This is a genomic window from Ruegeria sp. G12 (assembly GCF_056533565.1).
In genome coordinates, this window is sequence record NZ_JBQFOO010000005.1 from 1 (window position 1) to 55259 (window position 55259).

The window sequence follows — 55259 nt, forward strand, 5'->3', positions numbered from 1 at the left end:
GCAACCAAATTCCAAACGCAGCCCGTTCGATCTACAAACAGTCCACCGGACTGTTTGCTTAACGATCAAACCTCGTCAGGCTCATAACCTGTAAGCGTTGCATGTAGCCCCACATTTAGCACCTGATTAGGTCAACGAGATCAGTTTATGATGCCTCCAAAAGGATACAGGCATCATGAATTCTCAAGCTTTAGGTGAGCTCGCCAGTGACCAAAAAATCGAAAACGTCTTCCATGCCTACGGTTACTCAATTCCCGTTGGGAAAGACGGCCGTCGTCTGTGGACCCGAAAATTTAAAGATGAAATGGGACAGCGTATGAGGGCTGGTCGTTTATCTGTTGACGAAGTAGCAAAGACCTGTGGTGTAAAGCAGGAGACTGCAGCCAGGTGGAAGAAAACGTCCGAGAAAAAGGCGTCAGGTCCGCATTCCACGTTAAAATCCAAATCCAAACCGTCGTTTGCTGAGATTAAAGTCAGCTCTCGTGAGCAAACTGTCCCAGTCGCGTCAGAAAACATCATCTTCAAGCGTGGTAGCTGCGAGGTCCTATTTCCCGCCAGTTACCCACTTGGGAAACTGGCGACACTGATCCGAGCATTTGAGGGCGAAGTATGATTACACCGTCCGGGAATTTTAAGTTCTACGTAGCGACCGAACCTGTGGACTTTCGCAAAGGTATGGATGGTCTAGCGTCTATCGTGCTGAACGAATTTGACCTCGACCCCTTTAGCGGTGCTGTGTTCATTTTTCGCTCCAAACGTGCAGATCGGCTCAAACTCATTGTTTGGGACGGAACCGGGCTCGTGATGACGTATAAGCGCATCGAGAGCAAAGGCTTCGTGTGGCCAAGACTTCGAAACGGTATGATGACCATGAGCAAAGCGCAGTTTGAAGCGCTTTTTGAAGGTCTCGATTGGAGACGAGTCGTTGGTGCAAGACCGTTCAAGCCTACTGCTGCATGAGTTCTGACAAGGCGTTGGGAATGGAAGAGAAGATTGCAAATCAAATTCACGACTTGGTGCAACAACTGCGGGAAGTGACAGGCGTTATCGATGATGACGCTATCGTTCGCGACGCACTAAAATTTCACCTCGCCAGCCTGAGTGACAAACAGAGCCTTCGTGAGCGCATGCAACTGATCCAAAGGAAAGTTGAGGCTCTTGGTGAGCTAGATGAGAATTTTGATTTCAAGAAGTTTCGTAACGAAATGTTGGACGACGATTAGCTCCGAGCTGATCAATCAGCGCGCAGCTGTAGCAGATAGTAATTCTAAAAATGCGGACGATTGATGCAACTCCGTTAGTGCCTGGAACGCGGACTTTTCCGACATTGTTGTTCGCCTATGTTGCTGGCGCAGAATTCCCTCGCAACTGCGGCGTTCCATTTGTCGCGTTGCGGCACAAGTCGCCATTCCGGTCATTCATGTATGCAAAACTCGCCCGAACCGATACTGCGCTTTCGCTGCCGTTCAGGCAAACAATCGAGACGCGGAACAAAACCGACATTTTTCTCGAGCCGCTATAGCTGACGCAACACAAATCCGCCAGCGCGCCACGCTTGTCGCTGCGCCGCAGTCCAGATCGCCAATCCGGTCGTTCAGAGGCGCACAGATCGCCTTTGCTCAATCCGCGGTGTCGCTGCAGTTGGCATCGAACAACCAGACGTAGGACGAAACACAATATCGCAGCGGCCGAGGGAAGGTCCGCTTCCTAAAACGGTCGCGCGGGTGCCAAGTCACTAACCTTAGACTCTAGACGTGACAAGTTTGTAGCTTGCAAAGCAGAAAAACGTACCCAGCCCTGCCTCGATCCATCGCCTGGCTTTTTCGAAGCCTGCCACCATGGGCTTGGTCGAGAAAGCGAGTGCATAAGCCATGTGACCACCAAACGAGATGGCGCTGGTTCCTAAAACGATCACACCACCTATCCACCATGGCCCCCCTGGAGACAGCCCGAGTGAAATCGTCGCCGTCCATGTCAGCGCAGCCTTCGGGTTTGTCATTTGGATTAGTAAGCCACGGCGATAGTAGGCACTGACACCACCACTGAGCGAAAAAGCATTGGTCGTTAGGCTTCGAATCGACATCGCGGAACGGAAGGATTTGAAAGCCAGCCACAGCAGGTAGGCGGCGCCAGCGATCTTGATAAGGGTCATCATTGAAGCGTAAGCGGCCAAAATGCCTGTCAGACCAGCCCATGCAAGCAAGCCCCAAAACAGCGAACCTGTTGCGATGCCAAGCGCCAAGGATTTTCCGGCGCTTCGACCGACGCCCATCGAGGTGCCCATGATCGATAAAACGTTAGGGCCGGGACTAAACATTCCCATCACAAAAACGCCATAAGCGACAAGGATGCCTGGTATCGCGATTGTGAGAGCGTCCATAGGTATATCCCATTACTTGGTGAATACCGTCACTATCCATCGTCGATGCTTCCCGAGCAACCTCGTTCGCGCAATCCGGCACCCAAACCGACATTCGTGAGGGTCATGGCATTGGTCACTCTGGGTTCGGCGCGGCCCAGCGCTGCTTGAAGGACTGAAAGCCGTTTTGGAAATGGCGATTGGCAAGGCCGCCCACCAGCGTATGTCTGATGTCGATCCGTTCGGCGACGCTAAACGCATCCTCCAGTTCAACGTCAAGGTCGTTCACAGTACCGTCGTTCCGTGGTGTGACCGAGAAGAAATTGAACAGCACGGAGGTTGCCGGTCTTTCGATAGATTTCCACTGCCTTGTTCCGACGCAGTGAATGCGTGCCGCAATTTGACTCGGTGTTTGATTTTCTTGCGCTAGATGCTCTACCCAAAGTGATCAAAGCCGACCAGATAGAAAGTACCCTTGCCCGGTGTCGATGCTAGTGACAGCAATCCCTTCTATGTCTTTTGAACAAGCAGTCTAAAAGAAATACTTTAACCCGAAATACGGCCCCTGCTGCGTGACGTCATATTCGAAGTCTCCCGTGCTGAGTGTGTCGCTATAATCAATACTGAAATACCGATAGCCGAACGTCAGAGCGACCTTTTCCCACGGTTGGTAGTCGAAGCCCACGTTCGCCCCAATTTGCAAATCGTTTCCTCCGGCGCCGAACCCGCCCAATTCCAGAGATGCGATGGAAGTCCATTTTGCATTCAAGCGCCACATACCCCTTACGCCCACGACAGGTTCTATCCAGCCTTCATCGCCCCCCAGAACCGGAAGCGTCATGGGACCAGGGGTTGAAACTGAAATTTCCTGTCGGATCGAGTTGAAGCGCGCACCGCCCTGGATATCGACAGCGTATCTTTGATTTTTTCCCCCGTAAGTCCCGTCCGCAACGCGATACGCAGCGAGGATGCCAAACCATTTTTGTCGGACGTCAACATTTACATCTGCGTTCAGTGGCCCCGGTAGACTGGCATCTTGTTCGATGCCGACATAATTTGCATCAACGATGATACCGAAATCACCTTTCCACGCCTCGTATCGGCCTGCTGCTGCAAAATCCAGAACGTCGAGAACATCTCGCAGGCTCAAATCCAACTCAGCGGATTGCCCAGCGACCGTTGAGGTTCCCCGAGTGCGGAGCGGAGTGAACAGATAGAATGATGCGGCGTGACGCCAAGTTGCTTCATCCTGTCCCGCGGCAGGCAGGGATTGCGCGACGACGGTCTCTGGGCAGGCCAGGATGGACGCAGAAAACAAAAGGCTGAACAGGGTTCCGGACTTTGGCATAGATGATCTCCACCGAAGTTGATTGAGGATGTATTAGTAATTGAACCGCAGGCCCAGGCCCGCACCTTTGTCGTAAGGGCGGTCGGAACCTATACCGATGAGAAAGTCGGCATAAATCGCTATTCCGGGGCTGAGGTTCTTGCCAATCTGCAACTCTGCGGTCGCTGGCCAAGCATCGTTTTCCCAGTCATATGGCGCTTTGATATCGGCCTTGGCCCAATACCCATCGCCAAACGGTTGCAGCGCAATCAACCGCATTGCGGTCTGACTGATGTCGGTCGGGCCATTGTACGAAGCAAAATGCTGGAGCAAGGGGATCAGCGTCAGCCCTGATTTTGTGTTTGCAAAGGCGAACCCGCCAAAAGGCGCAATTTGATCGGACCCGGTGCCGATTCCTTTTTCCGGATCGCCAAGGTCCAGTATCCACTCCAGACCAATGGCCGACTTGATGGCCCATGTGTCGTTGAGCGGCCTCTGAGAAGGAAAGTAGATCGCTTTGAGGCTCGCTTTCTCGAAATTAGTGAACCGCGTTCCGGTCACATCTGTTGAGTTGTAGTGCAACTCATATTTCAGTTTCAGATCGGGCCGCAGCATATAGGCACCATCGATAAAGGCATCCTGCCGATCAGCGCCATTGCCCAGATCAAAATACTGATACCGGATGTCCGTGTTGTTGACTGCGGCCAACGGGTTCGAGGCGTTCTCGTCTGCCATTGAAGGGGTCGCAACGATGCCAGTTGCCAGTGCCAGGGCAAGCGCTTGGAGTTTCATAATGTTCCCAGAAGCTGTGTTTTGGATGTCAAACCCCGCGTTGAGCGCTTCGTTTTGCGGCGCGGGGTTTGCGTTACTCGTATCAGAGTCACCTATTACTCAGGCTGAATGTCCCGCTTGGCGACAAAAGCATCCACCGCTGCGACAGTTTCGGGACGAAGGTTCGCGATACCTTCATAGGGGCGTCCCGTCGCGGCCGGTTGATCGGGGTACATTTCCTTGAATTTCAGGTGACGGGCAATGATCCGGTTGAACTCATGACCTGCCCACGCGCCAATCTCTGTCGATACGCTCTGTTCTTCGCGAGGATCTCGGAACAGGTTGTAGAACTTGGCCACGATGGCGTTTTCACCTTTGGCCGGAACCTTGAGCTTGATGTGTTCCTTCACCACCTCTTTCAGCGAGTTGATCGAGTAGATCAGAACATGATCTCGGCGCCCATGCGTATCGCCAATGAACATCAGGGACGTCTGATCGACACCGTCAATGATCCGGTCGCGCGGGATGGCATCCATCGCTCCACCAATACGTGCTATCGACGTGAACAGGTCAGAGATGTGAATGATGTCCGATACTATCGTGTCTCCCTCGATCAGGCCGGGCAGGCGGGCAAACGCGTCCACCCGAACACCTCCCTCAGAGGTATCGGCCTTGCCGCCGCGGAAGACCAAAGGTGAAAACCCACTGCCGGGAGCATATTTGGTGAAGTGACCGTTATCGCCCATCAAAACGATCAGGGTATTGTCCCTGAGCCCCAGCGTATCGACTTCCTCAAGAATGACGCCGATCCATTCATCCAGCTCTTCCATGCTTTCAACGAATGTACCGCCGTTGGGTGTCGTGAACGCCTCTTTCGTAGTGCGCGTTGTCGACAAAGGTACAAGTGGCCAGTATTGCAGGAAGAAAGGTTCATCCCGCTCTGCAAGCAGGCGTAGCTGCTCCATCGCCTGCGCCTGGTAGCGGATGTTCATTTCATTGTATTTGTCCTGGGTCCATTTCTCACCCGGTTCCATATGGACTTCGCGGACTTCTCCACCAATGACAGCTTCAAGCCCTGTAATCATGTGTCCCGGATCAGGTCGAAACCAATCGTCCAGCGTGTACTTGGAGTTGTAGTTGTCTTCACCGATGGCCATGGTGATTTCTTCTTTAGCCGCGTCTTCATTGAAGATGGCCAACTGGCCCTGCTGATGGATCGGAAACGCGGCGTAGTCGAAACCCTGATAAGTTGGCCAGGATTCCTGAATGTCGCCCATGTGCCATTTGCCAACATGCGAGGTGTTGTAGCCTACGGATTTCAGAACTTCGGCAATTGTGACTTCTTCATCGGCGAGGCCAAAACCCGAAATATCGACGGCGGTATCGCCCATCCCATTGCGATACGGCTGGCGACCCGTCATGAAGGCCACGCGCGAGGGTGTGCAGGACGGTTCAGTGTACATGCGCGCGAACCGCATGCTTTCCTCTGCCAGCGCGTTGATATTGGGCGTCGAATACCCGCGGATGGCGTTCATCTCGGGCATACCCATGTCGCCAAAGCCCATATCGTCAATAAGGATGTAAAAGATGTTTGGAGGGTTCCCTCCGTTCTTCTCACGAAAATCGGCCAGCAGTTGATCAACCTGTGCGTCGTTCTCGACCCAAACGGCCTCGTTTTGTTGCTTTAGCACATAGTATTCCGCATCATGCACGATGTTGCTGTCCTGAGCTGCCGCCGTGAAAGCGGACCCGGCAAAGACCAGCGTGGAAAGGAACAGTTTTGACTTCATGAGATACCCCTGTTTCATGATTTATGTGTTTTCAGACCTTCAAGGATCAGGTGGTGGCAGTAGGTCGAAAGGGAGAGTTCGCTGTCCTCAGCGTGAGAGCGCAACATCTCTTTTTCGCTCTTGGTGAGCAGTGTTACGACACGTTCGGTGCGCGCTATGTCATCAGGCAACGATGGGCGTCCAAACCTCTTTTCCCCCGATTTGACTACCTTGCCTTGCAATTGCCTAAGCCTACGTTTGCGAGATAACATTGCATGACAATTACGTGAGCGGCGGAATGGACCACATCAAAAAACGATCAGATGAGGGAAAAACCTGCGCTCCAAATACACTTTTATTGCAGGATCCTTCGCAATTCCGTGAGCTTTCCCAGTGGGATGTCGAACTACGCCAACTTGAAAAAGGAAGCATGAATTCGAGGGTATCCGTTTGGGCCGGGGCTGGCCTCCAGATGATAGATTTGTCGTTTGACAAAGCCGTGTACCAAACAGGAGTATCTCGTCCCGACATTCTGGCGTTTGGCTTACCAGACAAGGGGAGTGTACGGACTTGGCTAAACGGCTACCCCTCAGACACCGCTCTGATGAATTTTGGTAGCGGAGACCCTTTTGAAGGCGTGAGCAATTCAACGCTCACAGGCCTGACCTTTGGCATCGACATACGAAGGGCTGAACGGATCGCCGACGATTGCGGCCTTGATATCAGCACCGTTCGTAAAAACGCTTCGCGTTCTTTCGTGGGTGACGCCGGCAGACTTCATTCTCAGATCAAAAACAAAGCGCGTTTTCTCATAGGGTCCGAGACAGGCCCCAGCTCTGAAGGTGAAGAGAGCGATCTGATCCTAGAGCTTCTGGAAATGTTAGTGAACGACGAGAATTGGAGTGATAGGGGCAACAGCAAGAACAGAACCCGCTTGGCGCAAAAGGCCGTTGAATTCATGCGTGCCCATCTGATGGACAACGTTTCAATTGGCGAAGTATGTGCCGACACTCAGGTTTCCGCATGCACATTGCGGCGCGCCTTTCAGGAAACATACGGGGTAAGTCCCAAGCAATTTTACCTAAGGGCCCGTCTCGGTGCTGTGCGCCATGAACTGCTATCCTGCTCGCCAGAGCAGAGTATATCGGACATAGCAAATGCCTTTGGGTTTTGGCACATGGGGCAGTTTGCACGGGACTACAAGGCATTCTTTGGGGAACTGCCAACGCAAACGCTATCAGATGGAATAACATGAAGTAGACTTCTGCCCGATTCAGCTATGCCATCCGAATAGCTTGAGAGTTTTACATAAATACGTGTTCAGCCCATCCGGTATCCAACGTTTCTGAGCGTGACGATCCGCTGGCCTTCGGCCCCGATCTTGCGGCGCAAGCGGCCAACATAGACGTCGACTACATTTGTCAGCGGGTCCTCGTGCACCCCCCAGACAGAATTCAGGATGCGTTCGCGCGACAGCACACGGCCTGTGTTGGTAAGAAAGAGCAGCAGCAGATCACGCTCCTTCTTTGACAGCTTGATTTCTTGCCCTGCTACCGAAACCTGAAGCGAAGTCCGATCAAACTTCAGATCTCCGCAGATGATCTCGGTCTCGCTGAGATCGCTTGCATACCCGTTGGCGCGGCGATGCAGCGCCTCGATCCGCGCGATCAACTCGTCGAAGTCGAACGGCTTGGGTAGGTAGTCGTCCGCGCCGATCTTCAGCCCTTCGACCCTTTCTTCCGGACTATCCAGAGCGGTCAACATCAGTATCGGTGTCTTCGATTTGCGGGCGCGCATCTTGCGACACACGTCCTGACCCTGAATGCCGGGCAGCATCAGGTCCAGAAGAATGACGTCATAGGTGTTTGTCGCGGCAAGCTCCAAGGCATCTTCACCATCCGGAGCGTGATCCACCGCCCAGCCCTCGGCGGATAAACCGCGCCGTATGAAATCGGCAACGCGGGCCTCATCTTCGACAAGCAAGATATTCATGACGTGCCTCAACTCTTTCGCTGTTCGAAACTGCGCCGACAAAATCAGGTTAGCCCTGATGTCCGCGCATCAACCCCTTTTTTGCATCGTGCCGGTTTGAACAACTTTCATCCGGGCAACCTTTGGCAGGGTTATGACGATCCGCAACCCGCCCTCGGGCCGATCCTGAAGATCGACAGCTCCACCATGCGCCTCAACGATGGATTTTACCACCGGCAGCCCCAGGCCGCTGCCTTCGATACCTTGCCCCGACGCGTTCGAGCCCCGAAAGAACCGATCAAAGGCCTGGGATTTCTCTGCCGCGCTTAGCCCCGGCCCGTCATCCTCGATGGCTATCGTGCACGAAGCAAGCCCCTCGTCCAGCTTGACCCCGATCGTCGGCCCCCCATAGCGCCGCGCATTCTGTAGCAGGGCCAGCACGGATTGGCGGAGACGCACCTCATCGACCGATGCCATCACTTTGATGTCGGAGCTATCGAACCGAACCGGGTCGGGGAACATTGCGACAGCATCATGAACGATCTTGCGCAGGTCGGTTTGCCTGCGATCCAGCCTCAACTGGCCGGCCTCAAATCGCGCAACGGTCAGCATGTCGTCTACGATCTGGTTGGTATGCTTAGCTGAATCCCGAATACGCGCCAGCGAATCCGAGGCCTCGTCAGGCAGGGAATTCGATGTCCGCAAGGTCACGTCAGCCTCACCCAGAATGATAGCCAGCGGTGTGCGCAGTTCATGGCTTATATCCGCCATCAACCGCTTGCGGTTTTCCTCGCCGGCTTCAAGCTTGTCGATAAGCTGCTGCAGTTCGGCCGTTCTGGCTGCAACGGTATCTTCAAGCCGCTTCTTCTGTTCGGCGCGGTTTGCCTCATGTGCGGCGAGACCCTCGGCCATTCCATTCAGCACGATACCAAGCTCGCGAAACTCGCGGCTGCCCCCAAGACGGACCGGTTCGGAATAGTCTGCCCTGCGCAGCCGACCGACGCCTTCCGCCAACCGTGTCAGCGGCTTTCTGATCTGGCGGTTGAACGACACGAGCCCGATCAGCAAGACCGCGATTGCGGCCATTACGATCATATAGACCAGCCGCTCGTTCCATTGCCGAAACGCGATTGCTTCGGCCAGAACCTCTTCGACCTCTTCAACCTCTTCATCCAGCGCGGCCTGAATTTTCCGATCAAGCTGGTCATCGATATCTCCATCAAGCAAAGCCGCCAGACGTTCGATCTGAACAAAGGTTTCAACCGGGTTGCCTTCGGCTGACAGGCTGGCGATGGCTGCATTGACGGATTCGATATCGTCCTCAATCTCATCAAGCAGCTCCAACTCTTCGATCTCTTCGTCGCCCACCATCTGGATTTCACGCGCGATGGTCATACGGATCGCTTCCAGCGTCTGGGCGATCTTTGCCCGCAGTTCGAGTTCACTTACGCCATCGTCCCGATCTCCGATGAGCAGAGCGTCACCGTGCTGCTTGAACAGGCGGTAGAGGTCCGCTTCCAACCGCAGGTGCAGCCCGTACGAGTCCTGCGCAAGCTGTATCCGCGCATCCCACCATCGGGTTTTCTCGAGGCTGTATAAGGTCAGGCCCGCGAGCCCCCCGAGAAAACCGACGAGAACAATTGCATAGATGCCAAACAGAGTAGATGAGCGCATATCAGACGACCTTTGAGTTCTCTTCCCGATGACCGGGCACGGCTTCCGCGACCACTATGATCGTGGCACTGGACAGAGTCCGCAATGTTGCAAGCAATTCAGATTGATAGGATTGGCACAATGCCCACCGCACTGAGGCGATGACAATGACATCCGCCTTGCCAAGAACAGCGCGGGTCAAGTCCAGCCGCAATGTCTGATGCGGCAACAACCCACTGCCGTTTTCTGCCAGGCGTTGGTCAAGGCCGCGAGGCTCAGACAGAAGATCAGACAAACCAAAGCACCGTATGACCTTGGATATCCGTCTGTCGCCAGGTCGTTTCCTGCACATCAAACTTGCAGATCGGCGCAAACTGCCTTGAAGGCCGATATGATCATCTCCGACAAAACCCACTTTAGGGGTCTTGTCCTGCCCGCTGAAGCGCACGTTGATCCCCGTGCGCCGGTCGAGCCGCGCGATACACCGCGCGATGATCAACGCGTGTTTACCTGTCAGAGTCGAGACGTCGCTATGTCCCGCCATGAACGCGATGGGCGTCTGATCAACTTCTCCGGTGACTTCGATTGAAATGGGGCCGGTGCAGGGTGTCGCTTTCCGCAGGACCTCGGGTTCCGACAGCAGCCTCTCGGCCTTTTCGCGCGCCACACGCCATGCGCAATACTGGTCCCATGCCCCCGCGAGCCTCTGCAGAGGATGTGCGACCAGCGCGATGACCGAAAGACAGGCAGCTACCGTGGCTGGTGCCACGCCGGTTTGGCTGGCTTGCCAGAGCATCAAGAGACCGGCAAAGGCCACCCCCATCTGAAGCGTTGCCTGAAGACTGGCGGTTCGCCCCCTGCGCGCCAGAGCATCGCTGCGCAGCGATGCGCCTTGAGCGTTCAACCTGCGCAGCTCTCGACCGGTGCGGCCCATCAGGTCCAGTTCCGGCGCAATCGCGATCCGTTCGATCATGGAAATAGCGATACTTGCCCGACGGCGACGCAGGTTCTGATGCCGACGCCCCAGATGCCATGCCAAGGCTGCCATTACCGCAACAGAGAACCCCAGCGCGGATACGCCGCTGATCGCAAGCGTCGGATTCAGCGCATACAGAATGACACCCGCGCCCGGAATCACCACGGCAGCAGACCACACATCAGGCAGGCCCCGGCCAAACCAGAGGCGTGCCGCCGAAAGATCTCCCACGAAACGTAGAGACAAGGCCCCCAGCCGACGTTCTTCGTGGCGGGATTTCGGAAGGCGCGCGATCTTCCGATACAGAACCTGACGCAGCGAGATCGCGTAGCTCTGGCCCAACGCCTCGGCGCGGTATTGCGATATCAGCAGACACAGCGCCGCGACAACTCCTGCCAGTGCCAGTTGCGCGACGGTTTCCACGGCCAGGACATTGCCCGCGTGCAGCGCTGCGAACGCATCCCGAGTGGCAAAGGCGGCAACGGCCAATGCGCCCGCCTGCAGGATGCTGCTGGACACCACCAGGACCGCATCAATGATGCGGTCCCTTGTGGCCAATCCGGGGAGGAGTTTCATGCGGCCACATCTTCAGGTGTGCGTCGCATCAGCGGCACGACATGTTGGGTGATGACCTCGGGCGACCATAGGTCTTCGCGCGACAGGATCGGGCGGCCCGTGACCTCGGTGGCTTCGGCAGCGGCCAGAGGCGAGCAACTGACCATCCCCGAAATCGCAAAGGGGCTGAGACCCGCCTGATCCAAAACGGTCACACCGCCAAGCGCGCTCAGCGCATCCGGGGCAGCGAATAGGATTCCATCCAGACGGTCGCGAATGCGCGATGATTGCAGGATGGCCCGGGTTTCCTGTTGGAACACACCATCGGCAATCTCAACCACCACCACCTCGGCCCCGCGCGCGGCGGCGGTGGCAACCAGCGTTTCAAAGCCCGCTTCGATCTGCGCCATCGGCATTCGGTATGTGGTGGCCATCCCGACGTCCGTGAAATCAAGGGCCCGACGTCCGTGAAATCAAGGGCCGGAGCGCCACCGTCCTCGAAGCTATTGAAGTCACCAAAGGCGCCGGTGCCGGTGGCCTTGATCCCAGCCACCGCAAAGCCCGACCGCATCAAGCCGTACCCAAGGCTCGACGCAGCAGTTGTCTTGCCCGAATTCATCGAGGCACCAAAAACACCAATGACCGTGACCTGTTCATTGGATGGCAGGCTGGGCAGGGCATAATCCGCCACGTTCATCACCCGCCCATCTACATCCGTCAGCAGGCCGATAGGTTTCAACCGAGTGGGGGCTTCCATACGGACATGGGCCGCGTCCACCCGCCCGGCGACGCCGCCGCCTGCCACCAGATCAATCAGATCGTCATCAATGATAGCGCTGGCCAGAAACTGATCCGGTGCATAGCGATCCCCCAGGCAGAGGACAACGAAATCGCCCGGATAACTGGCCGAAGCGCGGCGCTCGGCCAATTGGATTTTCTTGTGGTGCCCGATCTCAGCAATCTCGCACAGGATCAGATCGCCCGCCTTTGCGGCGTCCATCCGCGTAGAAAGTCCGCGCACGTCGGACCGATCGACTCTGCGGGTTGTGAAGGCCCATTTTGCAATGTCGCAGGCTAAAGGAAAGGTTTGGGGAAACTGTGTCATGCTTAACTCCGTGACTGGCTGTTCGATGCTTTCGTTTTGCCAGCGCCATGTGAGAAAAATCGCAAAACCGGATGAAGGGGCGGTGTGCGATCAGATGAACGACAGATGAACGCGACGCGTCTAGATCAGTCGTCATCCCCATCGTCGCCGTCATCTCCATCATCATCGCCGCCGTCATCTCTATCGCGCTCACCGTCGTCGCCGTCTTCGTTTTCGCGCTCGCCTCGACTACTCCCCTCGGACTCGCGCGCGCCCCGGTTGTCTTGTCTGTCCTTCCCGTTGTCACGTCCGCCACGCAGTTCGATGATCGTGATGCGATTGTCTCCGTTGCGATCTATGTCCTGCAGCAATTTCCTTGCGCCCGCCGTCCCAAAGGCAGCCGCAAGCTCGTCAAAACTCAGAACACCATCCGCGTTCGTATCCACCGAGCGAAAGCTTGCAGTTTGCGCCTCGGCCGTGTCGACGTGCCCCAACCCGACGCATAGAATACAAGTCAGAAATATGACGCAGACCGCGTGACAGATTGCCCCCGGCCAGCGCTTGCTCCTACGTCCGTACCCCGACACGAATGTTCCTTTGCCCACCGGCCCTTCTTGGGAAACAGTGTTTTCTTAAATCCAGTGGGACAATATGGCGCGTGCAAATGAAACGCGCATATTCAAAAAATGAACAGAAAATGAACGTGCAAGAGAACTTTCAGCAAAGGCACTGATGCAATGTTGGATAGAAAACTTGTTGGTGAGGCGTCGGCGGCGCAACTTCGCGCCACCGTGAAACTTGGCTTGCCTCGGTTGTTAGTTCGATCAATGACGAGTCTAAGTCAGGTCAGGTCTTCGATCCGCGCATCAGGGGCGTTGCGCTTGACGGATTCGATGCCGTTGTCGCGTCCGGATGCACTTGTATAGCTTTCGCTGGTTCCGACAACCTGGCCATTGCTGGCTTTCAGGTTGAACATATGGCCACCGGATTTGGTTTCCTTCCGTTCATACCTATCGTCGTTCGGAGCGTTTGTTTTCACCGATGCCACGCCGTTTTCGGCGCTGGCCTTTTGGACATACCCTTCACTGGCCAGAATGATCTCTCCATTTCCCGCCTTTAGCCGGAAACGGTATTCTCCGGCTTTGTCTTCGTAAATTTCAAATTTTCCTGCCATGTAAGCCTCCTCATTGATGTAGAACCCAAACGCGTCACGACGTTGCGATTTTTGCCAAGCAGTCACAAGAAGAAATTTGTGTTTTGAAACTCCGGCTTTAGGGGCGACCACAGGGTCGGACAAACAAAAGATCAGTTGGCGCGGCGCTAGCTTGGCTCGTCAGGAGTGGATGTCTGCTCGTTAGTCAAGAAGCACTGCATTCGAATTTGCGCCCCGAAACTAACTCTACTCAACGTTGCAGTTTTCGCTCCAGCCGTTCAGCGCGCAAAGCGGCCCTACGAAATGAAAATGCCAACGGCGACAAAGTCCGCGACCTGTGAGTTGCTCTGACGATCCTCGCTGCGCGGCCTTCGAATGGCCGATTTTCACGCCGCCTGCAGAGACAAAGACAATGCGAGCGTGGCAGAATCTGCGCTGCGTGCGTACGCAGCACGAATTTTTGATGACCGGGTTGGGCTCAGTGCCGTCGTTTTCTGCGGTCTGCGCGAACGGCGGCTTCGGAGTCGGTGATGGTGCGTTTGACCAGCAGTTGAGCTGACCACTCAACCGAGATCGCTTCACATAACACCTGTTCAACGATGTTCGCGGTTCGGTATGGTCCGAGAAGGCAGCGCAGGGTTGTGCACTTGGTCTACTCTTGGAAAACCGCATCAAGCATCGTACGCTGTAGATCAGCCTTTCAAGTTCGTGGTCCTTCCAATGTCCTGATGACGATTCCGCTTCTTGCACCGACCAGTCCGACATGTTGTCGGACGAGGGACAGGTGTGTTCAAAGAAAGGAAGCCAAATGGACAATGCAAGACGCGACTTTCTCCGTAGACAGAAAGTGAATGTCGAAGATCTGGGCGATATCGGGGAAATACTGCTCGAAAAGGCGGAGCATTGGCTGGTGCCGATCTTCAAAAACGGCGAAGCGGTGGCGATGGTCATCGAGATAGATAGGTTCGATCGCGATTGGGAATTCAAAGGCGAGCCAAGGAAGCAACAAAATGAGGGGTTTGACGAAGAGCTGCTCAAAGTGTTGAGGCAACAACTGGGCGAGTAATCAAGTCCATGGGTGTACGCGTTACGAGGTCATCGGCGCGTACATCCACTCACCAAAGCCGCCCGAGTTTTGTGAAGTTCTGGCATTGAGATACCAAGTTTTTGCAATCGCAAGAAGCATGGCGCTTTGGCGAAGGATCGCTCCCGCGCTTTGATGCAAACCTGGAGCGAAAGTCATCAAATGTGCGCATCGCACTTTTCACGGTTTTATCTATCCATCTGTTCTTTCGCCTTTGCCCAAGAGATCTGCAGCCTCCGCCTAAGCTCGTTGATTGACGGATCGTCTTTCAATGCGTCTTGGACTTCCGCAGCATCTAGTTGGACCGGGATTCTTCCGGAGCGAATTGGAACATCACGCTGCTTCAAACCATCCGAAAGCGTCGTTGACTTCAAACCATGACGTTTTGCAACCTGCTCCAAAGACCTGGGTGTTTCATAATCTTTGATGACACGACCCCATGGGTCTAGACCGAGTTGCTCAAGCAACTTCCAAAGAGATTTACGGCAGCAATAGTATGTTTCGCACAGTTCTTTAAGGGATTGTATGGCGCGAAAGTCAGAAATGAGATGCTTGGGTGAGAAATGGAAAGGCAACCCTGTTTTGTCCTTCAACCACACGGACGCACGAATATCACCATCTTTTTCCAGCTGGATCTGGGACCGTTTTATTGCCGCTCGGTCTAATTTGCGGAAACCTGTGTAGTCGTTTTGAACTTCCCAAATATCGCGGGCATGTTTGCATGCGGCTTTCTCGTCGGCTCTCATTTTCCATGCCCCTTTTTGCATGTAGTCTTTTTGAGATTTCGGGCATCGATAAAAAGATTTGACCGGCCCGCACACAATCGATTCTATCTGGGGCAGTCGCAAAATCCAGTTCATTCGCGAGGTGAACTCATGAAGCACATTGATATCCCTATCGATCGCGCAAGGCACGCGCGGATCAAGTGTGAATTAGAAATCAGAGGGCTGAGGCTAGCGGATTTGGCTAAGCAAATCGGTGTCGGACCGAGCGCCGTAAGCTCTGTATCGCTCGGGAAAAGCCGCTCGGAGAAAATTGAGAGGCACCTGGCTTCCATTTTGGATCAGCGAGTAGAGGATTTGTTCCCGGAACGCTACGCCCAATCCGAGATAACCGAGGAGGTCAAATCGATGGGGCCTTAAACACAAGGCTCTGGAAAGGTTGAGCCCGGCGGACTGGCATCCATAACCGGGCTCGTAAAATCGTAGTCGACCACGATCTCTTCCCTTTTCATCCCATTTCCGCGCTTGGAAATCAAGCGCAATCGCGTCCGGCTCGCCGGACGCGACCTACTAAGCTGCGCTTACCGCGCATGAAGGATGAACTGGGTTATGGATCCTCTGCAAAGGCATCAGAATATCTTTGAAGAGATGTTGTCATCGCAAGATGACAAACTGATTGCCTTTGCCGAGCATCTGATAGCGACCTTTGACGATGTTGTTGGGTTCATTAACGATCTGCTCGAAAAGAACCAGAAGCTAGAGAAGCAGAATGGGCATCTGCAGAGTAAGATAGCAAAAATGCTCCGCGATGCGCATGGCCCGAAAGGAGATAACCCTCCCGATCAGGCGAAAGATGACGGGCAAGAACCCGATAAGTCCGGCGAGAAAAGTTCGCAGGACAAAATGAAGAAAAAACGTGCTCCGAAACCAAAACCCAAAGGCAAGGGTAAGGCGAACTGGGCCAAGAATGCCGTGAAAACGGATCGCGTGTTCAAGACCGCAGACAACAAATGTCCCTGCGGGTGTGGCGGCAGCTTTCGCAGCTTCAAGCCGCGCAATTCAGTCGTCTATATACCCGCCCAATATAAAACTGAGGTCCGGTGGTACGCCAATTACCGCTGCCGGATTAGAGGCATGTATTCTGTTCCGTCTGTACCTAAAGTCTTCCCGGGCGGAAACATCGATAACACTTTCATCGCTGGCGTTGCGGTCAACAAGTTTCTCTGGGGGCTGCCCTGCCACCGCCAAGAGCAGATGCTGCAAAACAACGGCATCACGATGAGTCGGTCTACCTTTAACCGGTATCTCAATCGAGTTGCGTTGGAAGCGCTTTCACCAATCTGTCTGCGAATGATTGAGATGCTGCTCAAATCATCGACGCGTTTGCTCATGGATGAAACGCCGGTGTCTATTCTTTCTTCTGGAACGGGGAAGGCGGCCAAGTTTTACATGTATGCAATCACGCGTGATGACAGTACATTTGGCGGGACCAGCCCGCCCATGACGGTGTATTTCGCGCGGCCGACACGAGCGCAATATCACATCAAAGAAATCCTCGGTGACTATAGTGAACTGCTCCAAACCGATGGATATCCCGGCTACAACTTCTTCAAAAACCGTGCGGACTGCTGGGCGCATGCGCGACGACACTATTCAGACGCAGCCATCATCACCGAGACAGACGATGCCTACACCGCAATGGGATTTATACGGAGATTATATAAGATTGAGGATAGCATTCGAGGCCACAGCCCTGGTGCCAGGGTCAGTGTGAGAGTAGAGTGTTCGCAACCCATACTGAATGAGTTCAAGGTTTGGCTTGAGAAAGCGCTGACCCGCCATCTTTCTGAATCGAATGTGGCCAAAGCAATCCGTTACACACTGAAGCGGTGGACTGGCTTGACGAAATTCGTTCACGATGGGCGCCTGGATCTCGACACCAATGCAGTGGAGAGGCAGTTCAAACCGATCATTCGGACGCGGAAGAATAGCTTGTTCGCGGGAAGCGCTGATGGTGCAGATGCCTGGGCTATCTATTCAACTCTTTTTGAAACCTGCAAGATGCACGGTGTGGACAGCTATGAGTACCTGTATTGGGTTCTGAACCAAATTTCCCAGAAGCTGCCTCGCAGCAGATATGACGAACTTCTCCCTTGGAATGCGCCTGAACACTGCCGTATGGGCCGGCCCCCTGTCCCGCGATACAAACACGCGCCATATGAGCAAGCTGCCTGAAGCGGGGACGGTGAGCCGACCTTCGTTGCGATACCGAGGATCGAATAGATCGCGGTTGAAAGCAGGCGTTCAATCCGAGAAGGCTTACGCTGTCGAAAAAAGTTCACTTTTAGCGAACTTAATCCTTGAAACGGGAAACAGCCATCCCCATCTGAAGACTGTGTGAAAGACGGAAGAAGTTCTCATACCCAGCTTTGGCGGCAGTCAAAGCGCGGAGGACGAAAGTTCTCTACCGTTTCTTCCGCAGAGGCCGCGAGGGCCCCGGCGACGGGGAGAGACGCGGGCGGCGGGCGAAGCAGACGCGATAGACGAGATTTCTATCGCGTCTAGGTAAAGGGTGTAGCCACCGGGTCCGTTTCCACTGTTTGGCGAGATGCCTTGGCCAGCTCAGTTCGTTGTGAATTGGGCACCGAGGACAAACAGAGGAGGAAAAGCCATGGCTTTTTCAGACTACACATGCCGGTGGCGGCGGTGGCGCAACTTGAGGGGTAAACTCCAAAAGATGCGTCGTTGGTTCTGGAGGAAACTCTTGAACCGCCAAACTTGGATTTCCATCGTTACGGTGGGGATCTTTATCTTCCGGGTAGTCCGGTGGATCAAAGGAGTTCTTGAACTCTTCGAGTAGACCGCCAGCCTAATATCTAAAGAACATCCGTAGGTGGGTCCAAAATGATAAATGAAGCCCTCAGATTGATACGAGTTTTCCATGACCTCAAGCAGTTCGAAGCTGCTGAGCGGTTGGGTATATCCAAATCGCACATTTCTGAAATCGAGAAGGGCAATAAAACACCCTCGCTGGACTTGATCGAACGTTACTCCCAGGAATTTCGGATACCTGTTTCAGCCATTATGTTTTTCGCGGAAGAATTGCCGAACGCTAGGCGTGGGGACGCTACAAGAACGAAAATCGCTTCTAAGGTTGTTGATTTGCTAAAATTCATTGAAAGAAAATCAAATGCCGAAGCCAAGTAAAACAAAGAGACATTCCCTGCGTGACGGCCCGTTCTTTCGCATGAGAAGTCGGCAAAAGTTAGCTGCGCTTCTTTATGTATCTGAGGATGCCCTTGCAGAATTGACAGCAAGCAACGATCTCTATCAACGTCTTTGGAAGCACAAAGAACTGAACAAAGGTCCAGAATCTTGGCGTCGTGAGCCACCTCACCCCGGCTTGGCAGAGAAGTATCGCCCAATCGACATTCCCGACCCGCGACTGAAAAGCATCCAATCTAGGGTTGGTGATCTACTTGGCCGTATCACCCCGCCCGATTGGCTTTTCAGCCCTGTCAAAGGTCGGTCCTATGTTGACAATGCCGCCAGGCATACAGGTGCGAAAGCATTTTGGCTTCTCGACATTGCTGACTATTTTGGAAGCTGCACAGCGAACAACGTCGCACATTTTTTTCACAAGAAACTGGAATGCTCACCGGATGTCACAGCCGTTTTGATACATTTGGTTTGCCACAACGGGTCACTACCCCAAGGCTCTCCTTGCAGCCCCATTCTTGCGTATTACGCAAACTTGAATATGTGGCTCGAAATTGAAGCAAAGGTTGCCAAAACAGATATCCTCCACAGTGTCTATGCGGATGATCTAACGTTCTCTGGGCCCAGAATTCCAAAGGCGTTCATTTGGGACATAAAGAAATCTGTGCATAAGCATGGCCTTACGCTCAAAGCTGAAAAGGAGGTCAGCATCATCGACGGCCCAGCCGACATCACAGGTGTGATTGTTCAAGACGACAAAACCAAGCTACCGAACCGTCAGATGAAGAAGCTGTTCGAGCTTCGAGAACAGCGGCAAAAAGCCAAGAGCGCGAAGCTCAGGCGATTGCTCGACAATCAGATTTCGGGTCGTTTGGCTCAAAAGAAGCAAGTTGAGCAAGCATAGCCAGATCTTTTCAATGCATTCCCGACCCTCTGAACGGCGGTACTTGGGAATTCTGCACCGCAGGGCACATATTCGCTCCAGGTGTAGTAACAGGCCGGAGAAGCCAATCACCATGTCAGAACTGAGCATTGCAAATGCAAACTCCACGGCGTTTAAAACATTCAGTAGCACACATGAAGAACTTGGAAATGCTTTGAAGGTGTTAAGTGTAGGGCTTTCACTGACCACCGAAGAAATCCAAGCCGGAACATCTTCAGCAGCACTTTGGTCCCGAGTCGTTTTACTGGCTGAGCAGTGGGGCACTGAGCCAATGTTCTCCAATACAGTCATCGAGACTGCCTATTCTGAAGTGGCAAATCTCGGACTCGCCAGAAGTTTTTCAGCTTTCGACAAGTTTTTGACTGATGTAGACGCAGATCTATCCAGCCTCGAATATCACAACCTCCTTACAACCTCACAATTCTCAACTCAGGCGGAATGGGAAGCCGGGACAGTCGATGAACCGGGCTTGACGTTTGAACGGTTTTATCGCCGTCGCAGTTTCGATGCGTCGAGGGTAGACTTTGTCGCTCCAGTTTTTGACTACTATCGGTCCGCTCGTAACTGCATAATTCATCGCAGCGGCGTGGCGAGTTCTGAGCTGGAGTCTTTAGCTAGTTCAACCAGGCTCGCCGAGGCACTTCAAAACTGGGTGGAACGCACACACGAACATGGTCCCTTGAAACTAAAGACATTCAAAGAAGGGGAAGTCATCAAACTCGATTACTTTGATGCGATTCTATGTTTCTCAGTACTGCGGCGCCTAGCTCTTGATACTGACAGGCAAGTTGTGCCGCGGATTGGGGTCAAAGGCTTGACCTTTCTCGCTGCCAAGCACAGCCTGAAGCGGTGGGAATCTGGTGCTGACGAACTCGAGCATTCAACTGCCTCAAAAGCAATCGCTTCACATCTTTCACGGGTCAACCGAGTTGTTGGCTATGGATGGAGAATGGTTGAACCCCAACTGAATCGCCTAGGAATTCTCGGAGACTGCAACCAGGCTTTCCTCGGTCGGTTTAAGAATGATCCGGATCCTGAGTAAATTTCACCTATGGTAAGGACCGGTTCGGCAGGTTGTGCTGCAGAAAAACATCAGAGGGGCGAAGGTCCGGTTTGGGCCGATTTTGTTGAAAAACTCGAAAATCCGGGAAGCTCGTATTTTCTGCGAATAGACGGTCAACCGGAAGGGTCTGCTACCGACATCGCCTACAGTCGTTGACGTGCCCTCTGGCAGCCAGTGTCAAGTTTAGACCGACCCCTCAGTTGAAAAATTATACCGGCTCTGTAAGGACATTTTTTACATCAAGATTCGGCGAATTCGGAGTTTTTCAACGGAATCGGCCGAAAGCGTTCGAGTGTGCCGATCTGTATATTGGCCGTAAGGCCAATATACTAAGACAGTTGTGTCATCGAAAGACCTTAATCCGGGGCTGCATGCAACGCTTACCATAACCTGAAGGTCAGAGGTTCAAATCCTACTCCCGCAACCACTTGGGTCGAACAGAGTCTAGAACAAGCCGCCCCCGGGCGGCTTTGTTCGTTTTGGGACACACCCAACGCAAGCAAACCCGCCAGTTCACCAATGAGTTCAATTGCATACGTCCCATCTTCCGGGATCAATCGAATCTCCGACAACAGTCTACGAATGATGGATGTTGCTTCAGCTTGCGATGAGGGATCGCGCAACGCCATGGTCAAATTGGCGACCTGTTCCCGATACACATCGGACAGGCCGGGGTGCAGCAAAACTGGTGGTTCATCAGAGGCGTAGGCGATCAAGGCTGCGAGTTCCGATCTGCGAGCCTCCAACGCTGTCAGCTTATCTTTCATGCTGGGATGGAACATCCCATCACTGATGGCGTCGATGAGATGTACGATCTTACGCTCGACCTGCGCCAGATCACGTGTCGCGTTAATCCGCTCCTGTTGAATGGACCCGGCAAGGCGGTTGTATTCCTCCTGATAGACTTTGGCGAATTCCGCAATCAGATCGGGGTGCAGCAACTGTTCCTTGAGTCCGGAGAGAACGCGATCTTCGAGTTCCGCGCGTTTGATGGTGAGGCGGTTGTCGCAGGTGCCTTTGTTCCGTTGGGTGGAACACCCGTAGTAGTGTTTGCCAACTTGGATGACGCCACCGCCACAACACCCACAGGTCAGCATGCCGGAAAACAAATGCCGTGCCCGCTTGGTTAGGCCCAGTTTCCTGATGCCATCGCTGATCGCGGCGCTGCGCGTCTCTGCCTGCCGCGCCTTCACAGCGTTCCAAAGCTCGTCGGATACAATTCGTAGATCGGGTACGTCTTCTATAACCCAGTCTTCGGGCGGGTTCAGTCGCGCCTGTCGTTTGCCGGTGTTTGGGTCTTTGACGAAACGCTGCCGGTTCCAAACCAACCGCCCGATATAGAGTTCGTTGTTCAAGATGCCGGTACCACGCTGGTGGTTGCCGTAGATGGTCGATGCGCCCCAAGTGCCACGGGGTCCAGGAACGCACTCTTCGTTCAGGTTGGTGGCGATGGCACGTGGGCTTAGCCCGTGGCTATAGTCACGATAGATGCGTCGGACAACCTCAGCCTGATCATTGTTGATTTTGCGTTCTCCTGTCGTCACGGACCCGTCTGCGCTCATGTCCCGCACAACACCGTAGCCATAGGTGACACCACCAGCTGACTTTCCTTTGCGCACGCGTCCCTCAAGCCCGCGATGGGTTTTTTGGGCAAGGTCTTTCAAAAACAGACTGCTCATGGTGCCTTTGAGACCAATATGCAGTTCGGAAATCTCTCCCTCTGCCACAGTTATAATCGGGATGCCTTGAAACCGCATCTGCTTGAAGAATGCGGCGATGTGTTCCTGATCCCGGCTGATCCGGTCGAGGCCTTCGGCTACGACGACATCGAACACGTTGCGTCGGGCGTCCTCCAGCAATTGTTGATATCCGGGACGCAGATGGGATGCTCCGCTCAGCCCCCGGTCGGAATAGGTCTCTGCCTCTTGCCAGTCATTGCCATTGATCAAACGTAGACACAGCCGATGCTGGTCCTCAATGGAGGCACCGCTTTGAAGATCGGTGGAGTAGCGGGCGTAAATGGCGGCGCGCATGGGTCGGGCCTTTCGGACTGAGAAACAAGTTGGCCCAACCCATTATAGGCATGGATTGGGCCGTGTCTTCCACTTTCGATTGCAACCCGTTGCAACAGAAAATGGCTTGATCACAAGTCTTTAACTCTATCGACTAGCGCCGTTTGGACGGGGTTGCCGACCGCTTGCCACCCAAGGTCTTCATCTTTGCCTGCAAGAGAGATTGATAGTCGTCACAGGCAGACAGTCCGGTGGCACGATTGTAGTGCTTCTGAGACATGTCCAGCGTCGCGTGCCCGAGGATATCCCGGATGATGTTGACATGTTCCGGGTCCGTCTCGGCGACGCTGGTCGCCGCAATGTGCCGAAATTTGTGCGGTCGCAACTCAACGCCCAGCATGCGCCGCGCCACTTTCGGCAGTTCCCGCGACAGGCCATCTGGTGTGATCGGGTCTCCATACTGGCTGATCCAGAGTGCATTGGATGTCTTAGAACCAAGGAGGACCGGACGATGAATATCCAGATAAGACTTCATCGGCTGTACCAGAACCTTGGGTAGAGGAAACCACCGCGCTTTTTTGTCTTTGGTGTCTTCCGCCGAAAGATGAACCTCGAACCCTTCGGCGTTTTTGCGCAGATGCTGGTCCGTTGTCAGCGCCAGCAACGTGCGACGGCGCACGGGCCGCGAGATCAGAAAGGCGAACATCAGACCCGCGCGAAAGTGAATTGCACGCTTGATGTCAGTGAGGGACGGATCATTCTCCACATCTTCGAGCCGCTGCAAACTTTTGTTAAGAATGTCTGCCGCCGAGAGGGCGACTGGCTTCGGCAGGCTTTTCCGGTCCGCTAGATGTACCAGGCGGTTGGACAGTTTGTTCAACCAGTCCCAGTCTCCTGCCGGGTGCATGGCCCTTGCAAGCACATACAGATCGCAAATCATGTTCTTGCGGGTCATGAGGCCTACGCGCGCTTCCGCTTCTTCCAGATATCCCCGCACGGCATCTTTGGTAACGCGATCTGTCGGGGGCTGATCCAAAAGGACAGGCTGATGACGCATCATCCATGACAGCCAATACCCGTAGCTTTGGCAACGTTTTTTACGGCTGCCATCAGACCAGCTCGCACAGGGGCCTGTGCCGTCGAAAATGTCACCTTCAGCGAACAGGGCGTCCCAGGCGGATTTATCCGCCTGGGGCCAATCTTGATAACGAAGAACAAGAGGAATGGGATTAGTCACCAGACGTCCCCCGGAACTTCGAGAGAACCACTTCATCATAGTGATTGTGCGCCCACTGGTTGTTGAACGGTGCGTAGAAATCCATCGTGGTCTGGAGGCGTTTGTGTTTGAGCAAGCGGCGCACGGTCTCGAAATCACCGGGGCGTTCTTCGAGGTACAGCTTGGCTGCGATGTGCCGGAACAGATGCGGATGAACCTTCAAACCCGTCTCCCGATAGACCCGCTGAGTGAGTTCACCACCAAAATTGCTGGGCGCTCGAGACTTCCCGTCGCTGCTTCGCGGGAACAGGGCACGGCCATTCGCTTGCGACACCTGTGATCGGAATTGCATGATGTAACGGTGCACCAGCTTAGAACTGCGGGCGTTCAGTTTGACCTCAATCGGCTCGCCATTCTTGACCTCAATCCCTTCGATACGAATGGAGTAGTAGGTGTGCGTACCCGAGCGGGCAGGGATCAAATGCTTGTCCAAGTCAAGGTCCGCGAGGTTTTTGACACGCATGGGACAACTCAAGAGGATGGTCAGTGCCGCAGCGTGCATCGCCGCCAGAGCGCTATCGCGCCGGGTCGGATTGTCGTCCGCCCGTGACATCAGCGTATCTGGAAGGCTCAACAACAAGGCCACGTTCTCCCAATCGTTGAACTGGGCGAGGCGTTCCGCGTTTTTGGGGCTCATACCGCGCGGGTTTACGGCGACCCGCTTGTGAATGTCTTTGAGCGCCTTAAGGACGTCTTCGGGTACGTTCAGGTGATGCCGTGCAATGGCGATGCAGGTTGCTGCAACATTACTCAGCCCAGACGGCAGACCGTCGGTTCCGCGCCGGTCGATGATCGTCCGGAAGGCCGTTTTGAGATTAGGCACCGTGACCAGTTCCGACAGGCTAACGAAGTGTTCCGGGCTCTGTCCGGCAGACACCAGCGCGTCGAGCATCTGCCGCAGATGGGCTTCGGTGTTGCGCAGGCTAGTCGCGCGTAGCGGTTTGTCAGGACCGTCATCGCTGAACAGATCGCGTTGCGCCAACCGGTCGATATAGGCTTTGATCTCTGCTTGCAGGCTTTCCGGGTACTCCGTCAGCGGGCGGGCCACATAGCGGTCCGACGACAAGCGGTCCAGCCGGGGAAGATCGAGACCGTGTTTGCCAATTACATGGTTCCATGTGTCGATCATGGATTGAATGTGCTTGGCCGGTTCATTCTTCAGCAGCACTGTGTCGAGGGCCGTCTGAAACGCCTGAACCACTTCGCCACCAATGTCCTTGGGCGAGATCGACCGTGAACTGCAATAACGTGCAAACCGCATCAAGCCCCAAACCTGATGGGTGGACTGAACAGTCGTCAAAAACGCGTCCCACTCCGGAGTCGGTTCAGATTTGGCTTCAAAATCCTGCAACACCCCGACTGCACGCAATGCGCTTGCCAGATCGCTTTTGGTGGTACTGAGGGTGTTGGGCTTCACCCGGCAGGCGGCGGGATGCAACGATGCCAGCAGTTTGCGCAGTTGCGGGATGTCTGTCGGAATGTCCGACGGAGGACGGTTCAGGTATGTACTGATGCGTGAGATCGCCGACAGTTTGGACCGTTGACGTTTCTTGTTAAGGTCAGGATTGGACTTCAGAACGTCCAGAACTTCGGCCAACGTTGTTGGCGGTTGGATATCTTGGTGATGGGTCACGATAAACCTCTTCGGTTTTGAGATTGGGTACAAAAAAGGACATTTGAGGACATGCAGGCCCATGGCGGCCCTCTCGCGGACATTCGGGAAATCAAGGGTGGGAATTTAAAACCAAAATCCATGACCCCGTTTTCCCGAACGCCAGAAAAGCCGAGTTTTGTGAAAGCCTTAGAGAACATGGGCCGCTGCCTGATTGCCGCGTTGCTTGGCAAGGGCATGCAGATCACTGCGGGCAACACGCCAATCACGACCCAGCCGGGTTGCAGGCAAGGCGCCGGACTTGATCCAGCGGCGAACGGTCTTGGTGCTGATGCGGAACAGCGCCGCGACATCGCGCACGCTGAGATAGGCGGCATCCTCTGTGATTTGCAGATCAACCATGATCCACCTCTCGATCTTCGTCGTTGCAACGGGTTGCAAAATCCGACCGAGCCGCTTCGCGCGCCAGAAGGCGTACGAGCGCAATCAGAGGTTCGGGGATATCAAGAATGGGCGGTTTACCCGAGGGAGCAGAAGACGAACACGTCATCGATACGTTCCTTTTTAAGGAACCGCTCGAGACAACAATCGCGATGTTCTGGCTTAGGAGTGCACTCCAGACGACAAAACACTGACCTCAATCGAGATCAGGATCATTGCCATCGAGTGCGTCGAGGACGAATTGCCGTCCTGTCCAATCCCAATATTGGCGGCCCAGCCATCACGGCTAGTAAGTTGATAGTTCTCTTAGCCTATGAGCCGTTGCTTGCCTGTCAAGGGCAGCACGGCGTGGTTACTCCACGTTTACCAATTCAAGTATCAGACCCGGCTTCTACATGTGTAAGTATATGAAAATATGGTGTTTTATCAGTTTTGACTTGGGGTGTTTGCCCGAACGTGGTACCTTCATGCGCAAGGGTGCCGGGTGAGTGCCTGGATACCTCCTCTCTCTGACAAGCGACGAGGCCTCTCCAGTCGGCTAGCGCCGATATGTGTCAACCCGGCGCCCGATCCCATCTGTATAGGCGGCACAGTGATCAGTCCCAGCCCCGCTTGACGGCTCCGGATAGCATCACGGTGATCTTCTCGCCTATTGTTTGATCGGGATTGCGCTTTAACATATAGATTTTGCCGAAATTGCGCCGGGTCCCAATTCCCAGACTTTGCTGAATACGAAAACCTTGGCTCACGCGCTCGCGGACTTCTTTTACCATGTCGTGGTCATTGATCTTCAAATCCCGGATCGCGTCCTCCTTCAACCGACGCCCGATAATGAGGCCGTCCAAGCTGATCGGGCGATGAAACTTCTCTGATATCTGAAAAAGGATTTGGGTGGCTTGACGGCGTAGATGAGAAGGCAAGTGACCAACGCAATACAAGTAGGCTGCTCGGTCACGGATGTCGTTGTGCAGTTTTGAACTCCCAATAATTGCACCTAAAAACCGCCCGTAGAGTTGAGACTTGTCCACTGGTGGGGTCCGTTTCCGGGGCACAAAGTCGAAGGGCGGTTTTGGGGCGCGCGGGTCAAAGGTCATATCAGTCTCCGTTCGTGCGGCATCGCAAAAAACTGCGAATAATCATGGGTGTAGTAGGCATTATCACCCCCAATTTGGGGTTAATCCCATAACAGGGGTAGCTGCTTGTGTCCACACGTTAAAGGTCATGAGCAGTGGCTGGTGCCGTAAGAACAGAGGCCTATCAATTCCTGCTGAGCGAACTCGTCAGACTCAGGCAGGAGGCGAGGTTGTCACAAGCCGGGTTGGCCAAGTTGTTGGGCAAGCCGCCGTCTTACGTGGGGAAGTATGAATTGGCAGAACGCCGATTGGATATCGTGGAAACAATTGTCATATTGAAGGCGCTGAAAGCCGACGTTTCGGTTATCACCTCGGCGGTTTCTGACTTGGCACCAGACCGGTTTCGATGACAACAATTCAAAGTGCAGACTGCGGCATGGGCGCATTTTGCGCAGGAAGCGGACTTTATAACTTAGCTGCACCTTCTGATCGTGACACTTATTCCTTATTTATTTGGTGGTCCAACACTCATATCTTCAATTTAAGAGTTAATCCGCTAGAGTTTGAACTTCTTCAACTCGTCGTAGTTTGCGTCAACAGCCAGGTACGAAACCAAGAAATCTACCCAACTTTCTGAGTACGTGTAATCGCCATGCGCTAAATGGTAGATGCAATAGTCCTTATTGGTGTTTTCTGGCTGGCCGACATTTGCACGGGGCCTAACGTCAAACTTTCTCCATGCTTGTGTGTGATTGTGTGTGTTGAACTGCCGTCCTGACCGCTCTTGCACCAAACTCGCAACAACCGCAGCCTTATGGGGAAAAAGCTTGTCAGATATCTCCCGCTTGATTAGCACGTTCCTTACTTCGTCTGCGCCCTCGTCATCAGGATGGACGAATTTGATGTGTGACTTCGATTTTGTTGAGTTTTCGAATGTGTAGACAACTCGAAATCGGTATTCGATATCGGACAACCGTTCTTCACCCAAGTCTTCATCGAGCTGCTTCTCCAATGTCCGAATGTGTTCAGGCACATCAAAGTCCTGCACTTGGACCAGTTGATCAAAATCCATTTTCGCAAACTGAAGTGAGAAGGATAGATCATTGCTTAGCGCTACATCGGGTCCGAAAAGCTTGCAAATAGTCTTTTCGAAATTTAGACAACACGCTTGAAAAATCGAAAGAAACCGGTTGTCTGCTCTTCGAAAGAGCGTGTGTTCAACAGCATCTCTAATTTGTTTGAGGCTTTCTAAGTTATCTTTGATCCCCTGCGATAGCGGGCAGTCTTCTCTGGCGATCATCTGGCTCAACAGAAGTGATCTTCCGTCGTCCTGGATTATTTGTGTCCCCTCGCGCAAGTAGAACTCGTGTAGCAAGTAAGTCCAAGCGATGTTGGCTTGAACAGCAAATACCTCTGCTTTGAACCTAAGTGTCGGACTGTTGAATACCTGAACGGCTAATAGCATGGCCTCTCGTGCTCGGATCAATCGCTCATCGTCGTATAGGTTCAAGCCAGTTTGAGGATCGTAGCACTTCTTTTTCTTTTCAAAGAAATCTAAGTCCGCGTCAGATGCCGGAACGATTGCGTTGTCCTGCTTGACTTCAGTGACTCGGGCACTGTTGATCGTCGCCTTGCGTCCAAGATTGATCAAAGCTTGGATGTCCTGATTTCGATCACCTCTTTCCAGAAACCCTTTTACTATTCGCTTCTCGTCATCTGTGAGTGCTCCCTCTGGTTTTCGTGCCATAGATTGCCTTTCAATTGAGTTTTCACAGAATAGGTCTCAGCACTTAAAGCAGTGCTCCCGGTGCCAAGAAACAAATTCTGCTCTTGGTCTTTCTGATGCTCGCATTGGTGCGATTAGGCGCCCATCTTCGTTGATCATCTTTTGAATCGCCTCGGGGTCATTTGAATGCCTAGACACGATGATCGTAAGATCATCGGCTAACCCAATAAGTCCTCTGTCGAACATCCAATGAGCAGTCCCCGACAATGCGACGCCATTACTGATGATATCGGGTCCGCCGTACTCGACCGGCCTAATATGAGCTGCCTCCACTTCTGCCCTGCCGCCGCCATTTATGAGGCGAAGGCCCGTAATTGCACATCTCTCACCATATGATCTAAGGACATTCTTTCTGAAATTACGATCCCGAACTACCCGGTTCGTTAAGTGGGTGACACGATCCCGGGAGCTGAGTTGTTCGAAGTTAATCGGTTGCTCGTGGAACCCGTTCGACGCAGATTGGCCTGTCCGAGGAAGTATGTGATCTTCGTCGACTAGGCCAAGTTCCACGATTCTAGAGAAGTCCGGTGCGGATATAGTGCGGACAGCCGACTGTGCCCTTCCAGATATCCTGCCTCGGTCATTCAGGAGACCGGTCTCTACAATGCTCGACTCGTATCGGAATGGCACCGGGTCACCGAAGTCGAGATAAGTTCCAGGCTCAATGATGGCTAGGTACATATCGTTGTGTCTTGGGTCGACGATGATTTCTTGGATTTTTGCTATCGCGAAATAGCCTTTTGAAAGTTTGACCTTGCTGGGTTCCAGATAGACAATCCAGTCGCCTTCACATTGCTGAGCACGTGAAAGGTACTACTTCGGAAACTGATACTGCTCTGACGGAATATCGTCGTAGATTGAGTCAGTACGATGGATGAAAACACCGAACGCCATGGCTTAGACGATGGCTGGGTTTTTTTCGTTTGCCAATCTTCCAGTTGTTCCATCCGCGAGAGTGATGGTAGAAATCAGATATTGTGCCTACATAAGTTGTCTTATCGCCAGACTTCTTTACCAAAGAGGCAGACGACAACGACTGCAACACTCTCAAGCCGCCGATTGTGCGTGTCCGCTAAGGGCTGGCCCCAGCCAATCGAACCGGCTGCAGAGAAAGTCAACTTCGAGCCCAACCTGTACCCTGGATTTTATTGCTGCATGCGCTTGTAGCAGTAACAACATTGCAACTGCCGAATATCTTGTGCGGCCAAGCAGCGGAAAGAACTGTCATTCATGCAAATAGCAGCGATGCTCGCGGCGGCAGTTCACAGTTTGCTCAACAAAGCCGTCCTTCACTTCATCCGCAACAGCTATCGCCTAGCTGAATTGGTGGACACGGGACCGTGGCATATGAACAGTAAACACAACAGTCGCCTTCCAACGGCTTCAAAACTGTTTTGCACGACTTGCATTCATAGAACCACTGGCAAGCATCCGTTGGCATTTGCTCGGTTTCGCTGTGGCCGCACTTCGGGCAAATCAGGGTGCTTTCTAGGACTACAGTTTGTTTTGTCATAGTCTCACATCTGCATGATCAGGTAATCGTTAATCCGTGCCTCGTTAAACACAACGACCCAAGCCACGCCGGTGATTAGAGTTGTTCCTGCAAGCCGCCATTTTAACGTCGGTAAGGAACCGCGCCGATAAGATACCAGCCACGATATCGCGACGAGCGCCGTTGAAATCGTCAGCACATAGTAACTCGCTGCCGCAACCTTCCCAAAGATTGCCAACCAACTGCCGCCCAGCCCCAGTAACATCATCATCATGGGCAAAACGCAGCAAGTCGCGACGCCAAGCGCTGATAGCGATCCCAAATAGCTGAGGCTAAGGTACTTCTGCATTCTGTTTCCCTGATGGACTACGTCGCGCGGAGTTGTAGAGACAACAACCTCTCGTATAACTTCTGTAGCCACTACAGGATCAAGACAGGAAATCTCACATGTTTGCGATTGGGGAGGCATCCCGGCAAAGCGGTGTCGGAATTGAAACTATCCGCTACTACGAACGCGAAGGGATTGTGCCGAAACCAGAAAGGGCATCGAATAATCGACGCATGTACTCTGCGCACGATGTGGGACGGCTTTGTTTTCTAAGGAAGTGCCGAGACTTGGGTTTTGCGCTTGCCGATGCAAAGGTGCTTCTCAACCTGTCCGAAGGTGATAGCGAGGATTGCCAATCCGTTAAGGAACTGGCCGAGCTTCATATCTCCAATGTGCGTATGAAGATAATCGAACTTAAGCGATTGGAGGCCGCCCTGAATGAACTTACGGCCAACTGTAACATCGGTAACGTTTCTTGCCCGATGCTTACGCAGATACGGACCTACTAATGGCACTTTGAGGCTCGCAGTCGCCCTATGCCAACGCAGCATGACCCAAGATTCGGGCCGCGCAGAATCTACCGTTCGTTAGAGAGGTCAACTCGTTGATTTAGTAATGTTTCAATCAATCAATGAACATTTGTGCCTGGCCGCGGTGTTCTTGAAGCACGCGGCGATTTCGGACAGTGAGCCCTACCTGCCGTGCCTGAGCAATCAATTTGCTGCATACGCATTCGGCAGGTTTTATCAGAAGCCGACCTCTGATTTCCGAAACGCAGAGCAATGCGTTCTGCCTATCTTTGTCCCAAATTGGGCTAGGCAGACTCAGATCTTCTGTTGCTTTCCATTGTATCAAGGCTTGTATCGTGTGTACTCAAAGTCCATATACATAAGGCTTACGTTTTTCTTTTTCGACCTGCTGTCTCCCAAACTCGGCGTTCAGTCTTTCGATTCAGACCGACCACGCCGAGTCGCCGCAATGATGCGGGCGGCAAGTATTAGGAGACTTCCACCATGGCAAATGGCACAGTAAAATGGTTCAACTCGACCAAAGGTTTTGGCTTTATCGAGCCTGAAGATGGTAAGCGCGATGTGTTCGTGCATATCTCAGCACTTGAACGTTCCGGCATCAGCGAATTGAAAGACGGCCAGAAGGTCACTTTTGACGTCGAAGCTGGCCGTGACGGACGCGACAGCGCCGCCAATCTGGCGCTGGCCTGACCTTTTACGGGCACCCTTATGGGGTGCTCGTTTGCACAACGGGCTGCTAAAAGCCCTTGGAGAACAAGTAAGTTGCAACCAAAAGACTGGACGCGGGCGCTCGCGCAATACCGTGTGCCCGATGCGAAGCGCAGTATTTATGAAATTGCGATCACCGTTGTCCCCTTATTCGCGCTATGGGCTCTAGCGTGGTTTGCGTTATCATTTAGCGTCTGGATCGCAATATTGCTGGCCGTCCTGAATGCCGCATTTCTGGTCCGTATCTTCATCATTATGCATGATTGTGGTCATGGATCTTTCTTCAAAAACCGCAACGCATGCAATTGGACCGGCCGGGTTCTAGGTGTTCTTACCGTGACACCCTATGACGTTTGGCGTCAAAGCCATGCGATTCACCATGCCTCAACTGGTAACCTTGATCGGCGTGGTATGGGTGACATCCCTACATTGACCATTGAGGAATACCTGAAACGGAATTGGTTCGGGCGTGCCGCGTATCGTCTGACCCGGAACCCCGTCTTCCTGTTCGGTGTTGCACCGATATATACGTTCTTTTTTCAATACCGCTTGCCTGTTGGTTTCATGCGGTCAGGCTGGCTGTATTGGGCAAGTGCGATGGGAACAAACGCCGCAATTGCAGGGTTATTGGCTCTGATTTTATGGGCCGGAGGCTTTGAGGTGGTGGCGTGTGTTTTCCTGCCAACCGTGATTGTCGCATCATCGATTGGTATTTGGCTTTTCTATATTCAACACCAGTTTGAACACACGACCTGGGAACGGGAAGAGGGGTGGAACCTTCAGAACGCCGCGTTCTACGGCAGTTCTCACTATGCCCTGCCAGGCATCCTGCGGTGGTTCTCTGGCAACATTGGTGTGCACCATGTTCACCACCTCGCCAGCCGTATACCGTTTTATCGGCTAAACGAGGTTTTGCGAGACCATTCTGAGTTGGAAGATTGCCAGCGTATTACTCTATATGAGAGCTTTCATTGCGCACGATTGCATCTTTGGGATGAAAAAAGTCAACGCCTGCTGACATTTTCCGAGGCTTTGTCGAACACCAATTCCAATAGGCATTTAGTGTAGCCTGGCGCGTACCAGGTAGGCTTCGACCGTATCACCGCCCAGGGCGCGAATGGCCTCTAATCGGTGAAGGCCTTCAATCAGCACGAACCTCTTGTTGTCCGAGCGTATCTGGATCGGGGTCTTCTGGCCGTTCTTCAGGATATCTTCGGCCAGCGTTAGAACTTTTTGTTGATCAAGCGTTTTCGCCCGTTTCACAGGGACATAGATCAGGTCGAGCGGATATGGTCTTTTCTCCAACATAAGCTACGTGAGCAACCTTTCGTGCATTTGTTCCGGTTCGAAGTTCGCTACAAGAGCTGAGGCTGGAACGTACGTCACAGAACCGAACGAACAGCGTCGCGCAGTTCCTGATGCATAATCCAAGTTGCTGGCTCGTCGTCACTTTCGATGTGAGAAAATGCCAGAACCTGCGCGGCGCCATCATTCTGTACCGATCCGCCGTCGGGAAGTTCGAGCTCTAGATACTCCGCAATCAATAGGCCGATTTTCTTAAAGACCTTGATGGAGGCCTCGCGCGATTTGTAACCGGCCGCCTGAGACAAGTGACCAATGGTCAGACCGTCCTTGCCTGCGATTGTAAGTGCTTTGAGCAATGTGACCTGCGCAGGAGTGAGCCTGATCTGGCGCAATGCCTCGGCATATTCTCTTTCACTGGGAACAAGGGTGCCGGAGTTTCCCTCCAAACGGCGTTGACCGCTACGCTTCCTGTCTCGTTCTTCGAGAATTTCTTTTAAGGCTTCAATGGCCAATGCCGGCGTTTCTCCAACTGCATCGGCAATCATTGCCTGCGTTTTAGCCGGCGGCTTGGGGAATGCCCGCGCAACACTATTGCCGCTCAGAACGCCAGCCTTAATCAAGTACTTTCCAAATTCTTCCTCAATCACTCCTGATACGTCAGCGTTCCGCGACTTACGAACACTGCGGTCCTGAAACGCTCTTTGTTCCAGACCACGAGCTGACATCTTTGAACCGGGAAGGGTTACTTGAGGGGCATTTTTACGCATCAGAGAAACGCCACTGCAATTATCGCCGCAACACACACTGCTGACGCAATAGATATCTTAATCCCGTAAGACCGGCGACGCGCCTTTTCGGCTTTGAGGCTTTTACCTAGGTTTTCGTCAATCGAGTTATGGTTCACGGCTTGGTCCTTCCGGATTTGTCAGGCGGCTTTGGTTTCCATCAACCGGTTGTTACGGCACACTTTCGGTGCACTTATCGTTCTGTCTCGTGAACGGCCGATTGCATTCCCAACCATCACCTCTTCGATTCAAATGAGCGTTTGAAGGGACAAGGATCGCAACGCACCTGTCCCGGTTTGCGCGAAAACCACGTTCGCATTTCCATCCGGAATAAGTTTCAGGTGCAAGATATGCATGCTGTGGAACAGCCACAGGCTCACAGCCGCTCTCCGCTGCCCTGTAACCTCTGATGCACACCCAACCATCCGCGCTGTTTTTGTCAGTCAGGCGGCCGTTGCTCGGGACATCTATCGCAACACAATCCTGGTTCTCTTTACGAAATCCCCAGTTGCAGTGTATTTCCTGAACGCCAAACCGGGTTTCGACGTATCCATTTTGAGGTGCCATCACTTCTTCACAGAGTTCTCCGACGCGCTGGAACAGCCGATTGCACTCCCACTGATCTCCGGTTGATGCAAGATAGGCATTTTCAGGAACTTTTATTTCCTCACAGAGTTCTCCGACATTCTGGAAACCGTGATTGCATTCCCAGCCGCTACCATAGGAGCTACCCGTCAAATATGCGTTTTCTGGTACGTCTGTTCTTTGGCACGATCCGTTCTTGTTTTCGAAACCTTCGTCACAAACCGATCCATCGGCATTGCCTCCGACTTGGGCAGGAAGCTGCGTTCCTGAGAGAATCACCAAAAGTGTCGGGATCAAACAAAGAATGCAGCGAGCAAACACGATGAATGAATGGTCGAAACGGAGCCTGAGACCTGATCTATCGGGCATCAAGCACGCAATTTAAGAGCAATGTGCTGTTCATACGGCGCCTTCTTTCATGAGTCACTCGACGACTGGGACTTGTCAGGTGACAGTTGTGTATGCTTGCGAGGAACTAGCTCATCACGAAGACCCCAGCGAAACCCGTTCCTTTGCTGGGGTACATGCTACAGTTAGTCTGAAGGCCATTGGATCATCGAAACCGGCAGCATCGCGGCGACGAGTAATTTTCACCAATGCACTTTTTGTGGTCCTTAGCCAGCATAGAGTCAAGGAAGTTTCCCTCGTCGCAACGCTAGCACCACTAGGGCAGATAGTTTTTGGAACTGCTGGTGACCAAGATTCCTGGTGAACTACCGAAAGAAATTGTCTGGTATTAGTTTTTCGTTGTATCGATTTGGGGCCAGACTAGCAGCGGGTGGCAGTTTAAGTCCGCGTTTCAATTGTCGGGCCTGAGTGCGGCGAAAGAGGAGTATGTGATCAAGGCTTCCTTGTAACTAGGAATGACTGGCCGGAGGACATTGGCTGCAACGCGGGGATGTTCGCGCCGCTTCTGCACAAGTACCCGCGGCGCGATCAAATGGCCGCTCGGTCCCGCACCCTGTAAATTGCGCCTGTGCCGAGAAATCTGTGCTGCGAGCGCACGCAACAAGATTTTGACACTTCCGCTCAGGGTTCGCTGCGTCCCACCCCTGCGTAAAAGAACTAGAACTGCTATGGATTGGCGACCGACAGCGCCGCTCGCCAAACTGTTTCAGATATCTATACGCTCTGCAATTCTTAGCGCGTCTTCCAATTCAACGCCCAAGTATCGCACGGTGCTATCGACTTTTGTGTGCCCAAGCAGAAGTTGGACCGCGCGGAGATTTCCTGTCTTGTGGTAGATCTCAGCTACTTTGGTTCGGCGAAGCGAATGCGTGCCATATCCGCTCGGTTCCAATCCGATTGCGGTCACCCAGTCTCGAACCAGCCTGCCAAACTGGCCCGTCGAGATGTGTGGTCGATCATGGAATCGGCTTGGAAACATGAACCGGCTAGCAAACATTTCCAGCGATTTTACCCATACCAATACAGTTTCTCGCGTGTTTTCCGTCAGTTCGAATTGAACAGATCGCTTGGTTTTGCTCTGGATCACCGAAACACGTTCACGGACGCGATCGTCTTTGACAAGTTCGGTCACAGCGAGTTTGACCAGATCGCAACCGCGCAGCTTGCTATCGATCGCGACGTTGAACATTGAGAGGACACGCAGATTTCCATCAAGTTCGAGCCGTGCACGGATCGCCCAGACCTGTTTTGGGAGTAGCGGTCGTTTCTGACCGATGATCCGCCCCGTGTTCCAAGCTCTGGGTTTTGGGGTGACTGCAGGTAGCTGGACTCTTTGCATATTTTGCACTCCGATCCAGCCTCCGCACCCAAGCAACAGCACCGCGCTGACCACCGTATAGTACAAGCGGCGTGAATGCCTGCTGGCCGATTTTGAATACTGGCATGGTCTCAGCGTGTGCATTCGGCGGCTTGAGCCCGTATCGCTACACAGAAAAACGGTTCGAATCCAAACCGCGCATGCGCTTCGTCTTCAGCACCGATTACCGATCGGGTTCCACGTTAAAAGGCCCGGGTCAGCGGGCTGGGTCAGCACCAATAAGATAAAATGAGATTTGATCAGAAAAGCTGGTAAGACCGTCGTCAGGTTATCAGCGACGCCGAGCTAGCCCGGGGCTTACCGATACGCCATTTCGCCACGCGTTCAACCCCTTGCAGCGTCGACAAATCCGCTCTCCAAACCCTTCGCTCCAGAATGGAGTTCTGCAACGAAGACATGGGCGTTCTTGCGGCACGTCATTGTGGGCGCGAGACATGATCGTATCTGCTTCGTTGTCGGGGTCTTCCATCAGTTCTTAGCCTCGATTTCTGTTTTGGTTTATACAGCGACTGGAAAAGAAAGTTCCGAGCCCTAAGCCTTGAGATTGAAGGAGCTGCCTGGTTCAGACTGTCCGATGGGACGGCCTGTAATCCGAGGGGTTTTATTAGGATGAACCGGCATTCCTTCGTTCTCAGCAGCTTGGACAGCGAAAGTATACCGAGAACCGTTTCCGCATCCTTGCGGTAGGGCTCGTTGATCTGATGATCTGTCGTCTGCCTCAGAGATGAGCGACTCGGAGTAGAGGTGCCGAAGTTGAGTCTCTGAAACGCCATCCGCTTCCATTATCAATTGCACCATGGGATCGGCCAAAAGCTGGTCGAGCAAGAACTGCGACAACTGCTTTGAAGACAATTTATCCTTTGCGCGGGCTCTCTCCAAATCAGTAAGAGAAACGGTCAAGGTACGCGCCAGACCGGGGTGAGATTTCCGCGGATGCAGACAGATTAGCACTGATGCTTTCCAGGCTTCTGGATCCGAATAATCTGGTGGTGCGGAAAGCTCAGTTTCTATGTCGTATTCGCCCGCCGGGAGTAATTCGTCAAAGCCAGGGAAAGTAAACGGCCTGGAAAAGACTGCGATTGTCTTGCTGATTATCTGGTTCATTTGGTTAATTCTCCTTTGCTGATACCGCTCGCTCGGAGATGCAGACAAGAACAAGCCACCCACTCCCGGCAGGGTATTATCAGTTTTGGGGTTTAGGCTTTGGTTTTTCGGGGACGGTGTCCTGCCCTTTCGACGTCACTTCTTTTTTTGACGCGTCCGCATCGTTTTCCTTCAGTGCGGCAGCCGCTCTGGTCGTCAGGTCTTTGAAAGACATCATTTTGATCCTTTGATTGTCCGCACCACCCACAAGCCCAGATGGGGTGTGAAAAGTGAATGCGGCTACATCCAATATAGGGATTGGGTGCCTCATTTACTACGTAAAGCCGTAGAATAAGACGGGTGGCTGAAGCAGAGCCGAGGCGGCGGCAACCCTGGCGCGCTACTTTCGCTTCGAATATGGGCGATCAGTGTTCGCTGCGGTGCAGTCAACCAATGCGCCATCACCATGGAAGACTTTTGCTACATCGGGTGCAGCCATGCCGCGCGAGAGCGCACTATAGTTCAATTTCAGTTTCATCTCGCCACCAGCGCGAAGCAGGCAATTGGTGGTTTCAACAACGATATGATCACTGGTGGCTCCGACGAACGTGACGCCAGTAGGGAAAATTAGACCCGCCGCATCGGTGTCCTGGAGTCCAATGGCAAGGATCGACCGAGTGTTCGAAGGACTGTCTAAAGTCACACACCGCATTGAAGGCATAGGATAAGTCATTTGCACGGGATTTGAATTTGCTTTGGTCTTCGTTTCGATCACTTCCGCCCAAAGCGTGAAAACATCTGTGTATAGCCCGTCGATCGTGTACCCCGAAATGGGGTCAGTACCCAGCAGGATGGCCTCACCCAGACGCAGGTTGTTGATCTTTCCGGTCGCCCCCTTGCCAAGCGCCCATGGCAAACTGGCTGAGCCGCCGCCTGACACTGTTTCCAGAGCGGGTCCATTTGCAAGTTCGGTGCCGACGGCAAGCGACGAAAGCAATTCCATTGCTCCTGCAGAGGGTGCCACATGACCCAGACAGGCAAAATTTGCACCAATCCCCTTCAGAGAAATCCCTTCCATTCTAAGAATTTGAGACACAGTGCTTTCAATGTGTTCAGGCAAGATGCCTTCCCGCATATCCCCCATTTCCACCATCAGGATAATATTGTGAGTAATGTTCTTTCCCAGCGCACTCACGGCCAGGCTTGCGATAATGTCCATCTCTGTGTTGAAGCTGACATTGCAGTTATCAACAACTTGCGCGACCTGGCTCAGCATGGGCGTTCGGATCAAGGATATGGAGCACGAGATCCCAGCATCGCGCATACGTATGATATTGCTGATCCGCGCGTCCGCCAGCCCTGTCGCGCCACCTTCAAGCATAGCATTCGCAATCTCAGGATGACCGCAAACGGCTTTTGTCACACCTGTCACCGTAATTCCGCGGGGTCTAAGGTGGTCGACCAGGAACCGTGTGTTGTACCGAATTTTGTCCAGATCAACGTCAATACGCAGCTTGCTCATTCAATCGTCGTAGCACGTACGGGTTGCAAGCGCGGAAAGGCAGATAGAACCATATTCACCAAGTTTTTTGGAGGACGGTTCAATGCGTCAGTGACCGGGAGATACAATTTGCGGTTATAGTCTGTGATGGCCTTTGAAATCTCAATATCATTCATTCCTTCATGGTTGATCGTCATGCCAATTACCTCTGTGTTCGCAAAAGCCTCGATCAGGGTGATTTCATCGCAAGGGTCGGGCATAGTCATGTTGGGGAAATCACATCGACGTTTTCGTTTAGGCGCGTGTTGAAGAATAACTGCATGTGGTTGACTGCCTCGCAGAATGAAGGCTGATGTGCAAAAGGCCGGATGGCTTAGCGCGCCCTGGCCCTCGATCACTATGACATCGGGGCGCTCACCTTCAGATGCTGCAACAACAGCACGCTCAAGTTCGCCACAACAAAATTGCGGCGGCACCGAATCCATCGCAACGCCATACTTGGCGCCCTGCATCAAACCTGTCTGGCCGGTGCCAACTAAAACTGTTTTGATCCCATGCGTGTTAAGTGCGTTTGTCAGGATTGTCGCGGTCGTACGCTTTCCAATTGCACAATCGGTGCCGAACACCGCGATGCGGATCGCCTGGACGTCTCCAATACTGCCATCTAACAGGCGCAGGTCGGGATTTGGCCGCGGCTTGCGAATGTCGCGTATCGTGACATCGTGAATTTTGGCAAATCCAGCGAGCTCCTTGTCATCGCTAAGAAATTCATGCAGCCCACTGACGATGTTCATTCCGAGCGTTATCGCATCCACAACAACTTCGCGATCCTCAAGGGACATTCTGCCGCTGGCCGGCGCCATTCCGTAAATAAAAGTGTCGGGGATCGTAGCTTCATTAGCGACGGCGGCATCAAGATCATCGAAGATGGGAACCTGATTTGCGATATTATCAAGCACTTTGCCTCTGTCACAACCGCCATACGTGCTGTCGATCACCGAAAGAACGCGATAGGCCTGTGAATGTCGAACGAGACCATTAGCCGTCTTGCCATCGATCTTTGCGAAGTTTCCTTCGCAATACACAATTGCAGTCGGTGTATCTGTCACGAGTGTCTTGCGGTGAAGCTCTGGAAAAACTGCTTGTTCCGGCGCCAGCTTTTGCGCATCGCTGGCAATGAACTGCTTGGCATCCGACGCAATGGGTACGGGTTTCATATTTGTTCCTTTTTAGATTGTGAAACGCGCGTCCTTGGTAAGGACGGGCAAAAATTGTGAAGTTTGGGAAAGTGGGCTTTCTGTCTGAATTCTCACTGGTTCAGAACACACAGCCCTTCTGATCGATGATAGTTTTTGTGGCATTGCCACCCATTGCCGGATCGGTCGATATGGGCATTTGCCGGTAGCTCGATTGCATTGCAGCGATCACCGGACGCCTCGTAGCCACGTTCGCATTTCCATCCAACTCCATGGATCGCGTCATCGTAGAAAGCATTTTCAGGCACAAAGACGGCATCGCATCGTCCGTCGCGCTCAAAATACCCACGCTCGCACGTCCAGGGACGCCCGCTGGTTGATGCGTTCAGAAAAGCGTTTTCCGGCACCGCTACTGCCACGCATGCTTCTCCGTTTTTTTCGTAGCCACGGTTGCAACGCCATGCAGATCCATAAGTGCTGTTCGTCAGGTAAGCATTTTCCGGCACCACGATTTTCTGGCAGCTATCGTCTATTCTTGTGTATCCACGCAGGCACCGCCACCTCTCACCTGACGGATCGAGATATCCACCCTCAGGCACAATCACTTCAGTGCATGAGGTGCCGCCCACTTCAACAAAGCCGTGCATACATGCCCACCCTGAGCCGTAGGTTCTGTTTGTGGGGTAGGCATTTCCCGGCACGACAACGGCCACGCATTCTCCGCCTTCCAACCGATAGGACAAATCGCATTCCCAACCGTCGCCATATTTTTTGGGATGCGCATTATCCGGGATCGAATTTGTTTCGGCCGATGCGGGACTTGATGAGATAAAGGAGCCCGCCAAGCAGCTGAAAACGCCAACAAACAGCGCCGTCATAAAGTGAGAGTAAAACCAGTGCTGATTTTTTCGATTTGTCCTGGTGCAACCGGCGTTGTCCGAATGTTGAGTGATTGAGTTACGATCCATCCAGGTTCAGCCCCTCAATGCAGGCCTGTGCCAGATCTTTATTGGGGGTTTGGGATCCCGGTACCGTTGCCCAGCCGGCTGCCATAACGGCATCCTTTCGCTTGAAAGAAGAAGCTTCTTTGATCGTTGTTATTTTTTCGGCGCGTTGGGCGTCAGTTCTCGCCATGTCGACGCAGATCGGAACCAAGGCAGCGATTACATTGTCGCGGGACATGGCGTTGGCCATCTTGTCCGCGTTACTGCCGGTCATCCATCCACCCCAAGAAAATCCAACGACGCCTACGAAAACCCCTCCGATCAGGGCGCCGTAGATTCCGGGTTTAAGCCATTCGGGCGTGTTCATAATCTATTCCTCCTGCGGGGAAAGCGCCGCATCGCTGTCATTGTTAGATGTGGCCAAGGTCTGGTCTTGCTTGAGCGCCCGTTCAAAATCTTCTGGGTCAATTGGGCGCATTTCCGTGCGGCCTGGCTTGCTGCCTTTGCCCTGAACTGTCAGGTAGGTTCCGGTTCTTCGATATGCTTCGAAACTCAGGCCCTGTAGTAGTTCTTCTTCAACAACTACTTCATACTCGCCTGCAGGAAGTTCATCTGTATAGCCGGACAAAGAGAACGGATTTGAAAACGTCACCAAAGAACTGGACGATCTCGTGCTCACCTTAGTCCTCCATATAGTTTGTTGGATCTTCCCCGCGCAATCTGCCGCGGATTACGCTCGTAAGCGCCACGGTAGTACCGGCGTTGTAATTTAGAATAATGTGCAAATGGCAGACGCGCGCTGATCGATGTTAGTCTGTGGCCAATGACCTGAGATTTTATTGGAATCTCAAATGCATTTGGTGCCCGAGGATCAGGTGCCGCCAAAAATTGACTAACCTGCGTCAGTGCAACGATGTTTGGATTCCGGCAACGTGATGTGTGTTGGCGGGATATTTGCTGGCGTGTTCTTAACGAGTAATTGAGAAGCGCAGGAAATCCAGTACCGCAATCGGACTGTATTTATCTTGCGCTTCTTTTTCAGTGAAATCCCAAATCTGCCGAAGCGAATTCGGTCTCTAACAGGCAACGATCATCAAAATCCCGGCATCGCTGTAGGGGTGAACTTATTGCTTCAACAGTGGCCCGGCCTGATCCAGATAAGTGGGGTCAAAACCGGCCAACGTCACCAGTCCTTCATAATCATCAAATACCACTTGCCCGGATTGAAAAGTAACCAACCCCTTCTCCCGCAGTTGCCGTAGGACACGATTAACATGCACGGCACTCAGTCCCAGCGCATCGGCAAGGTGGTATTGTGTCAGGGGGCAAGTGTATCCCGTCTTGTTTGCCATCCCGACCTGAGTCAGCCTCACACCAAATTCCAAAAGAAAATGCGCCATGCGCTCACCCGCATCGCGCCGTCCTATGTTGACCAGGTGCTCAACCACCATCGCTTCATCTCGGGAGACCGCCCAAAGAATTGCTGTCGCCAGCCGGGGCGTCTGCGCAAATGCTTCCAGGAGATCATCCACTACTACTTCAATGGCTTGGATTTCCATGATTGGTTCTATGCTGTGATCCGAGGTGTGCAGCAGAACGCTTCGCAAGCCCAGAAAGTCACCCGGTATTTGGAAATCGACGATCTGACGTGACCCGTCAGTCTGGGTTTTGTAGGAACAAACCCAGCCCGAGGCCAGAATGTAGGCAGCCTGCTCTGATTGCCCTTGATGCACAAGGTCACGTCCGGCTTCAAAGGTTCTGCGACGCTTGTGCAGGCGTGCCAATGCCGCAAGTTCAACCTCAGTCAGAGCGACGAAGTTTGAAAGCTTTCGGGTGAGTGGACTGTTTTTGATAGTGCGCAAGTGTTCTTCCTTCATCGATGAGCAGCCCGCGAAACTATCCGACGCCAAGACTGCTTTCGATCAGTTAAGTATACAGCAATCTATGCCAGTATGATGCAATTCATTGTGGCGCTTCCTTGCTTGGACGCCTGTTAAAAAAGGACGTCTACCATGGCTGACCGGCAAGACCACTCAGGAATGGCCGCACTCTCAATTTGTGAAGCGCTTTTGCTTGCAATTAAAGATCGTGAGCTTCTGCCCGAACATGAAATTGTGGGAGTTCTGCATGACGCAGCTGCTGTCCACGAAACAGCGGTCGGCAATAACGATGAAAAGGACATGCACCAGGCCGCCGCTGTTCTGATAAACAAGATCATTGCTTCCGGCTATCGCGTTCGGCAGTAACGTTAATTTCCTGTCAGAAAAACAAGAATACGCTCGTCAAAAAAGCATAACAACAAATAGAAGCACTATTGGTGCTTCGTTCCCGATCAATTCAAACACAAAGCAAGAACCAAAGATCCAATCTCTGCAATATCTCAACTTAATGAAAAATTCCACGACCGCGAATTACTCCCTCTTCCCCGCCACCTGCATGAGCCACAACGAGAATTTGCTTACTGGCTGAAGGCCCGCATGGCCTGTCCTGCTGCACTGCCTGCGACAACGCAAACGTTGGCTTTGTTCGGCGTCTAAGTTGCTGATCCTATGTGCAGCGAAACTACAGTTTGATAGTATCGCATCATCATAGCTTTGAATGACCGGTCTGGCGACAACAGCTGCAACGCAGCGATGAATGTGCTGCGACAGCAAATCAATGCCGCGTCAGCAATTGCCGCAATCGCACAAGTCCGGTTTGTCCGCAGAGCAGACGTTTAATGACGAGTTGAGTATGTCGGGTTCGCGCCTATACCTGACATTTCAATTGCGTTCGGCATCGGTGGTTGCACCCTCCCGCAACCAATATTCAAAACAGCCTGACGTCAAATACTTAACCCAGCCACGCGCGGGGCTTACTGCTTTGGCAGCGGCCAAACCTCGGTGCTTCGCTGTGGTAGAAACACTTTTTGACGATTAACAGCTTAACCGATTCATTTGTCGCATAGAGCGGCGACCAAGCGCATTTGGGATGACGGGCTTTTGGGCAAGTGTCGCCGTCAGTTCCGCAAAATGCCGTTTTGATTCAATGATATATGGCGGAGACGAAGGGATTCGAACCCTCGAGACGGTTTCCCGCCTACTCCCTTAGCAGGGGAGCGCCTTCGACCACTCGGCCACGTCTCCGCCGATGGGTATATCCTTGCAAGCGGCGGGAATACAAGGCGAAATTTCCAATTTGTGGCGGAGTCTCGTAAAACTCTTGAACCCGTTGAAATCAGGGCGAAACACGCCGTTTTGCGTGTATCTTAAACAGTGTTCTCGGAGTTTTCTGACGCTACGCCGTACCCATTGACCGTAAGTGAATCAAACGGCGGTCCGGTCAGGCTGGCGTGGTGATCCGTCTTTCACTGCGCTTAACCCGGACCGCTGCGGATTTCGTTCAGTCTCAGCGACTTACGTTCTCCGATATGTGCGGTCCGGTCTTGGATTTTAACCGGGCTCAGCTCTTAGTCTATTTGAAAACGTCCACCAGATCCGAGACGCTGACGCCTTCCTTGATCTCTTTCAGGCGTGCGAAGATCATTGCGACGGCCACGCCGCCCAACCCATAGGCGAAGGCGTTGATGACGACCTGCGCCAGGGTCAATACCCCGAAACCTGATGACTCTGGCTCGACCACAAAACTGCCCGTCACCATGGCCGAGACAAAGGCCAGCACAAATGAAATCAGGATGATGCACAGGAACACAAGCACCAGCGCGCCTATGATTGGCCAGCGGTAGCCTTTGGTCAGGTCCGCGCTGCGCCGCATTGCGCCAAATCCTGCCCCGTCGATCACAATTGCGGGCGTGATCACGGAAAACACTCCGTAAAGCCAGATGCCGGGAACGATGAACAGCAGAATTCCGATCATGTTGCAGATGCCCACAATGATCGACAGAACCGCAATTGCCGGAAGGTTGCTGAGCGCGGCGCCAAAGTACCGGCCGATCTGCGCGGGACGTCCCAGCTTGGCGTCATAGGCCAGTTGCACCACCATCGCGGTGGTCAGTCCAACGGCTACCAATGTGATCAAAAACGAGATAGCGAAAACGACACCCATTGCGGCGAAGTCGAACTCGTTCGTCGGGCTGGCCTGAACGGATTGGTTCAAGAAGGGGGTCGTGGACAGAATAAGCTCGATCAGTGCCGGTATAAAACCCAGCAGAATTATGATGTGAAGCTTCTTGAAAAGAATCGAAAAGGTTTCCGCGACAATTGCCCCCGCACCGAAAGGTATGTGGGTGTCGGGATGAGTCTTGTCTGTCATGTCAAAGTCCTGAAATCAGTTATTGCTATGCAGATAAGGCCGCATGGTCGTGGTCAGCCTCAAGGTGAAAACGAGGTTTTGTTTTCCCGGATTGGTAAAACTGCAACAGATGACCCTAGCCTTGGGTTTCGGCATGGCGTTTGTCTTTTCGTTTGTCGCCGAAAAGCTGGCGCTGTTCCAGAAACGCGCGTTGCGCCTTGTAAAAGGCCTCGAGGAACGCTTGATGGTCCTGGTCGCGGATCGGGTCAGCATATTCGATCTTCTGGCGAATTTGGGCGACAACGGCGGCCAGCGTCTCTTTCTGGCGTTTATAGGCGTCTGGGCCTTTGGCGCGGTTCGCGGCGCGCAGCACGTCTTCGAGCGTTTGCAACTCATAGGTGCCGTAATGTTCCAACTGATGCGACAGGAAACGGAATTTCGGCTGTACGGCTGACGGGGGCCGGGCCGCCTTGGACATGTCGGGCAACAGGATCGGTTTGGGCAGGTGGATCACGAAGGTCCCGGCGACGAAATCGCCCAGCCGCTGCCTGCGCTTGTTGCATAGCGGCACCGCCAGAACCGCCAGCGCCCAGATCAACGACAGGATCGAGGGGATCAGCGCGTCGGTGGTCAGGGTCACCACCATGGTGCCGGGCAGGAAGATTTCGGCCTCTTTCATCAGGTTGCGCACGACCAGCGATTGCGTGGTCAGCGCCTGACCATCTGCTGAGACGACTTTGATCCTCATCATCCGCTTGCCGATGGTCTGCCCGTTCCAGATCAGCTCGGATGCCGCGTAGTACGGGATGCGGATGAAGAAGAACAGCATGGCGGCGATGGCGGTCGCGGTGTTCGAATTTACAAGCTCTAGCGCAAGGGCCAGCAGGAAAACGGCGACGGCTCCGATGACGGTGATCAGCAGATCGGTCAGTTGCGCGGCGGTGCGCACACCAACGCCTGCGACGCGGAAGTAAAGCGGCACGCCCTCAGGCGGCAGCAGGCGGTCCAGTGCGGGTTTGGTCATGACCGCCTCCTTCCGCCCAGAAGGAACCAGAGCAGCCAGAGCAGGCCGATCCCCCAGCCGATTGTGATGCGGGTGGTGCGGTCCTGCACCAACTGGCGTCCGAACCCTTCCAGCAGCGCGGCGGCCACCAGCATCAGCGCCGCAATCAGCGCCAGCTTGACCGCGTCATGACCCGCTGCGCGCAGGGCGGCTTTTCGCGTCTGTTGGCCCGGGAACAGCACCGCGAGGCCCAGCTTCAGCCCTCCGGCCCCGGCGATGCAGACGGCTGACAGTTCGGTCACGCCGTGGATCGAGAGCCAGCCGAAGATATCCCAGCCCAGACCGCGATCAACGTGCAGCGCGTAAAACACGCCCAGCATCAGGCCGTTATAGAACAGCAGTAGGATCGTCGGGGCGCACAGGAAGGCCCCGAGGCCAAAAACAAGGATGGCGATGCGGGTGTTGTGCGAAAACAGGTAAGTGGCAAAGGCCCCAAGGCCATCGCTCGATGCGTCGCCATAGATGCGCGAGCTCAGGAATTCGGTTGTTGCCTCTGGCCCTCGCCCGCCCGCCAGTTCGGGGGCCATGAAGACATAGAACCACTCGGGGTCGTCGAAATAGAAAAAGTACCCGGCAATCGCGCCTGCCGCCATGCATAGAAACCCCAGCAGCGTCACCCGCCACGACGACCGCATCGCCTTTGGGCCGCCAGTGGTAAGAAACTTGCGGAGGATGCCGCCCAGTCTTTGCTGCGGGGCGTAGACGCTCAGATAGGCGCGGCTGGTCAGGGCTTCGAGATAGTCCAGCAAACCCCGATCCAGCGATATCTCGCGCGCGATGGATAGGGACGTGGTGGCCTGACGGTAAAGGTCGGCCAGATCGCGCGCCTCCTGAAAGCTCATGCGGTGCAGGCCCCGGGTTTCGGCCTTGTCGACAAGGTCCGACAATCTGCGCCAGTCGCCTTCACGTTCGTGCCGGAACCGGGCCGAGCGGATCAGATCGCTGTCGGCCATCAGATCATCTCCCGCGCTTTGATTTCCAGATAGGTTGAGATCAGCCGGGCCGAAACGGTGCCGGGTTCCGCATCGATCACGGTGATGCCCAGTTGGTGCAGTCGTTCCAGCACCAGACGGCGTTCCTGTAGCAACTGACCGGTCGACACGGTCTGGGCCACCCCGTCCATGTCCTGTGGCGGCTCGTTGACCTGCGCCTCAAGGATCGGATCGCGCAGGGCAACAAAGACGATCAAGTGGCGCTTGGCCAGAATGCTGACATTCTCCACCATCAACTCGGCCGAGGTCGTGTCGACGAAATCCGAGAACACGATGATCAGACTGCGCTTGGGGGTCCGCGCATTCAACTCGGTCATGGCTAGCGTGTGATTGGTTTCGACGCTTTCATAGGCCAACTCAGCCGTGCGGCTGCGCAGGCGGGTGAAGGCAGCGCGGCCCGGTTCAGGGGGCAGAAACATCCGGGGTTTGGCGTCATAGGCGTAAAGCCCGACCAGATCGCCGCCTATGGCCGCCGCCCACGCCGTCGCCAGCGCGGCGGTAATGGCGTGGTCAATCTTGGGCAGGCCCGCGATTTCCTCGCGCATCTGAAAGCCGTTATCCAGGGCGATGATGACATGGTGATTACGCTCGGCCCGAACCTCTTTGGCGACAAGCGCGCGGTGCCGGGCCGAGCGTTTCCAGTCAATCGAGCTGGCGTCCATGCCGGGGACAAACTCGCGAAGCTGGTGGAATTCTGAGCCTTCGCCGATGGCGCGGTTTTCCTTGACGCCGAACAACCGGGACTGAACGGTTGTGGAAATCTCACCCGATTGCACCCGGCGGATATTGGGGATCACCGCGACCTCAAGGCCAAATGCAATCTTGGGCACAAATTCGAATAGCCGCAGGCGCGAGGTCCAGGACAGCCACAGGTTCGACAACACCCAAGTCCCGCGTCGAATGGCCCGGAATGGGATTTGGGCGCGGCCCTTGGACAGATCGACATTCGCAGGGCCCTGCAGCCCGTCGGGCCAGTTCAACGCGCCGCGCAGACCTTGGGTGGCGGGACTGACGGTCAGGTCGATCTGCGCGTCCTCGCCGACAAAGATGTCGCCCAGTGGCTCGACCGAGATTGCCCTTTTGCGCGGCCAAGATAGCAACAGATCGCCGATTGCCAGCAGGCCCAGCACGGCCCATGGCAACCCGGCCACGGGGCGCGTGGCCTCGCCCATGATCACCGCGGTCAGCGACAGGGCAAGTGCTGCGCAGGCCGCGATCAGCAATATGCGCGAGGGGCGGATCAGCGGGGGGCCTCGATCTGGTTGAGGATGTTTTCCAGAACCTGCCGCGCGCCGCGCCCCTCGATCTCGGCCGAAGGCGACAGAACGATCCGGTGCTGCAGCGCAGGGATGATAAGGGCTTTCACATCATCCGGGATGGCAAAGTCGCGCCCGTTCAGCGCCGCCGTTGCGCGGGCCGCCCCGGCAACGGCATCCGCCGCGCGGGTCGAGGCACCAAAGGCAATATCGGCGCTTTCCCGCGTGGCGCGCACCAGCCGCAGGATGTAGGCGAGAATGTCATCATCCAGCACGATCCCGTCGATCAGATCCCGCGCGGCGGCCATGGTAGGCGCATCCAGCAGGGGTTTCACCGCCTCCGCCGCGCTCAGAATATCCAGCGGCTGGCTGGCGTGCTGACGCAGGATCGACAGTTCAACCTCTTCGGGCGGGAAGGTCAGGTTTACCTTGAACAGAAAGCGGTCCAGCTGCGCCTCGGGCAGGGGGTAGGTGCCTTGTTGTTCGATCGGGTTCTGGGTCGCGACAACGATGAATTCCGAGCCCAGCGAATGATCGGTGCCATCAATCGTCACCATCCGCTCGTTCATCGCCTGCAACAAGGCGGCCTGCGTTTTCGGCGGGGCGCGGTTGATCTCATCCGCCAGCAGGATCTGGCTGAAGACCGGGCCTTTGGTCAGAACGAACTCGCTGGTCCGGAAATTGTAGATCGAGGTGCCCAGAACGTCGCCCGGCATCAGGTCGGGGGTGAACTGGATGCGTCCGAACTCCAGGTTCAGCGCGCCGGCAAAGCTGCGCGCCAGCAGGGTCTTGGCGGTTCCGGGTGGCCCTTCCAGCAGAACGTGACCACGGGCAAACAAGGCGGTCAGCAACAGGTCGATCACCTCTTGCTGGCCCTGAACAACCTTGCCGATCTCGGCCCGCATGGCCTCGGCATGGGCGAATAAGTCATCAAGCGTCATCGGCAAGCTGCTCCAGTATCAGTTCAAATTGGTCCACGTAGATAATCGCGTCATTCGGGCCCAGATGCGCGGGCAGGGCGCGGATCTTTCCGATCACATCCTCAAGCCGCGCGGCGAGGTCGGGTTTCCGGGCTGCGACATATTTCAGATAGGCGGATTCGGGCGAGGTCTGGGTTTTGTGACCCGCGCCGAACACCTGCGCCGCGCGGGCGCGCAGGCGGGTGTCGATGAAATCCGCCAGCATGGCCCCGTCCTGATCCGTCATCCGCATCAGCCGCGCCCGCACCCGGTTGGCCCGGCGTTTGCCGGTTCCCAGCGCCGGCGGCAGGTCCGCAACCGGCCCGCTGCGCACGCCACCACGCCAGAGCGCCAGCGCCAGCAGCAGCCCCGCGCCGATCCACAGGATCAGAAACGGAGGTTCAAACAGGCGTTTCAGGTCGTCCCACGTTCGGTCACGTTGGACAACCTGTTCCGGCTGGGTCAGCCAGTTCCGGCTGCTGTAGTCGATGATGATCCGCTGGCCGCTCGCGATCTCGGGCAGCAGTTGCGCGGCGATAAAGGCGTTGTCGCCCAGGCTGAGGCCGTGATTGTTCAGCAGATCGGGATCGGACAGAACATAGACGTGATCCTGTTCGCCGTCCCCCGGCAGGGGGCACCGCCCCAGCAGCATCGCCCCGGCGCGGCCCAACAGGGGCTCGCATCCGCGCCCCTCAAAGGTTTGGGCCGCATAAATCCGCGCGACCAGATCGCGGTCTGAATTCAGCGCATACTCCCGGAACGGAGACCGCACGAACGAGACACGCCCGACCTCGGACCCCAGCGCCTGATGCAGCACAGCTTGTATATCGGTGCGCGGGGCAATCAGAACCGGATGCCCGAACCCGGTCAGCCGCATCCCGCTACGCCATTTGGGCAGGATCACAAGACTGGGCACGGATTGCGCCCGTTCGCGGATGACGTCCATGTCCTGATCGAATTCATCCGCCTGAAACAGCAGGTCTTCCTTGGTTTTGGCCGGGGTCCGGTCGGTGCCGGGATGAGTGTCATAGATCGGTTGCACCAGTAGCCCGATTGTGCTGCGGTCCAGCGGCCACCCTCCGGTAAAGCTTTGGGCGGCGTGGCCTTCGCTGGTCAGCCAGTAATCCAGCCCGTCGAATCCGCTGGCGGACTCGCGCAGCGCGTATTGCCGCCCGGCCAAAATGTAGAAGAAGATGCCAGCGCACAGCACCACCACGATGCCGATCACGATCCAGTCCAGCCGCATCCGGCTGTCGGTGTCGAAGCGGGCGATATCCGTCATGCGGGCACCTCGCGCAGGATCGGACGGGCGCGGGCGACCAGCGCGTCGAAATCCGCTTGATTGATCGAGCGATGGCCAAAATTTACCTGCTCGCTCGCCAGAACCAGCGCGCGCAGGTCCGGCATGTACCACAGGCTTTGCGGCAGGCTGCGTAGCGCCTCGCGATGGGTCCAGCTGCGTTTGAACAGAACCTCATTGGCGGCAAGGCAGCGGGTCAGGGCCATCTGCGCAAGGCCTACGACTGCCAGGTCGCGATTGCCTGATCTTAGCAGAGCCTCAAGATCAGGCTGCCCGCCTGCGTCGGGTGTTTGATCCGCAGCGGCCTGACTGGGCTTGCGCCGCGCATTCTCACTGGCCGAGCGGAACGACACCGAGGCCCGCCCCGCACCGAAGTAGACGAGTGCCACGATGAAAATCAGGACCAGCAGGGAGATGGCTGCTACGATCCGGCGCTCCTTATCGGCTTCGGATTGATCGGTTTCGCCGTCTTCATCTTCTTGCGGGGTAAATTCCGTGTCCAGCGGCGGGGCGGGTTGTGTGGGGTCGAAATAGACCACATCCGTATCGATGCCCCGATACCGGACCGCCTTTTGATAGGCCGTGCCGGATGCGCTGAGGTCTGGCTGAGAAAGCGCTGAATCCTGCGCGTGGGCGACAGTAGCGGCGCAGATATGCACAATGGAAATCAGGACCAGAAGAAATCGCATTGCGGTATCGTTAGTTCACTCTCTTTCCGCATGCAACAACCCGCGCCGTATCACGCTTTGATTGTCAGACACCTGTGCGGCAGCTATGCCACTGTGCCCCAAGGTCATGCATTGATGTGACGATTTGATAACCGTTTCTTCGGCCTCAGAGCATGTTTTCGGCCTCTAGCACCTTACGGGCCACGCGGAAGCATTCCAGCGCCTGCGGGACGCCGCAGTAAATCCCGATCACATGGATGATGGCGCGGATTTCTTCGCGGGAAACACCATTGTTGATGGCCCCTCGGCAGTGAATCTCCCATTCGTGCATTTTGCCCAATGCACCGATCATGGACAGGTTCATCATGGAGCGCGTCTTGGCGTCGATCACCTCATCCCCCCAGCCGAAGCCCCAGCACCAGGCGGTCATCGCCTCCTGAAACGGGCGGGTGAATTCATCTGCAGCGGCCAGGTTCTTTTCCACATATTCGGCCCCCAGCGTGCCTTTGCGCTGCGCGAGGCCTTTGAGGAACAGGTCTTCGTCGAAAGTATCGGCCATATCAGGTCTCCGGCGTCAGGGTTTCAGGCGATGGTGATAGAGGTGATCATAATGCGGTTTCATCCGGCGATGCACCTGTCGGACCCGATCTGGCGCGTCGTCGATATCGATGTATTTTCTTGGTTGTGGCGCAAGCCCTGTCGAATTGGCAAGGTTGGCATGGAAAGACCCGCCATCCCACCAGCTATGCGCCGACGGGTCGCCGCCAGCCTCCCATGTCAGGGCGTGTTCAAGGAAGGGGATGCCCACCGCCGCGCAGAATTTCTGCGTCATGGTATGCGGGTCCTCCAGCAGATCGTCGCTGTCGATCACCGGCGGAGGGGTTCCGTTCAGTGCCGTCAGCAGATCGAACAGGGCGCGTTGTTCGGGAAAACCGACCTCACCCTCGGCAAAGTCCGGCCAGCGTTTGTACATCGAGGTGATGGTTTTGGCCGGATCGCGGATCAGGAAGGCGTGGTTGAAATGCGACAGGAACGTGGCGTCCCACATATGGTTGATGTAATGGGGGAAATCCTTGATGAAAACCGGGCCCTTTTCGGCGCGCGCCTGAATGTCGGCCCAAACCGACTCCAGCGTCAAGCGGGGCGTTGTCACATCGCCCGGCTGAAACCGATGCCAAAGCGGGTCTTCGCCTTGATACCAGGCCTCGCCAAACGGTTCGTGCAGACACTCCATATCGCCGCGCTGGCGCATCATCCATTCGAAAGCGGTTGAGGTTGAGCGGGGAACAGCCCACAGCGCGAGGATTTTGTGCATGATCTGGGGTCCTTCCGGGTCAGAGCCGTTTCAACAACCGGCCATGCGGCGTTGCAGGCGCAAGACCGAGCGATTTGAAGATACGCCAATAGAGCGCGATGTCATGGCCGATCACTGGCTTGCCCAGGGCGGTCTCTAACTGATCGGCCAGATGCAGCGGGCGCTGCGGCAGGCCATTCGGTCCGGTGCGGAAATTGCACATGCCGTTGATCAGGATCGCATCGGCCTGCGGGGCCTGCTCGGCCACGTATTCAAAGCTCTTCATCGCCAGATCGCCGTCAAAGACCCAACGGCAGGTGTTGATCTCCTCCTGACTGTCAAACCACCCCTGATCGTGGAAATTGCCCGCATAGAGCACGTCGAACCCGGCCTCTTGCAGAAAGCCAACCGTTCCTTGCCACCAGTCAGGCCAGTGATAAGCGGCGTTCAGCGCCACCTTTTCCACATTCATCTCGCGCAGGGCCTCGACCATGGCATAACCCGCCATATGAAACCGGGTGCCGTATTTGTCCGACAGGTCCTCACAATGCTGCCGTACCCCTTCAACCCCCAACCCACAGGCATGCACCCAGTTCGAGCCGACCTGTCCGCACACATCCACCCCGTTGCGCGACATGCAATGCACGAAGTCTTCGAGCATACCGAAATTCTGTTTCCGCTGGTCCAGCCCGTGGACATAGTCCGGCACGTGCAGCATCCAGCCATGCACACCGACCGTTTCCGGGCAGATGCGCAAGAAATCCGACGGGGCGGCGTCAAAGTCGAAGGGCGGGCAGGTGAAGCCCACCTGATGCGGGAACAGCTTGTGTTCGGGCCGCCAGTCCTCGGGCATCAGCATCTGATGCCCCCCAAACTATGCTCGGTGAGTGGATGGAAAATGGACTTGGTGTATTGGAATGACCTGAATTTTCCAGTGTACGACCACATGTCTAGTACAGCCCCCAGTTACTCCTTAACCTATAACTTTCCAGAGTCGGGATTCCGTCAAGAAAATGCCCGGAGACAAAGACAATCTCCCCTTTTTGCGGTCTGGGTTCAGGTGTGCAAGAAGTAAGCTGCAAAGTGCTGTCGAAGACGGTTTCTTCCAGTTTTCCGTGAAGAACTTCAATTACTTCAAGCTCAACGTGGGGCGGCAAAATGAGCTTATAGCTCTTGGCCTTTTGTCCGCTCGTTTGAATGTGTGTGGAAACTTCGTATGTGGGTGCGTCGAAAGATATAACCTCAACTTTCGCCAAAAAACTCCCGTGCTCTTCAATATCTTCGGGGCTATCGAAAAAGAAATACTCGTGAGATGAAGCGCTTGGGCATGCCCAAGCCCCAATTGGAAGAAGCCCGGTTAGTAGCGTGGCAATAAATTTATACATCGACCGCCTCACGCATCCATTGTTGCAGCCGAGCAATCGAATGCTCCGACATGACGCCACAGCCCGGGTCCAGCACCAGCGGGCCGGGGCGGTAGCCGCGGGACTTGAGGCCGCGGTGGACGCTCTCGACCAGTCGGATATCTTCCTCGACCGTGGTTTCGCGGTCTTGCACGGCCAGTTGCCGGATGACGGCGCTTTCCGAGCCGCCTTCGGTGTACCAGCCGCGCCAGACGGTGCAGTGGTCGGCATCGTTTGCGCGCCAGTGATAGGTGTTCAGCACATTGCCCGGGTAGCACTGGAACGAGAACATCGGCCACAGGAACCATGACTGGTAGTCCCCCGAATGGGGCACTGACATGTCGATGGGATAGGTCATCTTGTCGAGGCTCTGGCACTCGGTCGTGTGCCGCAGAACGTAACCGCCGCCCGCGTCGGGCTGGATGTCATAGGTTTCAGGCTTGACCACACCTTCGGCAAAGGTCGGGTGGTTGGTGGGGCAGTGGTAGCATTCCGAGTAGTTCTCGATACTGACCTTCCAGTTGCAGTTTTCCGGGATCTCCACCCATTCCAGCGGTTCCAGATCGTCGATATGTGGAACGAAGGCGCGGATTTCCTCACGCACGCCGGGGTACCATTCATCCATGGGTGCGGCGTCGTCGTCGAGGTTTACGAAGATGAAACCGTTGAACACCTCGGTCCGGACCGAGGTCAGGCAGATGGCGCTGCGGTCGAAACCGGGAACGGATTTGATGTTGGGACCGGCGCGCAACTGGCCGGACAATTCATAGGTCCAGGCGTGATAGGGGCAGACCACCACGCGGGTGTTGCCCGCGCCGCTGACCATTTCATGGGCACGGTGCTGGCAGACGTTATAGAAGGTGCGGATTTCATTGTCGCGGCCCCTGATGCAAAACAGATTCTGCCCCGCGATCTCGAACGCGAAGTAATCTCCCGGTTCCCGCACCTGCGCCACGTGGCCTGCGAACTGCCAGGTTCGGGCCAGAAGCCCCTGCATTTCCT

The 55259-nt window shown here is 54.5% G+C and carries 60 protein-coding genes, 1 tRNA gene and 1 pseudogene (1 of these 62 running past the window's edge); 17 read left to right on the forward strand and 45 right to left on the reverse strand.

Features of this window, described 5'->3' with window-relative positions; all coding sequences use genetic code 11:
• Positions 1-175 precede the first annotated feature (175 nt).
• From ACR0JN_RS12420 to ACR0JN_RS12430, 3 genes are read left to right on the forward strand one after another with little or no spacing between them, the layout of a single operon-like run.
• Positions 176-613, forward strand: a complete 438-nt coding sequence (locus ACR0JN_RS12420) for a hypothetical protein (RefSeq protein ID WP_480481842.1) — start codon at positions 176-178, stop codon at positions 611-613.
• The gene (gene tnpB, locus ACR0JN_RS12425) at positions 610-960 is read left to right on the forward strand and encodes an IS66 family insertion sequence element accessory protein TnpB (protein WP_170779991.1); all 351 of its coding nucleotides are present in this window, start codon (positions 610-612) and stop codon (positions 958-960) included. The genes ACR0JN_RS12420 and tnpB overlap by 4 nt, the downstream gene beginning before the upstream one ends.
• Positions 961-980: 20 nt before the next feature.
• Complete coding sequence (locus tag ACR0JN_RS12430) at positions 981-1223, forward strand: hypothetical protein (protein ID WP_480534976.1); 243 nt, start codon at positions 981-983, stop codon at positions 1221-1223.
• A gap of 518 nt (positions 1224-1741) precedes the next feature.
• On the opposite strand, the gene ACR0JN_RS12435 is transcribed toward ACR0JN_RS12430, so the two are convergent.
• The 5 genes and pseudogenes from ACR0JN_RS12435 to ACR0JN_RS12455 form a co-directional block, all read right to left on the reverse strand.
• Positions 1742-2380 (reverse strand): LysE family translocator, encoded by a 639-nt coding sequence (locus ACR0JN_RS12435; RefSeq protein WP_480885984.1) that lies wholly within the window; start codon positions 2378-2380, stop codon positions 1742-1744.
• A gap of 208 nt (positions 2381-2588) precedes the next feature.
• Positions 2589-2763, reverse strand: a pseudogene (locus ACR0JN_RS12440) (integrase); the annotation flags it as partial.
• A gap of 128 nt (positions 2764-2891) precedes the next feature.
• On the reverse strand, positions 2892-3707 hold the full coding sequence (locus ACR0JN_RS12445; RefSeq protein ID WP_480501895.1) for a hypothetical protein: 816 nt from the start codon (positions 3705-3707) through the stop codon (positions 2892-2894).
• Between the two features lie 33 nt (positions 3708-3740).
• Entirely contained in the window at positions 3741-4478 is a 738-nt protein-coding gene (locus ACR0JN_RS12450; RefSeq protein ID WP_480598158.1) for a hypothetical protein, read from the reverse strand.
• Between the two features lie 95 nt (positions 4479-4573).
• Positions 4574-6247 carry a sulfatase-like hydrolase/transferase gene (locus tag ACR0JN_RS12455; protein ID WP_480885986.1) on the reverse strand — a complete coding sequence of 558 codons (1674 nt, stop codon included), beginning with the start codon at positions 6245-6247 and terminating at the stop codon, positions 4574-4576.
• 277 nt (positions 6248-6524) lie between these two features.
• Here ACR0JN_RS12455 and ACR0JN_RS12460 point away from each other — a divergent pair, with 277 nt between their 5' ends.
• Entirely contained in the window at positions 6525-7481 is a 957-nt protein-coding gene (locus ACR0JN_RS12460; protein WP_480885987.1) for a helix-turn-helix domain-containing protein, read from the forward strand.
• Positions 7482-7546: 65 nt separating this feature from the next.
• Here ACR0JN_RS12460 and ACR0JN_RS12465 read toward each other — a convergent pair whose 3' ends face one another.
• The 4 genes from ACR0JN_RS12465 to ACR0JN_RS12480 all read right to left on the reverse strand — a co-directional run bounded on the left by ACR0JN_RS12465 (position 7547) and on the right by ACR0JN_RS12480 (position 11815).
• Complete coding sequence (locus ACR0JN_RS12465; protein WP_480885988.1) at positions 7547-8218, reverse strand: response regulator transcription factor; 672 nt, start codon at positions 8216-8218, stop codon at positions 7547-7549.
• 69 nt (positions 8219-8287) lie between these two features.
• Positions 8288-9871 (reverse strand): sensor histidine kinase, encoded by a 1584-nt coding sequence (locus ACR0JN_RS12470; protein ID WP_480885990.1) that lies wholly within the window; start codon positions 9869-9871, stop codon positions 8288-8290.
• A gap of 1 nt (position 9872) precedes the next feature.
• The gene (locus ACR0JN_RS12475) at positions 9873-11402 is read right to left on the reverse strand and encodes an ABC transporter transmembrane domain-containing protein (protein ID WP_480885991.1); all 1530 of its coding nucleotides are present in this window, start codon (positions 11400-11402) and stop codon (positions 9873-9875) included.
• Positions 11399-11815, reverse strand: coding sequence for a hypothetical protein (locus ACR0JN_RS12480; RefSeq protein WP_480885992.1), 417 nt, complete (start codon positions 11813-11815; stop codon positions 11399-11401). The genes ACR0JN_RS12475 and ACR0JN_RS12480 overlap by 4 nt, the downstream gene beginning before the upstream one ends.
• A gap of 329 nt (positions 11816-12144) precedes the next feature.
• Between ACR0JN_RS12480 and ACR0JN_RS12485 the strand changes: the two genes are divergently transcribed.
• The gene (locus tag ACR0JN_RS12485; RefSeq protein ID WP_480885994.1) at positions 12145-12459 is read left to right on the forward strand and encodes a hypothetical protein; all 315 of its coding nucleotides are present in this window, start codon (positions 12145-12147) and stop codon (positions 12457-12459) included.
• Positions 12460-12611: 152 nt separating this feature from the next.
• Here the strand turns inward: ACR0JN_RS12485 and ACR0JN_RS12490 are convergent, their stop codons facing one another.
• On the reverse strand, positions 12612-13070 hold the full coding sequence (locus tag ACR0JN_RS12490; RefSeq protein WP_480885996.1) for an EF-hand domain-containing protein: 459 nt from the start codon (positions 13068-13070) through the stop codon (positions 12612-12614).
• 236 nt (positions 13071-13306) lie between these two features.
• The gene (locus tag ACR0JN_RS12495; protein WP_480885998.1) at positions 13307-13639 is read right to left on the reverse strand and encodes a YegP family protein; all 333 of its coding nucleotides are present in this window, start codon (positions 13637-13639) and stop codon (positions 13307-13309) included.
• Positions 13640-14426: 787 nt separating this feature from the next.
• On the opposite strand from ACR0JN_RS12495, the gene ACR0JN_RS12500 reads away from it, so the two are divergent.
• On the forward strand, positions 14427-14684 hold the full coding sequence (locus ACR0JN_RS12500; protein ID WP_170780915.1) for a hypothetical protein: 258 nt from the start codon (positions 14427-14429) through the stop codon (positions 14682-14684).
• Positions 14685-14890: 206 nt separating this feature from the next.
• On the opposite strand, the gene ACR0JN_RS12505 is transcribed toward ACR0JN_RS12500, so the two are convergent.
• A complete protein-coding gene (locus ACR0JN_RS12505) occupies positions 14891-15562 on the reverse strand; it encodes a hypothetical protein (RefSeq protein WP_480886000.1) in 672 nt (223 codons plus the stop codon).
• Between the two features lie 15 nt (positions 15563-15577).
• On the opposite strand from ACR0JN_RS12505, the gene ACR0JN_RS12510 reads away from it, so the two are divergent.
• From ACR0JN_RS12510 to ACR0JN_RS12530, 5 genes are all read left to right on the forward strand, one after another.
• Positions 15578-15844: a helix-turn-helix domain-containing protein gene (locus tag ACR0JN_RS12510; RefSeq protein ID WP_480481820.1), complete on the forward strand. Its 267-nt coding sequence runs from the start codon at positions 15578-15580 to the stop codon at positions 15842-15844.
• 189 nt (positions 15845-16033) lie between these two features.
• Positions 16034-17659: an IS66 family transposase gene (gene tnpC, locus ACR0JN_RS12515; protein WP_480886001.1), complete on the forward strand. Its 1626-nt coding sequence runs from the start codon at positions 16034-16036 to the stop codon at positions 17657-17659.
• A gap of 669 nt (positions 17660-18328) precedes the next feature.
• Complete coding sequence (locus ACR0JN_RS12520; protein ID WP_480481818.1) at positions 18329-18631, forward strand: helix-turn-helix transcriptional regulator; 303 nt, start codon at positions 18329-18331, stop codon at positions 18629-18631.
• Positions 18615-19547, forward strand: a complete 933-nt coding sequence (locus ACR0JN_RS12525; protein ID WP_480481816.1) for a reverse transcriptase family protein — start codon at positions 18615-18617, stop codon at positions 19545-19547. The genes ACR0JN_RS12520 and ACR0JN_RS12525 overlap by 17 nt, the downstream gene beginning before the upstream one ends.
• 112 nt (positions 19548-19659) lie before the next feature.
• Positions 19660-20628 carry a hypothetical protein gene (locus tag ACR0JN_RS12530; protein WP_480886003.1) on the forward strand — a complete coding sequence of 323 codons (969 nt, stop codon included), beginning with the start codon at positions 19660-19662 and terminating at the stop codon, positions 20626-20628.
• 401 nt (positions 20629-21029) lie between these two features.
• Here ACR0JN_RS12530 and ACR0JN_RS12535 read toward each other — a convergent pair whose 3' ends face one another.
• The 5 genes from ACR0JN_RS12535 to ACR0JN_RS12555 form a co-directional block, all read right to left on the reverse strand.
• Entirely contained in the window at positions 21030-22682 is a 1653-nt protein-coding gene (locus ACR0JN_RS12535; protein WP_480886006.1) for a recombinase family protein, read from the reverse strand.
• A gap of 133 nt (positions 22683-22815) precedes the next feature.
• Positions 22816-23898: a tyrosine-type recombinase/integrase gene (locus tag ACR0JN_RS12540; protein ID WP_480886008.1), complete on the reverse strand. Its 1083-nt coding sequence runs from the start codon at positions 23896-23898 to the stop codon at positions 22816-22818.
• Positions 23891-25570, reverse strand: coding sequence for a tyrosine-type recombinase/integrase (locus tag ACR0JN_RS12545; RefSeq protein ID WP_480886009.1), 1680 nt, complete (start codon positions 25568-25570; stop codon positions 23891-23893). Before ACR0JN_RS12545 ends, ACR0JN_RS12540 begins: the two co-directional genes overlap by 8 nt.
• A gap of 168 nt (positions 25571-25738) precedes the next feature.
• Entirely contained in the window at positions 25739-25951 is a 213-nt protein-coding gene (locus ACR0JN_RS12550; protein ID WP_480886010.1) for a helix-turn-helix domain-containing protein, read from the reverse strand.
• Between the two features lie 635 nt (positions 25952-26586).
• Positions 26587-27084, reverse strand: coding sequence for a hypothetical protein (locus ACR0JN_RS12555; protein WP_480886011.1), 498 nt, complete (start codon positions 27082-27084; stop codon positions 26587-26589).
• Between the two features lie 134 nt (positions 27085-27218).
• Here ACR0JN_RS12555 and ACR0JN_RS12560 point away from each other — a divergent pair, with 134 nt between their 5' ends.
• Positions 27219-27473, forward strand: coding sequence for a helix-turn-helix domain-containing protein (locus tag ACR0JN_RS12560; protein WP_480886012.1), 255 nt, complete (start codon positions 27219-27221; stop codon positions 27471-27473).
• A gap of 146 nt (positions 27474-27619) precedes the next feature.
• Here ACR0JN_RS12560 and ACR0JN_RS12565 read toward each other — a convergent pair whose 3' ends face one another.
• The 4 genes from ACR0JN_RS12565 to ACR0JN_RS12580 form a co-directional block, all read right to left on the reverse strand.
• Complete coding sequence (locus ACR0JN_RS12565) at positions 27620-28810, reverse strand: DUF3644 domain-containing protein (protein WP_480886014.1); 1191 nt, start codon at positions 28808-28810, stop codon at positions 27620-27622.
• A gap of 36 nt (positions 28811-28846) precedes the next feature.
• Positions 28847-29530 (reverse strand): HNH endonuclease, encoded by a 684-nt coding sequence (locus ACR0JN_RS12570; protein ID WP_480886016.1) that lies wholly within the window; start codon positions 29528-29530, stop codon positions 28847-28849.
• Between the two features lie 613 nt (positions 29531-30143).
• On the reverse strand, positions 30144-30362 hold the full coding sequence (locus tag ACR0JN_RS12575; RefSeq protein ID WP_237217120.1) for a GDCCVxC domain-containing (seleno)protein: 219 nt from the start codon (positions 30360-30362) through the stop codon (positions 30144-30146).
• A gap of 4 nt (positions 30363-30366) precedes the next feature.
• Positions 30367-30690: a hypothetical protein gene (locus tag ACR0JN_RS12580; RefSeq protein ID WP_170499188.1), complete on the reverse strand. Its 324-nt coding sequence runs from the start codon at positions 30688-30690 to the stop codon at positions 30367-30369.
• A gap of 98 nt (positions 30691-30788) precedes the next feature.
• Between ACR0JN_RS12580 and ACR0JN_RS12585 the strand changes: the two genes are divergently transcribed.
• From ACR0JN_RS12585 to ACR0JN_RS12595, 3 genes are all read left to right on the forward strand, one after another.
• The gene (locus ACR0JN_RS12585; RefSeq protein ID WP_170499190.1) at positions 30789-31178 is read left to right on the forward strand and encodes a MerR family transcriptional regulator; all 390 of its coding nucleotides are present in this window, start codon (positions 30789-30791) and stop codon (positions 31176-31178) included.
• Between the two features lie 504 nt (positions 31179-31682).
• Positions 31683-31889: a cold-shock protein gene (locus ACR0JN_RS12590; RefSeq protein WP_170430361.1), complete on the forward strand. Its 207-nt coding sequence runs from the start codon at positions 31683-31685 to the stop codon at positions 31887-31889.
• A gap of 72 nt (positions 31890-31961) precedes the next feature.
• Positions 31962-32975 carry a fatty acid desaturase gene (locus tag ACR0JN_RS12595; protein ID WP_480886018.1) on the forward strand — a complete coding sequence of 338 codons (1014 nt, stop codon included), beginning with the start codon at positions 31962-31964 and terminating at the stop codon, positions 32973-32975.
• Here ACR0JN_RS12595 and ACR0JN_RS12600 read toward each other — a convergent pair.
• Together ACR0JN_RS12600 and ACR0JN_RS12605 are read right to left on the reverse strand one after the other, a co-directional pair.
• Positions 32967-33215: a ParB N-terminal domain-containing protein gene (locus ACR0JN_RS12600; RefSeq protein ID WP_039524390.1), complete on the reverse strand. Its 249-nt coding sequence runs from the start codon at positions 33213-33215 to the stop codon at positions 32967-32969. The genes ACR0JN_RS12595 and ACR0JN_RS12600 overlap by 9 nt on opposite strands.
• Before the next feature lie 74 nt (positions 33216-33289).
• Complete coding sequence (locus ACR0JN_RS12605) at positions 33290-33979, reverse strand: hypothetical protein (RefSeq protein WP_480886019.1); 690 nt, start codon at positions 33977-33979, stop codon at positions 33290-33292.
• 372 nt (positions 33980-34351) lie between these two features.
• Here ACR0JN_RS12605 and ACR0JN_RS12610 point away from each other — a divergent pair, with 372 nt between their 5' ends.
• The gene (locus tag ACR0JN_RS12610; RefSeq protein WP_480886021.1) at positions 34352-34630 is read left to right on the forward strand and encodes a hypothetical protein; all 279 of its coding nucleotides are present in this window, start codon (positions 34352-34354) and stop codon (positions 34628-34630) included.
• 1066 nt (positions 34631-35696) lie between these two features.
• Here the strand turns inward: ACR0JN_RS12610 and ACR0JN_RS12615 are convergent.
• The 9 genes from ACR0JN_RS12615 to ACR0JN_RS12655 form a co-directional block, all read right to left on the reverse strand.
• Positions 35697-36329 (reverse strand): tyrosine-type recombinase/integrase, encoded by a 633-nt coding sequence (locus ACR0JN_RS12615; protein ID WP_480886438.1) that lies wholly within the window; start codon positions 36327-36329, stop codon positions 35697-35699.
• 570 nt (positions 36330-36899) lie between these two features.
• The gene (locus tag ACR0JN_RS12620) at positions 36900-37472 is read right to left on the reverse strand and encodes a hypothetical protein (protein WP_170499200.1); all 573 of its coding nucleotides are present in this window, start codon (positions 37470-37472) and stop codon (positions 36900-36902) included.
• A gap of 79 nt (positions 37473-37551) precedes the next feature.
• Positions 37552-37686 (reverse strand): hypothetical protein, encoded by a 135-nt coding sequence (locus tag ACR0JN_RS12625; protein ID WP_260026602.1) that lies wholly within the window; start codon positions 37684-37686, stop codon positions 37552-37554.
• Positions 37687-37851: 165 nt separating this feature from the next.
• Positions 37852-38973, reverse strand: coding sequence for an alanine/ornithine racemase family PLP-dependent enzyme (locus ACR0JN_RS12630; protein ID WP_170499202.1), 1122 nt, complete (start codon positions 38971-38973; stop codon positions 37852-37854).
• The gene (locus ACR0JN_RS12635; protein WP_480886023.1) at positions 38970-40169 is read right to left on the reverse strand and encodes an N-acetyltransferase DgcN family protein; all 1200 of its coding nucleotides are present in this window, start codon (positions 40167-40169) and stop codon (positions 38970-38972) included. The genes ACR0JN_RS12630 and ACR0JN_RS12635 overlap by 4 nt, the downstream gene beginning before the upstream one ends.
• Positions 40170-40261: 92 nt before the next feature.
• A complete protein-coding gene (locus ACR0JN_RS12640; protein WP_480886025.1) occupies positions 40262-41116 on the reverse strand; it encodes a hypothetical protein in 855 nt (284 codons plus the stop codon).
• Positions 41106-41459 carry a hypothetical protein gene (locus tag ACR0JN_RS12645; RefSeq protein WP_170447568.1) on the reverse strand — a complete coding sequence of 118 codons (354 nt, stop codon included), beginning with the start codon at positions 41457-41459 and terminating at the stop codon, positions 41106-41108. Before ACR0JN_RS12645 ends, ACR0JN_RS12640 begins: the two co-directional genes overlap by 11 nt.
• A 3-nt stretch (positions 41460-41462) precedes the next feature.
• Complete coding sequence (locus tag ACR0JN_RS12650) at positions 41463-41771, reverse strand: hypothetical protein (protein ID WP_480886028.1); 309 nt, start codon at positions 41769-41771, stop codon at positions 41463-41465.
• A 445-nt stretch (positions 41772-42216) separates the two neighbouring features.
• Complete coding sequence (locus ACR0JN_RS12655) at positions 42217-42969, reverse strand: Crp/Fnr family transcriptional regulator (protein WP_480886030.1); 753 nt, start codon at positions 42967-42969, stop codon at positions 42217-42219.
• A gap of 135 nt (positions 42970-43104) precedes the next feature.
• Between ACR0JN_RS12655 and ACR0JN_RS12660 the strand changes: the two genes are divergently transcribed.
• Positions 43105-43338, forward strand: a complete 234-nt coding sequence (locus ACR0JN_RS12660; RefSeq protein WP_010442296.1) for a hypothetical protein — start codon at positions 43105-43107, stop codon at positions 43336-43338.
• Between the two features lie 789 nt (positions 43339-44127).
• Here ACR0JN_RS12660 and ACR0JN_RS12665 read toward each other — a convergent pair.
• From ACR0JN_RS12665 to ACR0JN_RS12725, 13 genes are all read right to left on the reverse strand, one after another.
• Positions 44128-44217, reverse strand: a tRNA-Ser gene (locus tag ACR0JN_RS12665).
• A 328-nt stretch (positions 44218-44545) separates the two neighbouring features.
• Positions 44546-45343, reverse strand: a complete 798-nt coding sequence (locus ACR0JN_RS12670) for a hypothetical protein (protein ID WP_480886032.1) — start codon at positions 45341-45343, stop codon at positions 44546-44548.
• A 115-nt stretch (positions 45344-45458) separates the two neighbouring features.
• Positions 45459-46346: an RDD family protein gene (locus ACR0JN_RS12675; RefSeq protein ID WP_480886034.1), complete on the reverse strand. Its 888-nt coding sequence runs from the start codon at positions 46344-46346 to the stop codon at positions 45459-45461.
• On the reverse strand, positions 46343-47338 hold the full coding sequence (locus ACR0JN_RS12680; RefSeq protein WP_480886035.1) for a stage II sporulation protein M: 996 nt from the start codon (positions 47336-47338) through the stop codon (positions 46343-46345). The genes ACR0JN_RS12675 and ACR0JN_RS12680 overlap by 4 nt, the downstream gene beginning before the upstream one ends.
• Positions 47338-48600, reverse strand: coding sequence for a DUF58 domain-containing protein (locus tag ACR0JN_RS12685; RefSeq protein ID WP_480886037.1), 1263 nt, complete (start codon positions 48598-48600; stop codon positions 47338-47340). The genes ACR0JN_RS12680 and ACR0JN_RS12685 overlap by 1 nt, the downstream gene beginning before the upstream one ends.
• Positions 48601-48617: 17 nt before the next feature.
• Positions 48618-49574 carry an AAA family ATPase gene (locus ACR0JN_RS12690; RefSeq protein ID WP_480886038.1) on the reverse strand — a complete coding sequence of 319 codons (957 nt, stop codon included), beginning with the start codon at positions 49572-49574 and terminating at the stop codon, positions 48618-48620.
• On the reverse strand, positions 49564-50874 hold the full coding sequence (locus tag ACR0JN_RS12695) for a hypothetical protein (RefSeq protein ID WP_480886039.1): 1311 nt from the start codon (positions 50872-50874) through the stop codon (positions 49564-49566). Before ACR0JN_RS12695 ends, ACR0JN_RS12690 begins: the two co-directional genes overlap by 11 nt.
• On the reverse strand, positions 50871-51581 hold the full coding sequence (locus ACR0JN_RS12700) for a hypothetical protein (protein WP_480886041.1): 711 nt from the start codon (positions 51579-51581) through the stop codon (positions 50871-50873). The genes ACR0JN_RS12695 and ACR0JN_RS12700 overlap by 4 nt, the downstream gene beginning before the upstream one ends.
• Positions 51582-51726: 145 nt before the next feature.
• Positions 51727-52119, reverse strand: coding sequence for a carboxymuconolactone decarboxylase family protein (locus tag ACR0JN_RS12705; RefSeq protein WP_480817763.1), 393 nt, complete (start codon positions 52117-52119; stop codon positions 51727-51729).
• Between the two features lie 15 nt (positions 52120-52134).
• Positions 52135-52875 (reverse strand): sulfotransferase-like domain-containing protein, encoded by a 741-nt coding sequence (locus ACR0JN_RS12710; protein WP_480886042.1) that lies wholly within the window; start codon positions 52873-52875, stop codon positions 52135-52137.
• A 19-nt stretch (positions 52876-52894) separates the two neighbouring features.
• Entirely contained in the window at positions 52895-53713 is an 819-nt protein-coding gene (locus ACR0JN_RS12715) for an aspartate racemase/maleate isomerase family protein (protein WP_480886043.1), read from the reverse strand.
• Between the two features lie 91 nt (positions 53714-53804).
• A complete protein-coding gene (locus ACR0JN_RS12720) occupies positions 53805-54239 on the reverse strand; it encodes a hypothetical protein (RefSeq protein WP_480886045.1) in 435 nt (144 codons plus the stop codon).
• Positions 54232-55259, reverse strand: the 3' portion of a protein-coding gene (locus tag ACR0JN_RS12725) for an aromatic ring-hydroxylating oxygenase subunit alpha (RefSeq protein WP_480886046.1). It continues 64 nt past the right edge of the window; 1028 of the gene's 1092 nt are visible here — the last part of the coding sequence; its start codon lies beyond the right edge, outside the window — the gene reads right to left on this strand; its stop codon occupies positions 54232-54234. Before ACR0JN_RS12725 ends, ACR0JN_RS12720 begins: the two co-directional genes overlap by 8 nt.

What these genes read in the sequence shown, in the direction of transcription:
- ACR0JN_RS12420 (WP_480481842.1), top strand. Translation starts at nt 176, where the DNA reads ATGAATTCTCAAGCTTTAGGTGAGCTCGCCAGTGACCAAAAAATCGAA.
- tnpB (WP_170779991.1), top strand. Translation starts at nt 610, where the DNA reads ATGATTACACCGTCCGGGAATTTTAAGTTCTACGTAGCGACCGAACCT.
- ACR0JN_RS12430 (WP_480534976.1), top strand. Translation starts at nt 981, where the DNA reads ATGGAAGAGAAGATTGCAAATCAAATTCACGACTTGGTGCAACAACTG.
- ACR0JN_RS12435 (WP_480885984.1), bottom strand. Translation starts at nt 2,380, where the DNA reads ATGGACGCTCTCACAATCGCGATACCAGGCATCCTTGTCGCTTATGGC.
- ACR0JN_RS12445 (WP_480501895.1), bottom strand. Translation starts at nt 3,707, where the DNA reads ATGCCAAAGTCCGGAACCCTGTTCAGCCTTTTGTTTTCTGCGTCCATC.
- ACR0JN_RS12450 (WP_480598158.1), bottom strand. Translation starts at nt 4,478, where the DNA reads ATGAAACTCCAAGCGCTTGCCCTGGCACTGGCAACTGGCATCGTTGCG.
- ACR0JN_RS12455 (WP_480885986.1), bottom strand. Translation starts at nt 6,247, where the DNA reads ATGAAGTCAAAACTGTTCCTTTCCACGCTGGTCTTTGCCGGGTCCGCT.
- ACR0JN_RS12460 (WP_480885987.1), top strand. Translation starts at nt 6,525, where the DNA reads ATGGACCACATCAAAAAACGATCAGATGAGGGAAAAACCTGCGCTCCA.
- ACR0JN_RS12465 (WP_480885988.1), bottom strand. Translation starts at nt 8,218, where the DNA reads ATGAATATCTTGCTTGTCGAAGATGAGGCCCGCGTTGCCGATTTCATA.
- ACR0JN_RS12470 (WP_480885990.1), bottom strand. Translation starts at nt 9,871, where the DNA reads ATGCGCTCATCTACTCTGTTTGGCATCTATGCAATTGTTCTCGTCGGT.
- ACR0JN_RS12475 (WP_480885991.1), bottom strand. Translation starts at nt 11,402, where the DNA reads ATGAAACTCCTCCCCGGATTGGCCACAAGGGACCGCATCATTGATGCG.
- ACR0JN_RS12480 (WP_480885992.1), bottom strand. Translation starts at nt 11,815, where the DNA reads ATGGCCACCACATACCGAATGCCGATGGCGCAGATCGAAGCGGGCTTT.
- ACR0JN_RS12485 (WP_480885994.1), top strand. Translation starts at nt 12,145, where the DNA reads ATGGGCCGCGTCCACCCGCCCGGCGACGCCGCCGCCTGCCACCAGATC.
- ACR0JN_RS12495 (WP_480885998.1), bottom strand. Translation starts at nt 13,639, where the DNA reads ATGGCAGGAAAATTTGAAATTTACGAAGACAAAGCCGGAGAATACCGT.
- ACR0JN_RS12500 (WP_170780915.1), top strand. Translation starts at nt 14,427, where the DNA reads ATGGACAATGCAAGACGCGACTTTCTCCGTAGACAGAAAGTGAATGTC.
- ACR0JN_RS12505 (WP_480886000.1), bottom strand. Translation starts at nt 15,562, where the DNA reads ATGAACTGGATTTTGCGACTGCCCCAGATAGAATCGATTGTGTGCGGG.
- ACR0JN_RS12510 (WP_480481820.1), top strand. Translation starts at nt 15,578, where the DNA reads ATGAAGCACATTGATATCCCTATCGATCGCGCAAGGCACGCGCGGATC.
- tnpC (WP_480886001.1), top strand. Translation starts at nt 16,034, where the DNA reads ATGGATCCTCTGCAAAGGCATCAGAATATCTTTGAAGAGATGTTGTCA.
- ACR0JN_RS12520 (WP_480481818.1), top strand. Translation starts at nt 18,329, where the DNA reads ATGATAAATGAAGCCCTCAGATTGATACGAGTTTTCCATGACCTCAAG.
- ACR0JN_RS12525 (WP_480481816.1), top strand. Translation starts at nt 18,615, where the DNA reads ATGCCGAAGCCAAGTAAAACAAAGAGACATTCCCTGCGTGACGGCCCG.
- ACR0JN_RS12530 (WP_480886003.1), top strand. Translation starts at nt 19,660, where the DNA reads ATGTCAGAACTGAGCATTGCAAATGCAAACTCCACGGCGTTTAAAACA.
- ACR0JN_RS12535 (WP_480886006.1), bottom strand. Translation starts at nt 22,682, where the DNA reads ATGCGCGCCGCCATTTACGCCCGCTACTCCACCGATCTTCAAAGCGGT.
- ACR0JN_RS12550 (WP_480886010.1), bottom strand. Translation starts at nt 25,951, where the DNA reads ATGGTTGATCTGCAAATCACAGAGGATGCCGCCTATCTCAGCGTGCGC.
- ACR0JN_RS12555 (WP_480886011.1), bottom strand. Translation starts at nt 27,084, where the DNA reads ATGACCTTTGACCCGCGCGCCCCAAAACCGCCCTTCGACTTTGTGCCC.
- ACR0JN_RS12565 (WP_480886014.1), bottom strand. Translation starts at nt 28,810, where the DNA reads ATGGCACGAAAACCAGAGGGAGCACTCACAGATGACGAGAAGCGAATA.
- ACR0JN_RS12570 (WP_480886016.1), bottom strand. Translation starts at nt 29,530, where the DNA reads ATGTACCTAGCCATCATTGAGCCTGGAACTTATCTCGACTTCGGTGAC.
- ACR0JN_RS12575 (WP_237217120.1), bottom strand. Translation starts at nt 30,362, where the DNA reads ATGACAAAACAAACTGTAGTCCTAGAAAGCACCCTGATTTGCCCGAAG.
- ACR0JN_RS12580 (WP_170499188.1), bottom strand. Translation starts at nt 30,690, where the DNA reads ATGCAGAAGTACCTTAGCCTCAGCTATTTGGGATCGCTATCAGCGCTT.
- ACR0JN_RS12585 (WP_170499190.1), top strand. Translation starts at nt 30,789, where the DNA reads ATGTTTGCGATTGGGGAGGCATCCCGGCAAAGCGGTGTCGGAATTGAA.
- ACR0JN_RS12590 (WP_170430361.1), top strand. Translation starts at nt 31,683, where the DNA reads ATGGCAAATGGCACAGTAAAATGGTTCAACTCGACCAAAGGTTTTGGC.
- ACR0JN_RS12600 (WP_039524390.1), bottom strand. Translation starts at nt 33,215, where the DNA reads ATGTTGGAGAAAAGACCATATCCGCTCGACCTGATCTATGTCCCTGTG.
- ACR0JN_RS12605 (WP_480886019.1), bottom strand. Translation starts at nt 33,979, where the DNA reads ATGCGTAAAAATGCCCCTCAAGTAACCCTTCCCGGTTCAAAGATGTCA.
- ACR0JN_RS12610 (WP_480886021.1), top strand. Translation starts at nt 34,352, where the DNA reads ATGCTGTGGAACAGCCACAGGCTCACAGCCGCTCTCCGCTGCCCTGTA.
- ACR0JN_RS12615 (WP_480886438.1), bottom strand. Translation starts at nt 36,329, where the DNA reads ATGCAAAGAGTCCAGCTACCTGCAGTCACCCCAAAACCCAGAGCTTGG.
- ACR0JN_RS12620 (WP_170499200.1), bottom strand. Translation starts at nt 37,472, where the DNA reads ATGAACCAGATAATCAGCAAGACAATCGCAGTCTTTTCCAGGCCGTTT.
- ACR0JN_RS12625 (WP_260026602.1), bottom strand. Translation starts at nt 37,686, where the DNA reads ATGTCTTTCAAAGACCTGACGACCAGAGCGGCTGCCGCACTGAAGGAA.
- ACR0JN_RS12630 (WP_170499202.1), bottom strand. Translation starts at nt 38,973, where the DNA reads ATGAGCAAGCTGCGTATTGACGTTGATCTGGACAAAATTCGGTACAAC.
- ACR0JN_RS12635 (WP_480886023.1), bottom strand. Translation starts at nt 40,169, where the DNA reads ATGAAACCCGTACCCATTGCGTCGGATGCCAAGCAGTTCATTGCCAGC.
- ACR0JN_RS12640 (WP_480886025.1), bottom strand. Translation starts at nt 41,116, where the DNA reads ATGGATCGTAACTCAATCACTCAACATTCGGACAACGCCGGTTGCACC.
- ACR0JN_RS12645 (WP_170447568.1), bottom strand. Translation starts at nt 41,459, where the DNA reads ATGAACACGCCCGAATGGCTTAAACCCGGAATCTACGGCGCCCTGATC.
- ACR0JN_RS12655 (WP_480886030.1), bottom strand. Translation starts at nt 42,969, where the DNA reads ATGAAGGAAGAACACTTGCGCACTATCAAAAACAGTCCACTCACCCGA.
- ACR0JN_RS12660 (WP_010442296.1), top strand. Translation starts at nt 43,105, where the DNA reads ATGGCTGACCGGCAAGACCACTCAGGAATGGCCGCACTCTCAATTTGT.
- ACR0JN_RS12670 (WP_480886032.1), bottom strand. Translation starts at nt 45,343, where the DNA reads ATGACAGACAAGACTCATCCCGACACCCACATACCTTTCGGTGCGGGG.
- ACR0JN_RS12675 (WP_480886034.1), bottom strand. Translation starts at nt 46,346, where the DNA reads ATGACCAAACCCGCACTGGACCGCCTGCTGCCGCCTGAGGGCGTGCCG.
- ACR0JN_RS12680 (WP_480886035.1), bottom strand. Translation starts at nt 47,338, where the DNA reads ATGGCCGACAGCGATCTGATCCGCTCGGCCCGGTTCCGGCACGAACGT.
- ACR0JN_RS12690 (WP_480886038.1), bottom strand. Translation starts at nt 49,574, where the DNA reads ATGACGCTTGATGACTTATTCGCCCATGCCGAGGCCATGCGGGCCGAG.
- ACR0JN_RS12695 (WP_480886039.1), bottom strand. Translation starts at nt 50,874, where the DNA reads ATGACGGATATCGCCCGCTTCGACACCGACAGCCGGATGCGGCTGGAC.
- ACR0JN_RS12700 (WP_480886041.1), bottom strand. Translation starts at nt 51,581, where the DNA reads ATGCGATTTCTTCTGGTCCTGATTTCCATTGTGCATATCTGCGCCGCT.
- ACR0JN_RS12705 (WP_480817763.1), bottom strand. Translation starts at nt 52,119, where the DNA reads ATGGCCGATACTTTCGACGAAGACCTGTTCCTCAAAGGCCTCGCGCAG.
- ACR0JN_RS12710 (WP_480886042.1), bottom strand. Translation starts at nt 52,875, where the DNA reads ATGCACAAAATCCTCGCGCTGTGGGCTGTTCCCCGCTCAACCTCAACC.
- ACR0JN_RS12715 (WP_480886043.1), bottom strand. Translation starts at nt 53,713, where the DNA reads ATGCTGATGCCCGAGGACTGGCGGCCCGAACACAAGCTGTTCCCGCAT.
- ACR0JN_RS12720 (WP_480886045.1), bottom strand. Translation starts at nt 54,239, where the DNA reads ATGTATAAATTTATTGCCACGCTACTAACCGGGCTTCTTCCAATTGGG.